Genomic DNA, 42,372 nt, shown 5'->3' with positions numbered 1-42,372 from the left:
CGATACCATCACGTTCATAGCGTGCAAGCCATGAAGTGAACGGGGTTTTGCCAATTCGATGTTGTCGTGCAAAGGTGGCTCTGGCCAGATTGGACCGCCAGAATTCTTCTAACAACGCAAGTTTCTCCGTTGCCGAGTACTTGGCTCTAGGCATACAAAAATCCCTCCATGATTATCAGATGAATTATGATATTTCATCTGACAACCACAAAGGGATTATCGCAATGCCAGATTGGCCTGTTTCATTAGCCTAGAATGCAATCAAAAATGGACTCAGTGGCAGCTTAGCTTCATTGAAAATCACTGGCGCTGGCGCGTTGCGATACGCGTACCGCAGCGCTTTCGCCTTGGGTGCCTTAACGTTCAACGTGGTACCGTCAAGCTCAAAATCAACAGACTGCCAAGTGCCATCAATTAACGCTTCAATGCCGTCGCCCTGTTTTGCGCTTAAGCTCGTCGCCGGCGCGACCTTCAGGCTGATCTGATCAGCCACGCGGTCAACTGCCACGACGGTTGGCGTGCCTTCACCACTCAACAAGGCTTGGCCGAGGCGCTCGCCGCTGGCTTGTTTATGCACGGGATGAATGTTGTGATGTTCGCCAGTGTCAACCAGCGAAACTAACGTGCAATCATTCAAGGCTTGCGACGTTTGCCACTGCGCCTGGCGAATTTGGGCCCAGGCATGGTGCGGCTCATCCTGATACTGAGGAAGCTGAATCACGAACACAGGCAGCCCTGGATTGCCTAAATCCCGCCGCCATTCGGTAATTAGCCGCGGCAACAAACGGTCGTATAGCGGCGCATGATCGGCGTCATTCTCTCCTTGATACCACACCATCGCTTTGACCGTGTAAGGCGCGGTTTTTTGGACCATCGTGTGGTACAAACCATTCGGCCGCAAGTAGCTCTTAGGCTGCATTGGCGGCGGCCATGGCGTATGGCCAACATGCATCTTCACGGCTTCCAAACTCAGTTCTGGATGTGCTTCAATGTAGGCGGCCTTCTTCTGGTTGTATGCCGTCACAGTAGCCTCATACTTGGCCTCATCGGCGTCAAAATCGGCTTGGTTGCGCCCAGTCACTGCGGCCTCATAAGGTTTAACATACGCGTCTGCGAGCTTTGCATCGGCTTTCAAGTTAGCTTCAGAAATCCAACTTGAAGCACTGGTGCCACCTTTATAACATTGCAACATGCCGATGGGTCGGTCTGGGTGGTTAGCAGCGACCTGTGTCAACGCGTAATATGCCACCGCCGACACCTGACCCAAGTTCTCAGCAGTCAGTTTTTGCCACCGGGGATCAGGTTCATCCGCCCAACCGAACCGGCGCTTCGTCTCGTACTCCACTTGCGGCGTGTAATAAAATGACAGGTTGGTCGCGGTGAAGTTGGCCCGAGCGGCCTCAAAATCAGCATCGTCGGCCATTTTGTATTCGATGTTGGACTGGCCAGCTACCAAGTACACATCACCGGTTTGCACGTGGCGCGTGACCGACGCACTGGCCGCCGCTACGGTCAGCGTCAGTGTCTGATCGTAGGCTTGGGCCGGAAACTGAACCGTCCATTTTTCATTGGCAGGCGTAATGGTTTGCCGAACGGACTGCCCCAAAGCCACCTTTACGCGCAAGCCAGGGGTGCCCCAGCCAAAAATCGTCACTGGCTGCTCGCCTTGAATGATGGCGCCCTCGGAAAACAGTGGCGCTAAGGTCAACTGATCAGCCATTCACCTTCGCCTCCAAGGCGTGGAGCCGTTTGGCCTGACCCAAGTACTGCGTCGCCACGGTCATCATGATATCAGCAGCGATGAAATGGTCTTGGGAATGAATCAGCAGAATTGACTTCTCTACCACTTCGCCATTCATTTCGGCTGACATCCATTCGGTTTGCACATTGTGAGCCTGATGGAGGTCTTTTTTGGCCTTCTCAAGCATCTCATCCGCTTCGGCGAACTTGGCGTCGTCAGCCAGGTGCATCGCCTGCACAGCCTCGGAGCGAGCATTGCCGGCGACCGCAATCAAATTCATTGCCCTCTGGAGTTGTTTCTCATCCATTAAGCTTCACCTGCCGCTTCTTTGGCGGCTTCACGTTGCTGGGTGATGCGATTAGACATCTTGACGAATGGAATCCAGATCAACGTGGCAACTGCCAAGTTAATGATTTGCACAATCGCACCATTGATTGAGCCTGAGAACAGCAAGCCAGACAGAATCGGCGGCACAGTCCAAGGCACATTGTTGGAAATCACGCCAATGAACCCAATCTTGGTGAAGAACACCGCAATGTAGAAGCACAGTGGCTGCACGATGATAAACGGAATCGCGTACAGTGGGTTCAAAACAATTGGCAGGCCGAAAGTAATCGGTTCGGAAATATTGAAAATCGCTGGCATCAATGCAATCTTAGAAATCTTCTTTTCGGAAATCTGCCGCGATGCAATGATGATGGCAAGGACTGGCGCCAAAGCAAAGGTGCCGGCAGCAATCGTGGAGAAGTTCATGAACATGGTGGAGTACAAGTGATGCGCTTGGCCCAGCATGTTTTCGGTATCATTAATGTTCCAGGTCAAACCAAAGATTGGGCCCCAAATTGACGTTGGGTGAATCCCAAACCACTGCAGCAGTGACCAAGTAAACTGAGAAACAAAGGCGAAAGCGGCGGTCCCAGAAACGGCCAGCGCTGGCTTTTGTAGCAAGGACAATAGGAGATCTGGAATGGACTTATCTGCCAAAGCATTGGCCAAGCCGGTCGCGCAGACGAAGAACAACATGGTGATCAAGCCTGGAATTAAGGATTCGAAGCTCCGGGCAACGGCCGGTGGAACGGATTCAGGCATTTTGATGGTGATGTTGCGTTTCAAGATCTCGTTGTAAATCACAACCGCAACCCCGGAAATCACCAGAGCAGCGAAAACGCCTTGGGTGCCAAGATATGTGGAATTAATGGCGTTGGTGACGTTAACCGTCTCCTTACCGTTAACAAAATTGAACTGCCACGGTAAGCAAATAAAGAAAGCACCCATTGCGTACAAAACAGAAATCATATGTTCCTTGTTCTTAGGATAGTATTTGCGCGACAAAATGTAAGCAAACACCATGACCAGCAGCAAGGACAACAGGTTCAAGGACCCGTTAGCAATCAACCCGATCAAGCCTTGGGTGGATTGCAAGCCGGAGAACAAACCCGACTTCGACCAAGCGCCCCAAGAGCCACCAATCATCTTACCTAATTGCAGCCCTTGTTTACCAAAAATCAACCCATTCAACGGGTCAACGAAAACTGAAGAAATCATCGTCGCAAACCCGGCAATCATTGTTGTTGAGGCCACGAGAATAAAGGAATCCCGCAAGGTCAGTAGCAATTTGTTCGCGGCAATTTTCCCGGCGGCCTTCGTAAAGCCCGCCTGGAACTTATTCCATGCCCCACTATTTGCCATCTGTTGTCACCCCTTCTTTATCCAGCTTATCCACAATGGTCTGGCCATTCATTTGACCAAACTCAGCCATCGACAACGCAATGACTTTGGTATTGGGATGCTGTTCAACCACCTGATCATAAGCCCAACTGATTTGCGGTGCGATCAAAATCACATCCAGCTCATCACCGAGTTCATCGATCATGGAAAAATCCGAAGCACTGACCTCAACATCGCGGCCAGCCGCATCGTAAACCTTTTGCATCTTCGAGCCAACAAGACTCGTTGACATCCCGCCTGAACAAAACAGGCCAATCTTTAATGTCATAACAAATCCTCCCTGTAATCGGTAATGGAACCCTTTACAAAGAATAATATAGGTCGCGAAGCGCTTACAGTCAATACCCTTTTTAGATGTTATAACAAATAATGGCAAAAAAAGATTAAGCGAGCGTTTGCTCGAGCTGATACCTAGAAGTGACAATGTCGATGTGGGCGTATTCAAACATCCGCCCTTCACTAAGATAAGTCTGCTGCTTGACGCGCAAAAGCGGGGTTTCGGCCGCCACGTTCAACTGCTCCGCCTCATCTTGAGTGGCTTCAATCACTGTATACTGGCGCTTGGCTGATTCAGGACTCAGATCCAAATCGTTGCTGATGAAGTCGTAGAGCGAGCCTTTGATGACATCGAGTCGCATCCCTTGGATCAACTTGATGGGCATCCAAATATGGTTAAACGCCACCGGCTGGCCGGCCTGCGAAAAGCGGCGCTTGATCTCATAGACAAAATCATAGTCATTCACATTAAGGAGCGGCTTCAAAAAGCTGGGCGCCTTAACCACTGCGAAATCCACGGCTTCGATGGTGACGGTATCGAGTGGAATCAAATCAAGCGGCAACGGGCCCTCGTCCGGCAACTCATTGTTTTTAACAAAAGTCCCCGCCCCTTGAATCTTATAAATCAGACCATCAGTCTGCAGTTCATCCAGTGCCCGCCGTATAGTGATGCGGCTGGCGTTATAGGCCTTACCCAGAACCGTTTCCTGGGGCAGCTGATCGCCTACTTCGTAATCGTGATCCATGATTTTCTGGCGCAAGGCGTCAGCAATCAATTCATACTTTGTTTTCATGACCGGTTCGGCCCTTCCTGTATCGTTTTCTTCTTGTGTGATGTTAAATAACCTTCATTTACTGATTGGCAGACCTTGCTCAGTCCGCTTTGACGCCAACGTCGGCTCATTGAAAGCCCTATCGGCGGTACATACCAGATTATAGGCTAGCGGCTGGCGAGTGACAACATCAGGAACTGACGCTACTCTAGTCTAGCCGCAAGAGGTCGAGTGCGTTCATGTCGCCTCACTCTCGCTTGATGCTTGAGGGCCGTCTTGTGAAATTTCGCCAGGATGCTATCATGTCACTATAGAAAAGAGGGATATCATGGCCAAATATACCGTAGAACTCAGTGAAGCTGACTACCAGATGATTAAAGACTGCCATTCCAAGAACCCTTCCATCATGAAAGCAATGGAAGAGGCCAAGGAAAGCAAGTAGGAGAACCACCAAAATAAAGAGCAGACGTTGTCACCCACATGGCGGGTGACAACGTCTGCTCTTTTGCATCCTCTCAAGCTTTTCTACCGCAATCAACGTTTTAGAGTCTTGCGTTCACAGGCAACAAGGTAGGATAGCCTTTGCCGCATTCTTAAGCCAAAAAGGCAAGGTTATCTCGGATTCAGAAATTGGCCTTCATGGGTTGCTCGCTTGACAGATGTTGAATAGTGCCTACTTACCTTTTGTATCCTCGCTGTTCATATTCAAGATACTCATAAACGCTTCTTATCTCACCCCGTTTTTGATGCTGATTATGTGTGTTTCTTCCTATTATATACATTGTTTAAATTGCCGTTATCAGCACCGAAATGTTGATGTTCATTCAATTTAATTGATGTCCATTTATATCCACGCCAATTCGCGTTGGCAAATCGTAGGCAAGCATCAAAAAATAGCCCCACCCGCCGAAGCGAGTAAGGCTAACTGATCACTGTAACTGATATTTTTTGATAATTCGGCTGCGAAGAAGGTCCCATCTCAGGCCACTCAATGATTGTAGTTTCCATGGGTGGCGGTTAATGCATTTCACGACATGGGAATCAATGTGTCTTTGCCACCGATCTATCTCAGCTTTATGAGTAACCCCTGCTTGACGCACTATCACTTCTGATGTTCCTTCGCCTATTCGCGCCGCTCTAGCTAGTGAGAGAAGGTATCGCTGAAATGCATACAAGTACGCCACTGTTTTTCTATCCAAGTATGGTTCGGCTATATCTAGAACGTGGCCCAGCTCATTCAAGTATGAGCAGAATGCAGATTGATCAAACATAAACGCAGGATAGGCCAACCCATCGAACGGGTCTTTTGTCGCGTCCATATCAGGCCATACATTTTCGATGGTCCTAATTTTTCGTTCAAAGTCTCGAACAGCCTCTAATGCTTTCAACATCTCATCGGCTATCATCTTTTTACCACCAGACTTTCGTTCGCGTGCAAGTCGTTGATTGTAAAAGAGCCAGCTACCAAGTCCACTCAGTACGCTTCCACTTAGAGCACCGATAAGCAACTGATTCCAATTTAGTTCGCCCATACTCTCACCTCGCCATTAGTTTACTCAACTATACAGCAGTATTTGTGCAGTTAAAAAGGCTTAACGCCAGCGTTAAGTTTCTTTTGCATGGCGATGACCATCTTACTATGCGGGCTGATAATTCCGTCAACAGGTGTGCCCAGCTTGCGTTGCATCGCCTTAATGGTTTCAGGGCCAAGCAGGCCATCAGCTTCCAGGCCGAGCGCACGCTGGAACTTTGCAATGATTTGAGAACCGGCTGGGTTCGTAGTGTCGTAGGTAAAGCCATATACCGCGTTCTTGAAGTTGTTCCACGGGTATTGCGCAGATACCTCCCCATCAACAGGTGATCCGTAGAGCCGTTGCGAAGCCTGTGTGGTTGCCCGGCCCCAGTCACCATCAACTGACAACTTGCCTAATGTCGAATCTGGCGAGTAGTTCGTACCGGTGCCACTGACTGGTGTGCCTTGATAACGATAAATGTAATAGTACGGCCGACCAGCTCCAAGCCAGCGATCCATATACTCGGTCGTGTTGACCCCGTTGTCGTGATAGTTGCAGTGGATGATGTGACCGGTGTCGACAAAGATACCGGTGTGGCCGAACCCGCCGCTAGAGCGTCCGCGCCGCCCCCAGATGAAAATGTCGCCACGCTGTGGGTTGAAGCTGTGGTTTTCGGCAATGAGTACATAGCCGATTGACTTGAGCCAGTCGTGCATGTACTCCGTGTTGTACAGCCATGTCTTGGTCGGCTGGGCTTTACCACCGCTACACAGAGCTGTGACAACCGCGCCAGAGCAGTCAGCCGTGCCATCTGCACCAGACCGGCTACCATTCATGCTATATGTCACGTGCATCTGCTGCATGTACTTGATGGTGCCATCAATAGAAACCGTCATGCTACTTGTCCTCCTTCTTGAGCGCAGTGTAGCCAATAGCTTGCGTGCTATCACCGACACCTGCGGTGGTAGGATCAGTGACCACACCAAGAATAGACAGCACGGCGAAGGCTGCGTTGACGATGCCGGTCAGCTGCGTACCCAAGTTTGCAAAGTCCCACTTGTATCCAAAAGGCGCAGCCACAGCTTGCGCAAGCAATAAAATAGCCGGCACTAGGGCCAGCCAGAATTTGACGCTCAATACTCGTACTTTCCAGTTAATCTTCATGTTAAACCTTCCTTTCAGTTTTTAATTTGAAGTTGTAAAACCTTGTTGTACAGTGCTTCACCCGTTCCATTTCCGCCTAATGCTTTGTAGCTGCGGAAAAGGTAGTTCAAATCGTCCAAGTCATCCGTGCTGATATAACCAGTTTCGATATGGTGGTTGCACAGCATGTAAACCTCATGATGAAGCAATCCGACAAGTCCCGCATCAATCGCCTTTCCGTGCTTTCGATGCGTCTGCCACTGGCTTAAAAACCAACCAAACAAAGCCCCACCGCCCAACTCTACGAAAATGTCTAACCAACTCTTAAAATCCACATCTTCATACTTCCTTTCACAAAAATACCGCTAGGCGTTTGCCCCAGCGACGTATTCATTACCGGTAATCTGTTTATACTCATCAGACGTGATTGCTCCAGATTCTACATAGCCCTCTATCGGGCAACCCCATGTGTACATCTGTTTTACAAAGTCTCGCATCAGCTCTCGCCCCCTAACTTTTCGGTGAGCGCGGTGACTTCTGCCGCCAATTGCGCGTTTTGCAAGCCCAGTGCATTGATCATCTGCTGTTCGGCCGTGGGAATCACCTTATTGGCTTCTGCTTCAAGCTCTGCCCGCTTGTCCTCATCGGTAGTTATAATGCCCTCTGCCGATACCTTTGAGGCTCCCAAACAGATGCCAGCCAAGTCTGCCGGGGCCACCTCAACTGCCTTGCTAGTGTCAAACGGGGCTACCCATTCTTTGCCGTCATAGAATTCTTGCTGATAGCCTATGATGTAGCCATCGGAGTCCAGTGTAAAAAGTACCCTGATTTTTTCTTTGGTTTCCATGTCAAGCCCCCTAAAATGCTCGTATTTCGTAGATGTAATAGGCTGAGCCCACGCTATTGTTGAGGTTAACCGAAGAGTTACCCGTTAATTTGGTGTCCGAAACATAGTAGTATTGGCCACCGCCGCCAACGTTAAAGTCAAATATTGGCACCAAATGCCCAAGGTTTGGTGACTCAAGTGCCCGCTCTTTTGAGAGGTAGTACCAAAAGAAGCGATTGCCGCCGCCGATTGCAAGCCCAAGTTTCCATCCGTTTAAGCACTTACTCAACGGCAGAGATGGCGTGATGCTTTGATTATCGCCCAGCTGCGTCTTTCCAGACCATAGCACTCGGCCAACATTGTTCAGCTGCTCGGCCAACAGGCCATCGATCGAGCCGCCGTTCACCGCGTCCCCACTACCATAGTATAAATCCAGTTGGCCTTTGATCATGCTGGCCAGATTCTGCAAGTGACCGTCAGCATCGTAAATTTCACTGGAGAATCCTGAGGGACTGAAGCCCAAGTGAAACTTCTGCCCGATATCATCGGTCGTCCCATCGATGGCAAACGCGGCACCAGAAAATGTCATCTTGCCCGAGCCATAAGTGGGCCCGTCGGTGTCAATCACAGCATGCGAAAACGGGACATTTATATCTGGAGAATTCAGTGTCCCGGCGTTAATCGTCACCGCATTCAACTCGATAATGTTCAGGACGGCTTGGGCAATCGTGTCAGGAACCCAATCTGAACCGTTCCAACGTTTGAGCGCAGTGGCCGTCTTCATGCTATCGCCCACCCACCAAGTCGAATCCGTCACAATCTTGCCGGTTGGCTGCGTCACTTGTACATACGTCATGGGCACATCTTGGCTGCCCGGTTTGCCATCTGCACCATCTTTAGCCTGATAAGCAACGCTATACGCCGTGTTTTGTGTCCCATCTGTGTACGTCGTGATAATTCGAGACCATAGATAGGCGCCTTGCGATACCGTAGGTACGGTAGAACTCCATGTGCCCGTCGGGGCAGTCGTCCCACTGGTACCGACTTGATAAGTCACGATTGATGACTGAATTCCATTGCCAGGCTTGCCAGTGTCACCAATTTTACCGACACTGTAGGTTGTGCTCGACGACCCATCAGTCATGTTTAACACTGTGCGCGACCATAGGAACTGGCTTGGCGCAACTTCTGGGACAGTGTCTGCCCACTCGCCAGTCGGCGCTACCGTACCTGATGTTCCAGCTTGATAGGTGACCACAGACGCCTTTAGACCGACCCCGTCCTTGCCTTTGTTCTGCTTGGCAAGTTCTTCCGCAAGCGCTCTATACGCAGGATCGACTTCACTGGCTTCAATCAGGTAATCTCCTAGCGTTGCAGTACCTGACTCTGTTGAGTAAGAGTAAGTCAACTCCAGCACTCGTGCTGTTAGAAATAACTGTTCCTTCTCGTCTCGTAGGTGCACCGTATCGCCAACTTGGATATCGTCAGGAAGAACGGCAATATCGACGGTATAAGTTACGGCTGGATGGTTGTGCTGCTTCAAATCACTCAAAGCTGATTGCAAAAGCGTCGCTTGCGTTTGTGCCTCGTAGGTTTTTACTCGATTGATAAAGCCACTGGTCAAGGAATCTTTGGCCGGTAAACGCGACCATGATTGGTTAGCCACTGGATCACGAAGGGAGCCGTCACTTTTTAACACAAACCTGCCATCAGGATCAGTCCACGAATAGCCTTTCAAACTGATAGGCTGATTTGCGCCTTCTGGCGTGGCCCCTGTAGCGTACACCGAGGTATAGAGTTCGTCGACATCAGTACTCGTCACAAGGTTGTTTAGTTGGCTATCAACAGTTAGCTCAGTTCTACGGTCCCTGCCGATGTGCTTACGGAGATCAATGTATTTTTTAACCGCAGTTAATCCGTCAATCTCGAAGCGAAAGCTCAACTCAACATCAAATTGAATGGCCACCGAGAGGATCCTATTCAGGGCAGTTACTTCTTCGGACTCCCACTTTAGCGTACGTGTCAGCGTTGGAATTTCATTCACGCCAATCTCAAAGCCGGAATCGGTAACAAATAAGTTGATGTATTCAGCCGCCGTCATCGCCTTTGGCGCTGTGTAAGCATCAACCGTTTCGTTGATCAGATCCATGCTCGCATCTTCTGCCGTAATGGTGTCATAGCCAGCCAGAGGATCATGTTCACACGTCCGAATGGTTAGCCAGACCGATTCCCCATTGCGATCTTTGTAAAGAATGTAATTGCCAGGAGCAGTCATTTCCTTGACGTGTGTCGACTGATCTGGCTGAAAATAAACAGTAGCACCATATGAGCGATAGCCGCCGCTTACTGATCGATACTCACCCTTTTGACTACCATTATCTGAAAGCCGGATTGATTCTGTTTGCTCGGTGGATGCAGTACCGACGAGGTCAAAGGTCGGGTGTTTAGCAAAATAAAGAATCATAGGAACGCCTCCCTATATGTGGCAACCACTGTTGGAGTGGTTGCAAAATCAGAAACAATTACCTTGATCTTTGTTTCCCCCGGATCAAGCTGAAACTTCTCCCAATCATTGTCAATGGCGTGAATGGTGCGATCTTCCACATCGTTGACAAATACTTTGATCTGCGACGGATCGATTAGCAAGGTATCGCCGTCCGTGAAACGATTAGGCAAGTCTTTCCAGTAGTCAACATTAACCCACTGAAATTGACTATCGGACCAATTAATCGTCCACCCCGTCTTGTTGCTAAATCCTGCCATCCAAACCGTGAATGAATCAATCGGTGTATCTGCCACCCCGTCAATAGTGACTGGTGGGAACATGGTTTGCGCCGATGATATGATGCCGTTCGGAGACAGCTGTTTAATTTTGGTCAGTGTGAATGAAATTGTATTGCCCAATTTTGACTCAACAATTCCATACATACCATTGGTAAACAGCTTTCGGTTGAGATCCTGACTAAATACATTTTGGCCATTGACCCACCCTTCAACGGTCAACGCGTCCGCAGCTTGCGTACTGTCACGCATCACAAAACAGACGGCTATATCATCGCCAGACTGTAAACTGAACTCTACTCGACCCAATGCACCTACGTTGGTGCTAATGTTGAACCGATTCGACCAAAGTAAGTTGCCGGTATTCACGCCAGCCGCATTGGCTTTGATTGGGCCGTGATAAGTTGGCCCCGCCCAGTGCATAGCTGAGGTACGATTCAAGACTGGCGTTGCCGCATCTGGAGCCTTAGCGTAGTCCCAACTACCAGCAATAGTATTAGGCCCTGGATTAGAGCCATATGGATAGGTGGGATAATTGATTGTCCCGGTATTAACCGCTACGCCACTCGGAGCTGATAGCAGATTGTAATGAAACACAGTTTCAGAATCTGGAGCTTGGACCCCATCGATTTCTCCAGGATTACCGAGCTGAATAACGCCACCATTAGATTCGTTTATCAGCGTCAGCACACCGTTGTCGCTGTGCATCGTCGCCTCAATGACTGGATACACCGGATAGGTGCCGTCGTTTTGGACGACCAATTCATCGCCCAGAGTGCCGTCATTGGCGATGTTATCAGTCGTCTTCGTTGTCAGCGAATGCGCCACACCATCGGGGACGATGAACGTTACCTCACCATTACCATGTCGAAACTTCTCCGAGAGGCTAATCTGGTCGTCTGCGATTGCTAGATAATACTTGTCGGGTTCGTCACCGAAGATTAGCTGCTGCGGCTCATTCGAGGACAACAGCCCCGCAATCTCCCGGCGCTTGGCCACCATATCTCTACGAATCAGGAAGGACACAGTCACCTTGCCTTCATCTGCAGAGGTGTATTGAAATCTCTTGCCCGATGATACGCCGAGCTTCTGGAGGCTCGCCTTACGATTCTGGCCGATATTGCGCTCGACACTGTTCGTCTCGAGATGATTGCTCATATCTTGACCGTTAAACCACCATTGGAAGGCCACCTATATCAAACCCTTTCTGTGATTGCTTGTACGCTGCATGCGGTCAATTTCAATCTTGACCGGTTCAGCTATCTCGCGAGATAATTCCCGCTTGTCGATGTTGGCGCTGACGTGAACCTCGATGACTCGAGGCTGTGTCTCGCCCACGTTCGTTGTTGTGCTGTAGTTGTTAATGACCTGGTTGCTTGGAATGGCAGTATAGTGACTACCAGCCAACGCCTCAGGCTGCACCGCACTGGATAAGCCCACGGTCGTATTCACCATCGCAGCGTCAGCCAGCTTCCCGGTCACAGAGCCAACGGTCTTCTTCACGGCATCAAAGGAATGGATAATCCCACGATTCAACCCATCCATGATTGCGTTACCGGCAGGAATCAGGAGCTGAGCATCGTAGCTGATTGGGCCCTTGTGCTTCTTGATCCAATCGGCAATGCCGCCGATGAATTTCTTGCCCTTTTCCCAGATGCCTTTTAAGCCGCCGATGAAGCCATTCATAATTGCCTCGCCGGCACCCTTCAAGCTGATATGACCTAAGCCAGTGAAGATGCTCTTGATGGCGCCGATGACACCAGAGATAGTCGCTTTTGCGGTTCGTACCGCGCCAACAATTCCAGACCAAGCAGCAGATAATGCCGATTTCAGTCCAGAACCAGCTGACCCCAGCGATTTGAAAACCCCAGAGACAATCGAAACGACTGCCTTCACGCCGGACCCGGCTGTCTGAACAGCTGATTTAATGCCATTCCAGGCGTTGGAAAGGCCAGCCTTTAGCGTCTCTGCCTCGCCGCCAAAGTTGGTGAATACCCCTATCAGCTTGCCAACCCATCCGGCCACTGCTGTGATCACTGGTGAAATAGCTTTGAAGCCTTGAGCTAGCAAACTAAGCAGCGGCTGAATGAACCTCAGCACTCCAGCAAAGAAGTTGAATGCAGTCGAGATACCACTTAGAACACTCGAGAACACGCCGCCCAGATAAGCACCGAGCACCTGAAAGATTGGCACCAGTACCGAGGCGATTGTCGAGACCACCGGCTGCGCCGCATTCCATAAATTGCCGAACGCGGTGACCACGCCGTTGATAGCTGGGCCGGCCACCGTCATGAACGACTGGAAGCCCGCCTGTAATGCTGGGATAATCTGAGAGCCAAGCGCTTGAATGCCGCTGAAATCGAGTCCAGATAGGGTCGTCTTGATTGTGTTGGCGATGCCCTGAAACGGAGCAAACATTGCAGTGAAGTCGATGTTCGCGAATGACGCGAAAAACGGCTGCAGAGCGTTGTTGGCCTTGCCAAGGGCAGTTACCAGCCCATCACCAATCGGCGCCCACATGCGTGCCCAATTGGCCGCATACGAGGATAACTGCGAGCCAAGGGAAGATAGCGCCGTTTTGGCCCCGCTAAAGTCTAGATGCGAAGCCGTCTGCTGAATAGTCGACCAGGTGGACTGAAACGGCCGCAAAATGGAATCCCATGAAATGTTGTCAAACTGAGAGCTGATGATCGGCCCGAGATTGGACTTGCTGGCCAGGTTACCGATTGACCCCAGCACATTGCCAAGTCCTGCCGTAATCTTTGGAACGGCGTTGGCCACGTCGGTAATGCCTTGCGTGATGGGCGCCTTGAATTTGTTCAGAAAGTCTGTGCCGACGGTGACAAAGGACGCCTGGAGGTTACCGATAGCCCCTTCAAAGGTCTGGGTGCTAGTGGCAGCATCCTTGGCGGCCTTGGTCATGCCTAGCTGTTCGATTGCCTTGTTGAACTCGCCGGCACTGATCTGACCCTTCTCCATCGCGTCACGGAAATTCCCGGTATAGGCACCGTTCTTCTTCATGGCCTCCTGCAACTTGCCAGAAGCGCCGGGAATGGCATCAGTGAGTTGGTTCCAGTTCTCGGTGGTCAGCTTGCCCGCCCCGGCGGTTTGCGTCAGGACCATGGCCACGGACTTGAAGGTGTCAGCGTTCCCGCCGGCAACTGCGTTCAGGTTACCGGCAGCTTGCGTGAGGCCGGTGTAGTTCTTGACCCCGTTGGCCGCTAACTGTGCGGTCGTGTTGAGCACGGTGTTGAGATCATAGACGGTCTTATCGGCGTACACCTTTGCGGACTTGGTTGCCTCTGCGGTTTGCTTCTTCGTGAAGCCGGCGAAGTCCATCGTTGATTTGAATTTGTCGATGGCATCGCTCGCATCAATAATCTGGCTGCCTAGATCTCCTAGGCCCCCGACTAGTGATTCAATGCCTTTCTGTGCCAGGCCCATGACAGCGCCCAGCGAAAGCTTATCTTTGAGCCCGCCGAAGACCTTCCCTGCGCTTTCACCAGGCGCAATCAAGCCCTTCATCGCGCTCTTGAGCTTGTCCATCGTGCCGACCGCTTCATTACCGCCATCAGCTTTGATCTTGATTACAACCGACCCATCATCTGCCATAACTGTCACCTCCTTCTTCTTCGTTTTCGTCATCAGGCAACGCTAGTGCGCGCTGCTGCCTTCTGACAGCGTCCTTTTGCTTCCTGTCTTTGATGTCGCTTAACTTGGTTGACCTAATATGCCTAATCCGCACGAACGCGGTGTCGTCGGGCAACGCATCAAATAGCGCCACAAAACTCAGCCAGTGAAGCTGTCCCTGCTCTTTGACCAGGTCGATGCCATACGTCTGGCGGAATGCCGCATAGATGTAAGATGCGTCGAAGTCAAAGTCATAGTCGGCCTTGATGTGTTCGCCATCGCCTTTCGGCTCGATGGGGTCGCCGTTGATGTCGTATCGCATTGGTCTCTGCTTAGCTGTGGTGATCAGGTCGATGATGGCGTTGTGCACGTCTACCCAATCGGCCACCGGCGGCATGTCCTGCTTGATGACCAACTGCAGGAAAGTCTCGCAGCGGTCCATCATGGTCATGCCTTCATCACCACGCGCTTTGAGCGCATAGAGCACATTGTCGAAGCTCAGGTCGAGCCGGTACGTGTGCTGGTTGACAGTCACCTCGTTTGGCCATGGATCATATAGATTCATGCCTCATCACCGCCTTAGCGCCGCTTGCGGTTCTTGAGGTAGCGAGCTTTGCGGTTTTCGGACTTGCGCTGAATGTTGGAGAGTTTAGCTTCAATCTTGCTCGACACGATTTGATCAATGCGTCGGTAGAGAATAATCAGATTGATAAAGCTATTGCCGCCACTTGCTTTCACAAGGTTGTCATAAGTGCCAGCTCCAAAATCGGTATCGAAGGCTAGCTGCAACGTCTTTCCAAAGGCTTCGAGTGCGCGTTTGATATTGTCATCAGTTAACTCGCTACCGACAACATCGCTGTATTCATCTTCCAGTTGGGCAATCTTCTTTTTTCGCAGATCAGCCTTGGATTTTTCGGCAATCAACGCCTCATCTGAGAAGTCGACCCCGAGAACGACCTCGGTGGTCTTACCGTCATTCTTGTTTTCAATTTCAATGGCGAATTTAACCACCGAAGACTCGAGAACTAGTTTTTCCATGTTTTTCCTCCTAAAAATGGCGGAGGGAGCAAGCTACTGCCGCCCCCTCCGCCATTCAGCTACTAGTGATTCGTCGCCCGGTTGCCTGTACTGTGACTTTCTTAGGCGACGATTTGCTCGATTAGCCTTCTACTGCAGCCGTTACTTCAACCGTTGACTTCGCAGTCTTACCGCCGTCTTTGGTGGTAACAGTGATGTCAGCACTGCCGGCGACCACGCCCGTTACCAGGCCATGATCGTCTACTTTTGCAATACCATCATCGCTGGACGCGAAGGTCGCCCCAGTTTCGGTCGCATCATCAGGCGCAACTGTAGCGGTCAGCTGAACGGTCTTACCGACTTCAACGCTTGCCGAGGTCGGTGCCAAGGTCACCCCTGACACCGCTACGCTTTTGGGTCAGCAGGTGTCACTTTCGGAGCTTGAACGAAGTCAAGATGGCCCTCGAAGTCTTCGTAGTCCGTAGCGTCACCGCCACCCGCCTTGATTTCCATGGCCTTCGCAACACCAATAACGGTGTCACCATTGGTCTCCACAATCTTGTGCCAAATCTTTCGCTCGTCGTCGTTGGTCTTGCGACGAAGCCCGGCCAGCAATTCTTGGGCGGGGTCTTCTGGGTCGTAGAAGCCTGAAAAATTCCAGACTTCTGAACGGCCATTCAGCACGGTTTCGGTATTGCCGTCACCGTCATAGAAGCCCTGATCGTCCGTGTCCTCTTTGGTGTCATCCTCAATGGTCTGGATGAAGTGAGCCAAAGGCAGCCAGTCATCCTCAGCTGGTTGTGCCTCATCGCTCGTGTATGGGGCGATGTAGTGCAGACGTTTTGCGTTCTTTTTGCGCATGATATTCCTCCTCACTTGAATGTAGTCAGGTTCGCGGTGAAGTCCACGACCCAATAAAAGAAGCCCGGTTCCTCAGCTTGAGAGAACGCAGGCTTGCTTGTGATGCTGATGCCGCCGAATTGGTAGCTGCCATCCTGGCTGTCTAGGTCAGACAAGGTCTCAAGGTAGTTCTGAACCTGCCAGAGTTGGTCATTAGCCGCCTCTTGGTCTTGAGAGTGAATGACGTACTCATAGGCGAGTGCGACATCCTTCTCCCCATCCATGTACTCTCTTGTTACCTGTCCGCCTGGCATTGCATAGAATGACGCCGACTCGGCTGTGCCTGGTAACCCGATACTTGTCGGGAGCGGCATCTTCTGGCTGTTGATGGCCTCCTTGAGACGGTCGTTGAAATCCATTAGAGCTGTGCCCCCTTCACGAATGCGTGCTGCCATTTGCTCATGTACAAGCTCTTGGCTCGTTCATCCCACTTCGGACCGGTGCCTGGTGTGGTGTAGTGCCAACCAACGCCGCCGACCCATTGACGATGAGCGTATGGCTCAACGTAACGGATGTTAGACCCATCACTGGCCACGACAGAGCTTTCTCTCAGGTGGTTGTTCTTCTTTGGCACAAACTGGTTCATGTCAGCCGCCGCTTGGTTGGCCATCACGACCATGCCACGCTGAAAGCCTTGGCGGCTGAGCTTACGCTTTAGGCCGCGGTCATTGACCTGTACTGAGAAGCCCATCAGATCACCTTCAATTCGATGCTGAACGGGGCGCTGCTGTCAGGCTCCTCATGACTCGACCAGTCGACCACTTTGTACGGGTGGTCGTTGAACGTGAGCCGTGCTTGCAGCCAACTATCGTCGATGGCGTTCGGATAGCCAGCAGTGTAGGCGGCAAATAAAAAGACCGTAGCATTTGCCACGATCGTTCGATTCGCGCCCACGCCGGTGAAGTTTTTGGTCAGGTCAACGCGCACAGGGGCCAGCGTGATTGCCTTGTCGTAAGTCGGCTTGTTGTAGTCACCTTCGTCAAGGAATCGTTCGACCGTCACTGTATCGTTAAGCCAAGTCCGGTCTGGTTGGATTGCACTCATAGATGCATCACTCCCCTGTACAGCAATCCAGTGCCAGAAAATGACCGCAGCGCATCATCGCAGACAATCGTGCCAGACACATTGGCCGCCGCATCACCAAGCGTCTTGGAGACGGTAGTAGAACCAATAGATTGGCTGACCGTTTGAGCCTGAGCCGCCTTGTACTGAGTGCTCGACTTGATGCCGGTATCGGCCATGTACTTAATCTGCAGCATGACCGCCCGCTTGAATCGCGTTACACGCAACTCAAACGGATCATCATCAATGGCGTGCGTCTGATAGTAGTTGTTGGTAATTTCGTCCAAGTACATTCCGGCGAGGGCAGAAAGTTCGTCAAAGTCATCTGGGGCTGCTGTGACGTGCATCGCCTGAATGTAGTCTTCCGCTCCGACATAGAGTGAATTGACCATCTAATCACCGCCTAGGCAGCGGCAGCCACGGTCACCTTGACGGATGCCGTGAAGGTGCCACTCGTAGCAGTGATGTTTGCCGTACCCTCAGCAACAGCCGTAATGGTGCCATCAGCAGCCACCGTCGCGATGGCTTCGTTATCGGAAGCATACGTGATGGCTCCGTTGATGGTAGCCGCATCACTTGCGTTAGCTGGTTCAGCAGCAGCCGTTACCTGCTTAGTATCGCCGACCTTCATGCTGGCCGTCTGTTGGCTCATCTTGAGCCCAGTGGCCGGCGCCGGCGCTACGCTTTTGGGACTGCACTCACGTAGATGGCCTTCTTGGCATTGTCAAAGACGATGGCATCGTAGTAGTCGAGGCCCTTGATGGTGTCGCGGTAGCCGGAACGATCTTGCGCAGCAGGAACCGTGTCCACCGTGCCAAACTTGACGATTGGGGCAATGGCGGTTAATGGGGTCAGGATGAACTGAATGGTGTCATCAATGGACAGACCTTGAATGCGATCCTTGGCAACCTTGACGATTGGCACCCCACCATCGAGTTGCGCAACGTTGCGGTTGATGCCGGCAATCTGCATCTGGTTGGTCGTGAAGGACTTGTTCACACCGGTGGCGTTCTTGAGCATCCGGTAGAATGCTGCAGAGACGAACATCACGTAACCGCCCGGTACTTCGTTGTCGGTCATGTATTCTTCCGCAGCGTCATACAGCTTGAGCACGTTGTCTTCGGTCACCACGGTCGCGTCCTTGTTTCCGGCGTTGTCGTACAGTGCCTGGATTGCGACTTGATCACGGTGCGGCACGGTGATCAGACGGCGATGTTCAGTGACGATGTTGTTAATAGTGAGCGCAGCAGATTCGGATTCATCAAGCTGGTCAACGTCATAGCCGAACCAGTCTTCGTGGGTCAGCTTAACCGTTTCCTTCTCGATGCTAATCTGGTTGCGAGCATTTTCACCGTTGCGCTTGTACTGCGTGGCGTCCACGAAGCCGCTCATCTTGTTGATGCGCACTTCACTGGCACCAACGAAATCGGCGGCAGTCACGGACTTGGCGCCCTGCGTCAGCAAGTCCCATACCTGAGAGTCCGCCTTGAACTCATTGTCAATGGTGGCAAGGTCTTTACTGTCTAATACTAATGGCATAGTTTATGCACTCCTTTATGATTGTTTGCCGGATAGGCGAGCAGCAATCTTGTCGACCATGCTCGTGCCGCCGGCTGGGTCCGCATTAGGATTACCCGGTGGTGTAATCTGTGGGCTGTTTGGCTTGTTTGATTCTTGAGTAACAGCCTTGAACAGGAACTTGCTGTCATCGGCTTCCTTGAGTGCCTTGAGCTGGTCGTCGAGGCCAGTCAGGTTACCCTTGTCGTCCAATTTGAGCGCATCCTTATTGATCAGTGCGTTCACTGCCTTAGTGTTAAGCGCCCCAGACTGGAGCAAAGCCAGATTTGTGGCACTGTCTAGCTTCACCCGGTTCAGCTGCGCCGCAGCGTCCTTTTCAGCCTGTGAGTTGGCTTCTTTGAGCTTGTCAATCTCGGCCTTGAGGTCGCTGTCGCTCTTGTGGTCCTTCTGCAACTGGTCAAGCTGTCCAGTGACGGTGGTCACCTGTTGCTTGGCCGCGTCGCGTTCAGACGTCAGGGTATTCACCTGCTCCTTGAGCGGATTCAAGTCTTGACCATACAAAACCATCGCGCCTTTGACTTGGTCATCGTTCAGTCCTAATGCTTTCAATGCTTCTGGGTTCATGTCTTCTCCTAAGCAGTTGTTGAGCGGGTCTGCTCCCGCATGGATTTGGACACAATAAAAGAGCAGTTTAGCGACTTACTCAGGTCGTGTGTCTATGCTTCTGTGAGATATGCCTCTCCGAGGTCCTTAGTGCGCTTGCTAAAGCAATAGCAGCGGCCGAAAATGTTCAGCTGCAGCCAGGCTTCTGCCTTCCAACGACCGCCTTCTCGGTATGTGGTCATGTAGTGATGTAGCATGATAAGCCTCCTCATTATGAATGTGTGAATACTTTTTCTCGTGCATAGTCGCGATGTAGATAGTCAAAATCACTCACTAGCTTGCGTAATGCTGCTTGGTTGCGACGAACTAGTAACTGGTTGCGCATCACGCCATCAGTATCGCTCATTTTCTCCGCCAAAGCTTGCTTTTGCTTGTATGCTCTAATGCGACGCTCTAGTTCGCGTTGTTTGGCTACCATATCCCCCTTGGCGATTGCCTCAGCTGGATCATACTGCGGCTGGTTGTTTGAGCTTGCACCTGGCACGTATAGCCACTTGAGATGGTGGCAGTTGATGCCGAATGTTCCTGAAGGCGTGCCGTAGCCGTGATCGTACAGACTGATAAAGTGCTCACCTGTGTTGGCATCAGTGAAGCTCTCCGCCCTGGTAGTCACCAGCTTGCCCTGAATAGGCGCACAGGCAGCACGGCTGGCCTCGTGGCTGCTCATGACGAAGGTATCAACGCCCACGTCATCGGCTGCCTGGTCGCGTACCGCTTGAAAGGCACGGCGGCTTGTATTGTCCACGACTAATCGGGCATAACTCTCTAGGCCCCATTTGTGGCCGCCCTTGTCGACTAGTCCGAGGTCGATGCCTTTGTCGCGCCAGCGGTAGATGGTGGCCTTGAGCGCCTGATCAGGCGTCCTAAGGCCAGCAAGCACATCTGCGGTCGTCTCTTTGACTATCTGCTGATAGGTCTTCGTGGCCGCATTGCTGCCATAATTAGTGCTTAGCAGTGTCTGGTTGACGTTGTTGTCGAGTGCCTGGAACGTCTGCTTGAGGTAGCCATCTAGCACTTGCTTAGTCATATTGACCTGCAAGGTGCTTGCTTGCCTTCCAGTGGCTTTGGTGGCCCGATTGTACTCTTGGTCGACTACCTTGTAGCCCTGGTGCTGGAATAGCTCGACTAGCTTGGCACGGGCAATACCAGTCGCTTTTGATGCCTCGTTGATTACGTCGGAGTTGACTAGGTGCAGGTCGTTCATGACCTCCATCTGCCACTGCAACACGTTGGTCTGGTCGACGTCTTCAATGCCATGCTGCTGCAGCCGGTTCACGAAGTCCTCAAAGAGCTGCTGCTCCAGGTGCTGATAGACATCGATGATTGAGGACTCGCTCACGTCCAGCTGGTGCTGTGTGACTTTTGGCATCAGTCATCACCGCCATCTCCTGCAGCGTTGTCACCGTTCCCGCCAAATAGGCTAGCCATCGGGTCTGTAGCGTTGTCGGCAGTATCGCCGGCAATCTCGGCCGCAATGCTACGTGCCTGGTCTTCGGTAACGCCTTGGACGTGCATGATGGCCTGCCAGTCGGCGCACAGGCCAGCAGCCTGCAACTTGATCCAATAATCAGCTGTTGCAGCCTTATCGGTGAAAATACCATCGTCGAAGTCCACAGCCACCTGGTCAATGGTCGGGATTGGACCGTTGTAGATGCTACCGCCATTGATTACCGTCGCACGGCCAAGCTCACAGATGGACACCACCAGCTCTTGAATGGCACGCTCGACCATCGTTAAGTGGCTATTGCGCGTCTGGTAAGTCATGCTGTTCTCGCTGACCACTTCGGTCGCCGTCTTGACTGACTGGCCATCGAAGCTAAAGGTGCCAGCAGATAAGCCCACCTGCATCTCTAGTGTCTTCAAGAACTGGTTCATGCTCGTCACATAGTCACTGGCCCGAATAGGCGTAGTGAGGTCTGTGACGCTCATCTTTTCGGGATCACCCGGCACAGACACAAAGACGTTCTGGTCTGGGTCAAAGGCCAGCTTAGCCTTCTCGGTGCCACCCTTGACGAACTTCACATCGGTCATGCTTTCCGGTACAGCGATGCGCCGCTGCCCGTTTCTGACTTCCCAGTTGAACTGATCATAGGTGTCATTTAGCTGCTTGAGCGTGCTAAGAGCGTTGTCACAGATGCCGATGCCAAGCGGGCTGTTGAGACTCTTGTTGTTGAAGCCGGCAGGTTTGAGGTATACGAACAACGGACGCGAGAAGCCTGGCATGTTGACCGTGTCGGCTAGGTCTGGGTACAGCATGCTTAATGGCACACGATTGCCCACTTGGTCCTTCATCTCACTGCGGTACAGCTCATTGGTGACTGTGTAGCCCAGTGGAGACCATTCATGGAACTCAAGCAGCGTGTAGTACGCCGTCTTGCCGCCTTCCGTCCGAATTGTTGGGGTAGCAATGGCAGCATCGGTGATGTCGTTGGTGTTGGACCGCAGCGGGAAAAAGTTTGGCGCTTGGATCCATGCCAGCTTGATTTGCCCCGTCTGGTTATCAACGTATGGTCGAATAGCCAAGCCGCCCATGGCCAGGCAGGACTCCAGGTAGCGCTCGAAGTTCTTGCCGAAGTCGTTGGCGTTGAGCACTGACTGCACGAAGCTATTTGCCTTGTCGTCTTCCGGCTTCTCGTCAGCTGTGTCGGCTTCTGATGGTTCGCGGGTATCAACGGACACCTTGCTCTGCTCGTTGTATAGAAGGCTTGCCATGCGCCTGCTGACGACCTGCATCATGTTGAGGCTGACATAGGGCCGCTCCATTTGGTCACCATACGTGTTGGAGTATTTGACAGTGGGGAACATGCCCTTGAAGTACAGCTTGTCGCGGTCGATGCGATCATACTCGCGTGCATCCACGTTGATTTTCGGGTGGTCGGTTATCTTGCTCAAGTTCTCGACTAGGCCCATGGCTGCGCCTCCTTTCCTGAACCAGTTTTTGATTGTGTCGATGAAGCTCACAGGCGTCACCTCCTAGCGTTTGAGACCTAACCGGCGGCGGTTGTCCAAGCACATGTACTTGAAGTTGTCGCAGGTGTGGTCGTTTTCCTTGATGACTTTGGGGTCATCGCTTTGAATGGTCTTTTCGTCCCATTGGTACTGCTGATGCTGCTCCAAGAAGATGCCGTTGCCTTCTGTTTCCAAAACAAAAACCCGCCCTTGTGCGAGCAGGTCTTGAACAACGTCTATCATGTCGGCCTCTTTGAGCTTGGCCACTGGGTGCCAGTTGTCGTGGTACTCGTATGCATACTGGTTGCGGATAGCACCTTCCGCCGAGTCGATGGTCTTGCTGACTATCTGAGCGGCCGGGTATTGCTTGCTCATCGTCATGATGAAGGCGTGCATGTCCTTGACCAGCTCACTCGGCGGCTTCTTGTTGACCTGATGCGCTGGCGAGTAGTAATAGGTGTCGAGTACATACACATTGCCCTTAGCGCTGAACCCGTATGCTGTGAGCGCCGTGGCTGACTGCATATGCCCAGTATCGACCGAGAAGGCCAACGCCATGACTTCATCGTCAGCAGGCACGCTCTGCACTTTGTGGAACAGTGCCATGTTGTAAATGTTGGTGCCCAGCCCCACTGCCTGGCCGAGGTACAGCCATCGGTAGTAGTCGAAGTCGTTACGTTTATACTTCTCAATCAGCTTGAGCTGCTGATCAGTGGTGAAGCCCAGTTTGTCATCGAGATATGTGCTCTCGTCGATGAAGTAGTCGGGATCACCTCGCAGGCTGTCGACCCATTCGTTAATCCACTCATAAGGGTTCTTGGGTGGGTTATACGTGTAGAACACAGGCACCTTGTCGACCCATGCTGACTTCTGCCGAATGAATGTTGGATTTGACTGGTCGAAGACATCCTGGCTCTTGAAGTTGGCTGCCTCTTCATACCAGAGGGCAATCACATCGCCAACGGTGTTGGACTTGAGTTTCTCCGGTTTGTCTGCTCCATAGAAGTAGAATGCCGATCCTGTCCACCTGTTGGTAATCTTCATCGGGCTGACCGAGAAGATGAACTCATCGGTCATGTCGAGCTTGTCCAATGCCCAGGCGATTTGGCTATAAACCGAGTCGCGCAGGTTGTTGGCATTCTCGCGCACCACGATGATGTTCGCCTTGTGGCCCTGCTGTATCTGCCACTTCATCTTGGTAGCCAGCTTGAGGCTGACAGTTGAGGACTTGAAGCTACCACGTCCGCCATTGAGGATGAAGTATGTTGCCTTACTTCGCCAGAACTTGTAGAAGTGTGGCTGGATAAGCCAGGTCAGCTTAATCTTTGGCCGCTCAATCGTTTGGGATGTCATCAACAATCACCGTCCCATCCTTGGCGATCACATCACTCAACACATCAGCCTTAGCCTGAGCCACCTTAGCCTCCGCTGATGCCTTGGCAGCTTGTGCGGCTGTGAGGTGCTCAGTCCAGTGCTCTGGGTCGCGTACCTTGAGCCAATAGATCATGGCTGCCGTGTCAGGTGGCACGAACTTGGTGACCTTCTTGGTGACCGTGAGCTTTGGTTGTGGCGACTTTTTTGGCAGGCGCAGCATGAGGTCGATGTAGTCGCTTATCTTGGCCGCCCGCTGCTTGTCATAGAACTTCTGCTTACCGAACCAGGCCAGCCATTGGCGGTCATTCTTCGATGAATTGCACCGCTGGCATGCTGGGACAACATTGTAGCGGTCGAGCTTTCCACCATTCTTGAGTGGGTCCAGGTGATCCTTGGTGAGGTCGACCACTCGTCCACAATATGCACAGGTATCACCGAAGTATGCCTTTGCGAACGCCCAGTCGTCTTCGGTCAGGGCCTGCACTTCTTTGTGCCGTTTATTCTGACCGGTGTCTTCGATGAGTTCCTCTGTCTGCTCAACAACATTGAAGCCAGTGGCACGCATGAACAGTGCGTTTTCGACCTCAAAGTCGGCCACAGCCTTGCCCTTTTTTAACGTGTCACCTATGTCACCATACTTGTTCTTCCACACGGCCAAGGTCTTTCTGCTGATGCCCATATTATGAGCTATCTGTTCATCGCTTAGTCCTTGCCGTGACCAACCGCCCATGAGTGTATGGCCTTCATCAGTGCGCCAATATTCGTACTTTGCCTTGCCCATCACATATCACCACACCTCCCGCGCTTCTTGTCTTCCTTAGCTTTTACTTTTTCTTCTTTGGCAAGCCGACCAAGGATCAAGGCCTCAACCTTTGACATGTAGCCGAACTTGGTCATGATCATTTGGCTCATTGCTCTGGCCTTCCTGCAATATATTTTCTTCTAGCATTTACTTGATAAAATTAACGTTGTATAATGCACACACGGTTAACTTTTCATAAGTGACCGCTCCTATAGGCAGGCACACCATTTATATGGCTTGTGCCCCTTTTTTTGCATTTTAATTGTAAATTCAAGCACAAAAATAGCACCTCAACCGAGCGGGGCGCCAATGCAGCCAATTTTATGCAGGTTATCTATTTATCGCCATTAGACATACATTCAAGGCTGTTAATGATTTCTGATGCGGTTCCCAGAAGCATTAGTTTTACACCGTCCTCCTTGTCCATCATCGGACCGAATGTTATAAGCTTTACCTGAAGCAAATCATCGAGAATGAAAGAAACTTTATTGGGATTTAAATTGTAAATTTTAGATTCCTCATGAATATCATTCAATGTCATTTCCGAAAACTTGTGAGACCGAATTAACGCTGTCAAATAGTCAAACTCGTTTGTATATTCCATTTCAATCGCCTCGAAAAAATATTACTCCAACTGGCTCTGAAATACTACATCGATCTGACTCCGAAAAAACATCTAACCTTACATATCACTGGTCGGGATTTGCACCCGACATGGGCCATTGCCAGCCCCTCTTAAGTATGCGCATGTACTGGTTGGCGTCTACCTAATCCGCCACAGCGACTTGCTCGCTCTTCCATTGTCAGGTGGGGGTCATCGCAAGCTATTCCCCGTGCCGGAATCAGACCGGCAGAGGCGTGTCTTTGGTTTCCACCCTTGGCACAATACCATCATAAGCGATTTCGTTTTTAGTTCGCCACTCATTTATCAATCAATTAGTCCTCAAATAGTCCTCATTTAGTCCTCATTCATCAATCATTTATTGCTCACTACTTTGTCCAGGGGTGACACCAAAGTACCATGCCGCTGCTAACAACGCATTTTTCTTTCTGCGTGTGTAGGTTGCTGAAGATATATCTAGAATGTTCATCGCATCACCGTCTGGCTTTTCCGTCTCGGGTCCTTCGCAATAGCGCACCCTTAATAAACGCTGATGCGATTGCTTTGGCATCGACGCAATACAATTGTCGCACCAGTCGCAGAATTTACGCGCCGAAGCCTGCCTCTCTAAACGTTGCTGTGCATACAGCGGACGCTGAGCGGTGCTAGCAGAAGTGCCGTCTCCCCACGTACTGGTAATTTTTGGATTAACTGGCGCTTTGATGAATCCGCGCTCTGATCGGTATTTATTCAGAATATTTTCGACTGCTTCCCGGTCCTTTTCATCGCTAATTGATAAAAGCTCCATCACAAGCGCCACCCCTTATGCTATAATGAGTCTCGGAAAAGTTTTGGGGGAAGGCGTGCCGTAATGGTGCGCTTTTTTGATGCTTATGACGTACTAACTCAGACCTTCAAATCAAAAACAATGGTTGCAGGTTCTTTAATATGCCCCTTGAATACTGGTTTCTTGCTACCGGATATCTTTGACAGCAATCGGCTCAGCTCCGAGCGGCAGATGATGCCGCTTTTCTTTAACCCGACCGTTGCGATGACGGCTCCCCGTGCGTCTGTTGGAGCCGCTAATACTGCCAGTTGCGATTGGCTATCATCGATACCTAATTGCAGAGCTGTGAAATCACCCAAGGCAACACGCGCTTTGCCATTAAGGACTAATCTGTTTTCGCTAACTGCCAGCGCAGGATATGGCAAAGTTTTAAACCCGGCTTTCGAGCTTAAATCGATTGTTTTAAAACCTTTGATCATTGTTAATTCCTTCTTTCTGCGTATTTAAATGAACATTCGACGTGTTGGTTTGCTATAATATCGGTGGAGGTATCTCCCTAGATTGAATGACTCAGTTCATCAATTTCATTTATAACTTCCCCAACTTCAAATACCTCCAGCGCACCTTCATCAGGCGCGCTATTTTTTTGCGCTATTTTTGAGACTGCATGGCGCGCTTGAGCTCATCGGAAAATTGTGTGAGTGCGACTGCAGCGCCTTTGCATACCTTCCCAAATGCCGTCAGATATGCCCGGAGCTCACGGTTCAATCGTCTACGCTCGGCCGCCGCCTGCTGTTTCCTCAACCGCTGCACTCTACGATGTCTGTCGTTCATTGGCGTTCCTCCAGCTTGTCCAGAACTTCATAGAGCAAGAAGATGATCGTGTAGCAAAGATCTGCTAGCTTGCGCTTGCTCAGTTCTTCGATGTAGATCACTCCCAAATTTAATCGACGTTCGTAAATGACTGAATGAAATGCAGTTCTGGGTTGTTGTGAAGGTTATAGCTCGTTGTGCACCATACACCGCCTCCAATAAGAGACACCAAAACCCCCACGGCAATCAGAATAATGGACACATACTCGGAGTAGAAAAGCAGCGCTAGAATGGCGCCCAAAGTAATAGCCACCACACCGATTACTACAATAATCGCACCCACTTTAATCATGAATTGTTGGTCGGCCTTCCACGCGGTGAATAGCTTCTGATAGTCCGCGTTGCTGATTCCATTCAGCAAGCCGTTTTTGTCAAAATTCATTTTGCTTCCCCTACCTTTCCAGCCAGTCAACCAGCCACGCGCCGCCTAACAATACAACCCCTGCCAGCACTACAGTCCCTACTGTTGCCAGCATTTTCCATGGGTCTCTTATAGCCTCAGCCACAAGAACAATCAGCACGAAGATGCCAACAATCGCCATGATGGTGTAGAACGCGCCCCTGATGGCCTTGGCGATGGCGTGCCTGATGCGCCGGCTCCTGTCTTCACTCATGGCTTGCCTCCAGTTTCCGTCCGCAATACTGACAGTACTTGATTTTGTCTGAGTCTTCGATGTATCCGTCGCTGCCTATCGACAAGTTGTTGGCGTAATACCCGTCAGGGCCGCATGGCTGTCCTTCTTCATCGTGGCAGTACGGGCACGCCGGGTCACCGTCTGTGGCCGCGGCGTAACGGGTGTGTAGCTCCAATGGATAGTTCTCATCCGCATAAAAGCTTTTTAAGCCCATCAGTTGACTGATTGCCTCATCGAATACGTCTTGCTTGGTTTATTTAGTCATATTGCCATCTCCTCGAATATTGACTCGAATATCGGAACGGGAATGCTGTTCCCGGCCTGCTTGTATAGGGCCGTCTTGCCGTTGACTCTGGCTGCTGCATCGAAGTCAGCATCTGAGTAGCCTTGCAGCCTCCAGCACTCGCGCGGAGTCAGCAGGCGGTAGCGTCCGCCACCAAGCGGCACAACGCCGCTGTTAGGGTTCCTGTTCTGCTTGGTGGTGATTGTCCAGCACCAGCGGTCAATTGGCATCAGGCGGCCAGCAAACGCCCCATTTGAGGCTCCTGGCAGCCGTGACAGCATTGACGGGCTGGTGATTGTGTACTCTGGCCCGGCCTCTTCCAAGAAGTCGCCAATGGGCCGCATCGCCGACTGTCTCAGCCTCCAGAAGTCGAATGGTTGCCCACCCAGCACGCTGACGGTGAAGACTCGCTCGCGATATTGCGGTAGGCCGAATTGCCTGGCATCGAGCACGGCATTCGTGGTGGTGTAGCCGAGGCCGTCCAGCACGTCGCAATACTTCGCGTAGTTGGCCGCCATGCGTTTCTGGAGCACACCCTTGACGTTCTCCCAGATGACCACTCGCGGCCGCCAGACGCCCATCTGCTCGATAATCTTGAGCGTCTGCCACATGAGGCTTGATCGCGTGCCTGAGCCTTCATCTGCGCCGAGGCGTCTGCCTGCGATGCTGATGTCTTGGCACGGTGAGCCGTGAATCAGAATGTCAGGCTTCAGGTCGTAACCGATGACGTTCTGCGGATCATAGTGCTGACCAACAAACATGGCGTTGTAGCTGCGCACGGCGGCTTCATCAATCTCTACATAGTCGATTGACTTTACCGGAATGCCTAAGTTACGGAGCGCGATGCGAGGTGAACCAATGCCACCGAACAACTCAAGAATTTTGAGCATCATCTACCTCCCACTCGCCGAGTAACCAAGCTAGGGCGAAGGTGTCGCTGTGGTCTAGCGCCCAGTCTGGCATCATGTGCCACCGCATGGCATCGACGAGGGACAATTCGTTGTCTTTCGCCCACTCGATGTACTCTCCCACCGCCTGCGGAATGACCGGAAGCTCCGCATACGTCTTCTTGAAGATGTCGTCCGCAATCGGCCAATGCTCGCCGTTCACGCCGGTGGCGATCCAGTCACCTGGCTTCACCGTCAGTTGGCCCTCTAGCGTGTTAATTGCCCACCACATCGAACTTTCTGGATGCTCCAAAGACGGGCCGAGTCCATATTTATCTGCCATTACGTTAGTACCGTCAAACTGCTCTGCGGTAACGAGGCCGCGCTTGTAGTATTTGTGTGCTGTCATGGTTCAACCTCCGTGAGTGTGTAGGTTTTTCCGTCAAGATCCATCTCATACGGATTTCCTGCCACATTCCACCGAATGGCTTCCCCGTACTCGCCACTCGGCTTGCCGCCCATTGCTTCTACAATGCGGTCACGGTCGGCGGGAGTAATTTCTGTAGATGTCGAACCAAAGCTGGCACGGATTTCGTCATGAAACCCTCTGTCTCCGATTAGATCCATGCAGTTTACGGTATAGATTCTGGTAACATTACCCGTGTTGATGTAGTCCCCGTTCTCCAGCTTAATCATCGTCATGCTTGGTCACCTCCAAAAACATCTTGTCCAGTCCTGCTGAATGCCCAACCTTGGTAAAGTTTTCATCGACATCTTTCTTGTCGAACATGGCCTCGCGATAGCCGTACTCTAAATCTAAAAAGTGGCAGTATCGCTTGCCTCTTCGGATGAAGATGAAATCTTGTTTCCGACTAGGTGCCCATGGGTTTCGCACAATGTCGCCAATCTTTAATTTTTCAGTGTTCATGCTCGGCCACCTCCATTGCTCGGTCCAGTATCTTCACTATCCGCTTGTCGTTCAGCTCAACTTTTGCTCCATCAAGATATGCTGCGATTAAGCCTGCACGTCTTGCAGACCTTGCAATCGCCACTGGCTTGCCATTGTAGGTAACAAGACGATTAACCGGCGCGTTGTATTTCTTCACCGCAAAAATGGCAATATCAGGTTTCGTCATGCTCGGCCACCTCCATTAGCTCCGGGTTCTCGTAGATGTTTCCAACAACGGACATCACTTCTTCCGACCAGCCTGCTACAATCGCAGACAACACATTCGTGTCGTAGCTCACGTTTTTCGGCCAATACTTGCTCATAATGTCAAACGCTGGATAATCAGCACCGCACCACGTCACTGGCGCGATGTAGTAGGAGTCTGGGTCATCATCAAGTTCCACACGAAGCAAGTCGCCTTCGTAGATATCCCGACCGTTCTTGTCGTGCAGGCCGGTGAATTGCATGAGCACTGCCTTATCTAAGTCTGGCTCCTCACCCATCAGTGCCTCTTGGTCGTTTGAAAAGTCACGTCCGAAACCATAGATGCTAACCAACTCGCCCCGCAAATTGTATGCGAGCTGTTCAACGTCAAACATGTGACGCCGCTGTTTATCCCACGCTCTAAACTTAATCTGTCTCATCTCGCACCTCCACCACCTCATACGGGTGTGTCTTCGCATCGGCCGCGCCGAACAGTATGTTGAACAGATTGCCCTCACGAGCGACCTTCTCTGCGCCCTTTCGCGTCGCGATTTTTGATGCGAATTGCCGTGGGGAGCCGTAATCATAGTCATCACCACGACGGCTGTAGAACTCGCCTTTGCCGTTCGTTACAAGATACTTAGTCATGGTCAGTCACCTCCACGGGCGTGATCGCCTTGACCCACGCTGGGGCCGAGTCGATGTCCGACTGGGTGACTGTAAAGTCACGCTCGGCTCCAACAATGCTTGTGAGCGGCATATCTACCCACTTGCCTTTTGGATTGAGCCACGCAAACTTCTGAATCTCATCGCCATTGGCTGTCTGGACCTCTGTTCCTTCCATCGGCAGGACGTAGCGCTTCGGCTTCTCGACCGTGTAGTTACCGGTCAATGCTGCAACCATCAGCTCTTCCTTGTTATCGTGCACGTAATCGAGCTGGGCAACGCTTAGCGTTGGTGTTACAGCTTTGTCTAAGGTTCTATCACCGAGGAATGGCACATTAGCATTCGAACCCCACCCCTGCTGTGCAATTCTACCGACAGCCGCGATTGTCCTTACCTTTGGGCCTAAACCGTGGAACGCGTCAAGCCACTCATCAAACCACTTAGGCACCACAACCTTCGCCGGGGCCTCGATTAGCTCGACCACGTGTCCGCCAGTACGGTCTGCAGTCGCATTCGCACGTGCATATTTGTAGTAAATTTGTGCATCTTCGATACCAGCAAGCCAGTATGTGGTTCCAAAAGTGTCCGTGCGATACCACTCGCCCTTGTCGTTCTTCACTGCGTATATTTTCATTCCAATGCCTCCATATTTGCTATGCGTCGAACCTTGCCGCCAATCATCTTGTATCGCTTGTAGTCAACCGCCACGCTGGTCACGTGCTCGCCGAACCTTGCAGCGGTATCAAATGCGACCTCTGCGTCTTCGTCATCCGAGTACCACGCGTTCAAAGTGGTGTATAGCTTGATGATTTTGCCGTGCTGCATCAGCCGGATTTCCTTGTAGTTATCTGGATCAAAGTGTTTGAAGTACCATTCGTTGGCCGCCTTCTCTTGCTCTGTTAGCTCATTTGCCATGTCACGCCTCCAAATCAGAACGGCAGGTCATCATCGCTGATGTCCACCGACTTGCCATTACTTGCGAACGGGTCATTTGACGTCTGCGGTGCCGTTTGCGCCGGCTTCTGCTGGCTCTGGTAACTATTCACGCCGGTCTGTTGCGGCGCCGTCTGCGGCTTATTTGTGGTGTCTGGTGCGGTCTGTGTGTTCTTGCTCTCCAGTAGGGCGAAGTTCTCGACCACCACTTCGGTCACATACACTTTGGTGCCGTCTTGCTTGTCGTAGCTTCGTGTCTGGATATGGCCTTCTACGCCCACCAGCGAGCCCTTGTGCGTGAAGTTAGCGAAGTTCTCCGCACTCTTGCGCCAGATCACGCAACTGATGAAGTCTGCTGTTGGCTCACCGTCCCGCTTGTACTGCCGGTCAACTGCCAGCGTGAACGTGCCGACTGCGGTGCCGCTTTGCGTGTAGCGCAAGTCCACGTCACGGGTCAGGCGGCCTGTTAGTGCGATGCTGTTAATCATGGAGATCAGCCTCCTTCACGAACACACCATTCACCATCTTGCCTTGGCGGTCTTTGATAACGTTGTAGGCGAGATGGAAACACGTGTCTTGATGCAAGCCCAGTTGCCGGGCTAACACGGTCAGCACTACCTGAATGTCGCCTAAGCTGTCGCTTGTCTGGTCGCGATTGCCCTTGTTGATGCCTTGTGCCAACTCGCCAACTTCCTCCATGAGCTTGCTCATCTGTGCCTTTGGGTCGCATACGTCAAGGCCACGAGCTTCTGCCCATGCCTCAACTGATTTTGTATAGTCCATGCTGTCCTCCTATGCCTGCTCTTCGCTGAACAGGCCCGTCTTGTAGTCATATCTGGCCACCGTCACCGGCAATCCGTAGCGCCGCATGAAGATTGCAATGCGTAGGCTGGCGCTATCTGTCATCGTGGCGGTGCCGCCCTTCACGTCTACAACCTTGGCCAAATTATCGCCTTCGTAGATGCAGAAGTCCGGGGTATACACCCGCTTCGAGTATTGCTTCCGGTTGAGCGTGAAGCTGTGCAGAATCTCAAAGCTCTGGTGGTAGGTAAATCGCACGTCCTGCCGAAGAAGTTGGTTGTAGTACGCCGCCTCGGCCATGCTGTCAGCAATCTTGCCGTCCGCGGTCTCCGTCTTCTTCGCGTGGTACTTGTTATGACCCCGCCAAGTCATACTTCACGACCCACCAGTACAAGCAGGGTCAACATCAGGTTCGCGCACAGCATCAGGAAGTATGCCTTGAACGGGCTCCCATACCAGAAAAACCAACTACCCGCTATGACAAAGACTAATGCTGCCCCTAGGCACAGCCATGTAATTATTTTGTGTCCCCCGTCAGTCATGTAGTGCCTCCTCGTAGAGGGATACGCCCTTCTGGGTGACCCATAAGGAACGTGGCGCATTCCGATCCCAATTAACCAGACCGTTTCGCCGCATATGCACGAGTGCCACCTGCACAGATGATTTGCTCAAGTGGAGCTTGTCACCCATGCTATCAAGTGTTGGCGGGCACCCCTGGTAGTCTAGGGACTGGTCAATCAACGTCAGAATCTTGATGTACCTGTCACGCCATTGTTTTGGTGTTAGCATCTTTATTCCCCTTCCTGAGTTGGTCTAGTTGCTTGAGTTGTTCAGCAAGTTTGGTCTTGGTGGCCTCACTTACCTGCTCCGTTTGTTTCTTGTATCCAGGTTGCATCCAGTATGGCGTGGCCTCTTGACGTGACGGGCGGCCATAGCTCGGTTTAGCCGGATGCTTGGCCTGCTTCATCTGCTCATTAGCCTGGGCCGCCATGCGGTCGTAGTGCTTGCGCAGCTTGTCTGCTGACAGGATGTTGGTTGCCCAGAAGGTATCTGCTTGAGCCCAGTCGACCATGCGCATGATTTTGTCGAATGGCCGTTTGTCTAGCTCGTGCATTTTGCGAATGTCGTCGGCCCAGTGCTGCAGGTTCGGTTGCTTGGCTTCTGGGTTGTTGGTCTTGATTAGTTCCCGCAAGTGATCAGCAATCTTGTATTCCTCGGTGTCTGGTGCGAACGTCCGCGCTGCGGACTTCGGACGAGTATTCTTTTTACTAGTCAAGTCAATGTCAGGTACTAGTAAGTTCTTATGAGGGACAGGTTGCGGCGTAGTTTGGGGTACAGGTTGGGGGACTGTTACCGGACTAGTTGGGGTACTACTACCGGACTGGTTGCGGCGTTCCGTGTATAACTGCACGAGCTTGTAACCTGGCTTCATCTTGTTCTTATTGCCGGGATCATATTCAATCAGGTTCTCTTGGACCAGCCTATTCCTCGCGGCTTTAACGCCGTCCTCAGTTAGGCCGGTGCGACTGGCTAATACCGAATTGCGGAGCCTGAATTGGTCCTCCATTTTGCTCTCATCGTTCGCGTAATCTAGTAACTCGCGATACAGACATATCTGGCCCAATGAGAGGTCCAATTCTTCTGTCAGCAATTTACGGAAAGCCCGTCTTTGCTTGAAGTAGTCCAACAGATCACCCCCTACCCTGTTTTATCGTTTGTCATTGCTGTGCCTCCTAGAATGGAAGCTCTGGTTCGGCTACTGGTTCGTCAGCAACTGGCTCCGGTTGTGGATCCGGGGCAACTGCTGACATACGGTGGAAGGCGTCAGATACGGCTTGATATTGTGCCTCTGTCATCTGTCCCCACTTGACCGGTCCAAGCTTCGATTCGCCCACTACGGTGGTGAATACATCATTGCCATCAAGTCCGCGCACCTTGGCAAACTCCTTGAGCGACTCGAGCAAACGTTGCTTTTGCTCGGCAGTAGCAACAGGTTCGGCAGGCTGTGTAGGCTTTGCCGTGACGCTCTGCCGTTCATAACGCCGTGCTGGTGCGCGCCGTGGCTGTTCTTGCTTAGGCTGGGCTTGGCGATTTGATGCGGCATTTCCATCATCGTCAGCATCACCGACAAGCCCGAAGGCTGTCTGGAGGGTGTAGCGCCGTGCGTAGGTTTCAGCGCTCCCAAGCTCCTGCGCGGTGCCCTTTCCTGCTGGCATAGTCAGTGGTGAGAACTCGATGTATTCGCCACTGTCATGAAAGATGATGGTCTGCACTGTGACGCCGCCATGATCGTTTGAAACGTCCTGCGTCCATGAGAGGCCGGTGTTTTGAATGCCAGCGTCAACGGACTTGATGACGGCTGAAAGGTCAGAATACTTCGACTTGGTAAATGGGTTCGTGGCGTTCTTGTCTGGTTGCTTAACTTGAGTACGAAACTTGCGCATGTCTTTGATGAGTTCAATAGTCTTTTCAGAGCGTTTCATGGTTATGCCTCCTTGATTGATTCGTAGCTGATTTTGTTGGCCTTCATGAAATCGGCCAGTGCCCACATCTTTTCCTCGGTTGTGGTGACGCGGAATGCACGGGTGTAGACCGGCGCTTGTTGCTGTGGTTCTTCATCAATCAGGCTTGTTTGCTCCGGCTGTGGCACAATTTCGCCCGTCTCACGGTCAATCGTGGTATTGCCTACCTGTTCCTGCTTAGCCTTGGCAATCGCGTCTGCGGCCTCTTTGGCGCGCTGTGCGCGTTCTTCATCCTTCTTACGCTGCATCAGCGCCGCGTCCATACGAACTCGGAGTTCAGCAAAGGTGGCACCGGCTTCGATTTCTTGCAGCCAAGAATAGGCATCTAGGTTGTTGGCATCTGCGTATGCCTTAGTGGCTGCCTTATCCGATGCAATTCGTTCGCGTTGTTCGACCATGCTTTTCAGCTTGGCCCCGATCGCACGGGTGAGACCAATCGTTGGCTTGCCTGTTGGCGTCCACATATTGACTTTGTCCCATCCGTCCTCTAACTCAACGTCCGTAACGTCAATCTTGTAGGATGGCGCAAGCTCTCCGATGTAATCCAGCAGCTTGTCGTGTCGTTCATCTTCTGCCGCTTTTTGAAGCGTCTTGACGGCACTGTCGATTGGTACGATGGTAGCGTCAATTTCTCCGGTGAGCACCTTGACCTGATTTTCAAAATCGTGAAGCGGTTGGTTATATTGCTTTTTGACTTCCTTGCGCTGGCTGTCGATGGCAGCTTTGAACTTGCGTAGCTTTGCCAGTGAGTCTTGAGCGTCTTTTAGCGTTCCGTCCGTCACAACCAAGTTACTGTACTTTGATGCGTACGCGGCAACCTGCGCTTTCAAGTCGTCGTAGTTGTTAATGGTGATCGTGCTTGGCTTGTAATCGACCTGATACTTTAGGTCTTGTGGTGCGGTTAATTCGTTTGTCATGCCTTTTCCTCCGTTGCTTCTAGCAGTGCTGTGAGTTTGTCCTGCATCTCGTCCTCGTAATAGTCTTCGAGGTCTGCGTTCAGTTCATCGTCCATATCAGCGCACCACCTTTCGCTTTGGCTGCTGGCGTGTTAGACTAAGAGAAATGATGTTTTTCTTAACTTCTATTGCCTCTGCGGTTGCCGCCGCTGGGGTTTTTTTTGTGTCCTGCCAGAACTCGGCGTGTTCTTCCTGGTAGCTGGCTGGGTCGCTTGGGTCGATGTCTGGCTCATACCAGTTGAAGAAGTCTGCGGCCGCTGGGTGCTTGGTCATGAAGTTATCGAACCAGTTTGTAATGCTTATCCATGGGTGTTTCATGCTTCTTGCTCCTTTCGCTCGTGTGCCCTTCGATACTTGGCGATGATGGCGTTGTAGTCGATGCCTTCATCTGTTGCCTCGCGCATGAAGCGTTCTAGCTCGAAGTTAGGTATCTTGGTGGCGCCAATCTTCAATGTGTTGATGTAGCCGAGATCGACCAGAATTTTGACCGCGTTCACATCACAGCCGATGTACTTCGCGGCCGTTTGAATGCTCATCGTGGCGCGCTGTGCTTTGCGCTTGATGACTAGCCGTCTTGCGTTGCTCAATTCCTGCATATCAGTCACCTACAATTCCTTGCCGTTTCCAGTCCTTGACCCGCTCGGTCATCATGGACTGCATCGACCAGCCGAATTCCTCGCAGATGAACGCCGCCGCGTTGCTCCCATACAGCAGTGCATCAAGTAGCTGATTGACCGCGTTCAGCGGGTCGCTGGTGTCCTTCACCTTGTCGGCTGGTGTGGTCAGCTCATCAAATGAGTTCTGCACCGCCTCGATGGCTTGCTGCATTTCTGGCACCAGCCTGATTGCCATGGCCAATGGCTCTTTGACAATCCCATCGCCATTGATAACCGGCGCTGTGACGTGCACGAATTGGTGCGCCATATCCAGCGCCAGAAACGCGTCCTGCGCCTGTTCAACAATCTTGGCGGCGTCCTCAAGTTGAATGTCTTGCTTGCCATTCATCATGCGTGACATTGACGGTTGAGAAACGCCGATAACTCGCGCCGTGTTAACTCCGGTCATGCCTACCCGTTGCATCTCGTGGCGCAATGTACGTGGGCTCCTGATTGACCGCCTGATTGAGTAGCGGCCTTGAAGTGGCATCGTCTTCATGAATAACACCCCTCTCACAAATACCTTCATACGCTTGTATGATTTGGTTAGATGCTGGCGACCTGTTCGTCCAGCTCTTTCTCTTCATCGCTTTCGATCAACATAAGCGCGCTGTCGATGAAGTGGTCTGACTTCCGCTCGAGTTGCTTGATGGTGTAGTCGCGTCCTGCGCGCTGGAAGTACTCGTAGATCACGGTGATTTTCTCTTTGCGGTTCATGGCGTCACCCCCTTTCGTTCTTTGACATGTGAGATAATCGCCTCTGAAAGGAGGTGATTATGATGATTACATGCAACTTGATCGTCGAAGGACGGCGTGAAACCCAATTAGAACTCCCTGAAGTTCCAAGGCGCGGTGATTTGATTTCAAACGTCAATCCCAAATTACCCGTATATCTAGTACATCGTATCGAGTTCGTTAGCGGTTTTGACGGCCCCAACATCCACGTTCAGAAATTTGCTAACCAGTTGTCTGCCGTCATTAATGTTGATGGATTTCGTAATAAGCGTGGCTGGCTTTAGCTTGATCCAGTAGCAGTCTTCCACAACCGATTTGTCTATGAACACTGCATTTGATCCGGCTACAAAGGTATCAGTCTCGCCGTCCAAGCAATAGACAGAACCTTTGCGGATCAGCAGTGTTTTTGTGTCAGCTGATACTACGATACCAACCGTTTCGCCAGCCACTTCAACTAGACTTCCGACCAGTTTCTGATTGATCATCGTTCGTCCTCCTTTGAAAGCTCAGCGGCAATCTGGGCGCAGTTACCGCATTCCCATTGCCCGTCGTCCAGTTGCAAATATGCGGGATCGCCACAAATGAAACACTTGTGATGCTGGGAACACTTAATTGGCTCGAACGCATCGGTGGAGACTATTTTTATGCCACTCTGATCAATCTCAACTCGTTTGTATGGGTTGCCTTGTTCCTGCAATATTTCTGCAATTCGCAGGGCATATTGCTTCAGTTCTTTGTTCATATTGCTGCCTCCTTACTACACTTTGTAGCTATAAGCTTCAAAAAAAATTTCCTCCTTCGGCACCCCGAAGAAGTCTTCAATGCGTTGCATGGTTGCTGGCTTTGGAGTGTTTCGACCGCTTTCCCACGCTGCAACGGCCTTACCGGAGAACCCAACTTTCGCGCCAAGTTCACCTTGCGTGAGCCCCTTCTGCTTCCGCAACATTCTCAATTTGTTCAATGGTTTCACCTCCCGGCTACATTATGTAGCTTTGCTATGTCTATAATATACTACTACAAAACGTAGCATGCAACAATTATTTACTACCTTTTGTGCATTCATTTTAATGGCTACTGTTTGTAGACTTTTAAGTAAAGGAGGCTACGTTATGTTTGGTGAAAGATTGCGATCTCTACGCATGGAAAACGACTACACTCAAGAAAGCCTCGGAGAAAAACTTGGTGTTTCATCTAAAACTGTTGGCACGTGGGAACGCGGCACGCGTGAGCCTCCGATTGACAAAATTAATCAGATTGCTGCCATTTTTGACACCACATCAGACTATTTACTTGGCCGGACAAACAGCCGCTATGCAGCTAACACTTCCGCCGTAGATCTCGCAGACAAGAACGTCATCATGTCCTTTGAGGGTCGCCCTATCCCGCCCGAAGACATCGAGCTCATGAGACGCCTATTGCGAGGCACTAAAAAAGACGATGAATGACTATCTGACGCAGGTTCTGAACTACGCCTTTGAGCATGGCATAGGGGTAGAATGCTCAAACGATTTCTGTTCAGACACCCCGTGCGCATCGAACCCTGACGCGCGCCGCATCGTTATCAATATGAACTTCCACGACCAAGCCCAGCTCCCGCTCCAAGCGGCGCATGAGGTTGGTCACATACTTAACAGGCACAGCGGGTTCATGTACATGTTTACTTTACTCAAGCAGGGGCAAGAAGCTGAAGCCAACCGCACGGCCTTTCATATACTGGTGCCGATGTTCTTTGCCGACACCGAAGCCGAGGACGCTAACAGCCAAGCCTTCATGGACGCCTTCCACGTGCCTGAACCACTTGTCGGTATGGCTGAAACTGAAATAAGAGAATACTACAATCAATCGTCCAAATACTGACGACGGTAAAAGCTGACACTTGGGGGGTAATTTAAAATGGATGTAGTAGGTGGCCTTCTTGATATTGCAGGCATCGCAATATTCATCGTTGGCATTATTCGAGTAATTTCATTTCGAAAGAAAAAGTTGTCCTTGAAGCAGCCGCTCATTTTAATAGTTTTAGGAATTTCGCTGCTGTTTATTGGGGTTGCGGTAACTCCAAGTCCTGACAGTAACAAGTCGGACAAGGATACCGCTGCGCAATCAAGCAAGTCGGTCAAGTCCTCCAAGGCATCTAACAAGAGCTCAAGCAGCAACTCGTCGTCCAAGACGAGCGCGTCATCTGAGAGCAAAGCATCAAGCACAAGTAGCTCGTCTGCGCCTAAAGAATCTTTGCAAGACAAGGCCAACTCGCTCTTCGCCGATATGGGTGGTAAGGATGAATATCCATTGGTTTCACGCATTGAGGTCAATGGTACGGAAAAGAATATAACTGGCGTGTCGCTCTGGTGTGACGGCGCCCTGCAGGCTGCTGATGCCGCCACTTTAAAGCACTACTTCTCACTCGCTGCCCAAGTCGGTAATCAGCTCCTAGACGATGGATCATACAAAGTGCCATTCGTTCAAGTTTACGCTGAGCAAACAAAGGTGGCTCGAAGCGAGTACACAAACACCTCGCAGATGAAAGACCTTCGCTAATTACCAATCAGCCCCTCGTGGGGCTTTTATTTCACGCCTCGACCGAACACCAGTTTGTGAATATTAAAGATATTGAATATTCAGGAGGTATTAAAATGGCAGAAGGACACGTTAGAAAACGCGGCGAGAAATGGTATTACTCATTCGAAGCCGCCACAGTAGATGGTAAACGCAAGCGCATTGAGCGGGTCGGCGGCTACACCGAGAAGGACGCCCAGCGAGCGCTCCGCAAGGCATTAAACGAATACGAGCGCGGCGGTCTGACCGTCAAACTCAACAACATGTCAGTGGCCGACTACATGGACTACTGGCTCAAGAACTATGTCGAGAAGAACCTCAAGTACAACACGCGCAAGAACTACATGAATGTCATCGAGAACTACATCAAGCCTTATCTGGGCAAGTACAAGGTGAAGACTATCTCGCCCGCTGTTATCCAGCAGTTCGTGAACCATGTCGCCGAAACGAAGCTCAAGCGCACTGGTGAGCCGCCAGCAAAACACACGGTTGAAATCATCTTGACCGTGGTCAAAGAGGCGTTGAAACGCGCGGTCTACCCATATCAAATCATCAAAGAAAACCCGGCTGGTTATGTCGATATGCCGAAGTATGCCCCGACCCCAGCCACTACTCGCCAAGACTTGAAGATCATCACCTATGAACAGTACGAGCAGTTGCTAGCCTGCTGTCCCCCTGCCGACCCGTACCACATGCCGCTTGTGATTGCGTTCAACACCGGCATGCGCCGGGGTGAAGTACTCGGCCTTGAATGGGACATGGTGAATTTTGAGGCCGCAACTATTCGAGTAGAGCGCAACATGATCCAGAAAGGCGATGGCGTCTATGACCTTGACACGCCAAAGAGTGCAGCCGGTTATCGCACCATCACGATTGGCCCCTCACTGGTAGCCGAACTGAAAGCAAAGCGGCAGGCTCAAATGGAGATGCGCATGAGATATGGCGCCCTGTACAACGATTCCAACTTCGTCTGCACGTGGGACAACGGCAATCCAGTGGTGCCTGGCTATATCAAGTACCGCTCGCGCAAGTTGTCCGATGACCTCGGCTTCCCCTTCTCGTTCCACTCACTCCGCCACACTCACGCCACTATGCTTCTTGATGCCGGTGAGAAGCTCAAGGTGGTGCAGGAACGGTTAGGCCACGCCAAGATGTCCACCACCGCCGACACCTACCTTCACGTCACCGAGGAAATGAGAAATGACACCGCAATCACTTTTGAAGACTACCTCAAACGCAAAAAAGGCTGAACCCCTTCCGTTGGCAAACGCCAAAACGGAGTAGATCCAGCCGAACAATTTGAGGCATATTTTGCCTACGGATTCCAAGTGGCGTAGGCAAATCGTAGGCAAGAAAGCAGGAAATATCGAAATTTCACAAGCAAAACCCTTATCTGTCGCCGCTTTCGTCCTTGCTTATGTTAAGAATGCTCATGAACGCTTCCTGAGGAACCTCAACAGAACCAACCGCCTTCATTCGCTTCTTCCCAGCCTTCTGCTTTTCCAGCAGTTTGCGCTTCCGGGTGATATCCCCGCCGTAGCACTTGGCCAGTACGTTCTTGCGATAGGCCTTGACCGTGCTGCGGGCAATGATTTTGGTCCCAATCGCAGCCTGAATCGGCACTTCAAACTGCTGGCGAGGAATGGTTTCCTTTAGCTTCGAGACAATCGCGCGGCCGCGCTCAAAGGCAAAGTCCTTGTGCACAATGGTCGATAAGGCATCAACCGGATCACCATTCAGCAGGATATCCATTTTGACTAGGTCAGAGGCGCGGTAACCGGTGACTTCGTAATCCAAACTGGCGTAACCCTTGGTGGAAGACTTCAAATCATCGAAAAAGTCATAAATGATTTCCGACAGCGGCAAGTTGTAGATGACGTTGACGCGATACTTATCGAGGTAATCCATGGTGACAAACTCGCCGCGCTTGCGCTGGGCAATTTCCATCACCGGCCCGACATAATCATTCGGCACCATGATGCTGGCCTTCACAAACGGCTCGCGGATTTCTTTCACTTCGCTGGCTTCCGGCAACTCAGAGGGATTATCGATTTGAATCGTAGTGCCATCGGTTTTGTCGACTTCATAGTCCACACTCGGCGCGGTCATGATCAAATCCAAATCAAAATCGCGTTCCAAACGTTCCTGCACGACATCCATGTGCAGCAGGCCCAAAAAGCCCACGCGGAACCCAAAGCCCAAGGCCTGGGAGGTTTCCGGTTCAAACGCTAGCGCCGCATCGTTCAGTTGCAGTTTTTCCAAAGCTTCCCGCAGGTCGTTAAACTTGGCGTTATCGACTGGGAACAGGCCAGAATAAACCATTGGGGTAATCTGACGGAAGCCATCCAACGCTTTGTCCGCCGGTCGGTCCGCTAAGGTCACCGTATCACCGACGCGTGTGTCCTGAATGGTTTTGATGGAGGCGGTGATATAACCCACATCCCCGACCATCAGATAATCCTTCTGGACCGCTTTCGGCGACATCACACCGACTTCGGTGACTTCATAGCGTTTCTGGTTACTCATCAGCTCAATGGTGTCGCCGACTTTGACTAGGCCGTCCTCGATTCGCACTGCCAGCACCACGCCGCGGTAGGAATCATAAACCGAGTCGAAAATCAGCGCCTTCAGCGG

General features: G+C 51.4%; 62 protein-coding genes and 1 pseudogene (1 of these 63 cut by a window edge). 4 read left to right on the top strand and 59 right to left on the bottom strand.

The genetic code is table 11. The annotated features are described in order from the left end of the window. Positions 1-250 precede the first annotated feature (250 nt). From AAA927_RS07635 to AAA927_RS07355, 58 genes and pseudogenes are all read right to left on the bottom strand, one after another. Positions 251-1,720 carry a sialate O-acetylesterase gene (locus AAA927_RS07635; protein ID WP_338217174.1) on the bottom strand — a complete coding sequence of 490 codons (1,470 nt, stop codon included), beginning with the start codon at positions 1,718-1,720 and terminating at the stop codon, positions 251-253. Beyond that, entirely contained in the window at positions 1,713-2,048 is a 336-nt protein-coding gene (locus AAA927_RS07630) for a PTS lactose/cellobiose transporter subunit IIA (RefSeq protein ID WP_338217173.1), read from the bottom strand. The genes AAA927_RS07635 and AAA927_RS07630 overlap by 8 nt, the downstream gene beginning before the upstream one ends. Further along, positions 2,048-3,430 carry a PTS sugar transporter subunit IIC gene (locus AAA927_RS07625; protein ID WP_338217172.1) on the bottom strand — a complete coding sequence of 461 codons (1,383 nt, stop codon included), beginning with the start codon at positions 3,428-3,430 and terminating at the stop codon, positions 2,048-2,050. The genes AAA927_RS07630 and AAA927_RS07625 overlap by 1 nt, the downstream gene beginning before the upstream one ends. Beyond that, positions 3,420-3,737 (bottom strand): PTS sugar transporter subunit IIB, encoded by a 318-nt coding sequence (locus tag AAA927_RS07620; protein ID WP_125579144.1) that lies wholly within the window; start codon positions 3,735-3,737, stop codon positions 3,420-3,422. The genes AAA927_RS07625 and AAA927_RS07620 overlap by 11 nt, the downstream gene beginning before the upstream one ends. A 115-nt stretch (positions 3,738-3,852) precedes the next feature. Then, entirely contained in the window at positions 3,853-4,539 is a 687-nt protein-coding gene (locus tag AAA927_RS07615) for a GntR family transcriptional regulator (protein WP_338217169.1), read from the bottom strand. A gap of 908 nt (positions 4,540-5,447) precedes the next feature. Beyond that, positions 5,448-6,050: a hypothetical protein gene (locus tag AAA927_RS07610; RefSeq protein WP_338217167.1), complete on the bottom strand. Its 603-nt coding sequence runs from the start codon at positions 6,048-6,050 to the stop codon at positions 5,448-5,450. Positions 6,051-6,100: 50 nt separating this feature from the next. Beyond that, positions 6,101-6,928: a peptidoglycan amidohydrolase family protein gene (locus AAA927_RS07605; RefSeq protein ID WP_338217165.1), complete on the bottom strand. Its 828-nt coding sequence runs from the start codon at positions 6,926-6,928 to the stop codon at positions 6,101-6,103. A gap of 19 nt (positions 6,929-6,947) precedes the next feature. Continuing rightward, positions 6,948-7,196: pseudogene (locus tag AAA927_RS07600) on the bottom strand (phage holin); the annotation flags it as partial. A gap of 14 nt (positions 7,197-7,210) precedes the next feature. Beyond that, the gene (locus AAA927_RS07595) at positions 7,211-7,510 is read right to left on the bottom strand and encodes a hypothetical protein (RefSeq protein ID WP_236000518.1); all 300 of its coding nucleotides are present in this window, start codon (positions 7,508-7,510) and stop codon (positions 7,211-7,213) included. A 30-nt stretch (positions 7,511-7,540) separates the two neighbouring features. Continuing rightward, positions 7,541-7,672: an XkdX family protein gene (locus AAA927_RS07590; protein WP_494515715.1), complete on the bottom strand. Its 132-nt coding sequence runs from the start codon at positions 7,670-7,672 to the stop codon at positions 7,541-7,543. Next, the gene (locus tag AAA927_RS07585; protein ID WP_338217163.1) at positions 7,672-8,022 is read right to left on the bottom strand and encodes a phage infection protein; all 351 of its coding nucleotides are present in this window, start codon (positions 8,020-8,022) and stop codon (positions 7,672-7,674) included. Before AAA927_RS07585 ends, AAA927_RS07590 begins: the two co-directional genes overlap by 1 nt. 10 nt (positions 8,023-8,032) lie before the next feature. After that, positions 8,033-10,465 carry a phage tail spike protein gene (locus tag AAA927_RS07580; RefSeq protein ID WP_338217161.1) on the bottom strand — a complete coding sequence of 811 codons (2,433 nt, stop codon included), beginning with the start codon at positions 10,463-10,465 and terminating at the stop codon, positions 8,033-8,035. Beyond that, positions 10,462-11,973 carry a distal tail protein Dit gene (locus AAA927_RS07575; RefSeq protein WP_338217159.1) on the bottom strand — a complete coding sequence of 504 codons (1,512 nt, stop codon included), beginning with the start codon at positions 11,971-11,973 and terminating at the stop codon, positions 10,462-10,464. Before AAA927_RS07575 ends, AAA927_RS07580 begins: the two co-directional genes overlap by 4 nt. Then, complete coding sequence (locus AAA927_RS07570) at positions 11,974-14,394, bottom strand: tape measure protein (protein ID WP_338217157.1); 2,421 nt, start codon at positions 14,392-14,394, stop codon at positions 11,974-11,976. Beyond that, on the bottom strand, positions 14,384-14,977 hold the full coding sequence (locus AAA927_RS07565; RefSeq protein WP_338217155.1) for a Gp15 family bacteriophage protein: 594 nt from the start codon (positions 14,975-14,977) through the stop codon (positions 14,384-14,386). Before AAA927_RS07565 ends, AAA927_RS07570 begins: the two co-directional genes overlap by 11 nt. 14 nt (positions 14,978-14,991) lie before the next feature. After that, on the bottom strand, positions 14,992-15,450 hold the full coding sequence (locus AAA927_RS07560; RefSeq protein WP_338217153.1) for a hypothetical protein: 459 nt from the start codon (positions 15,448-15,450) through the stop codon (positions 14,992-14,994). A 121-nt stretch (positions 15,451-15,571) separates the two neighbouring features. Further along, entirely contained in the window at positions 15,572-15,823 is a 252-nt protein-coding gene (locus AAA927_RS07555; protein ID WP_338217151.1) for an Ig-like domain-containing protein, read from the bottom strand. A gap of 11 nt (positions 15,824-15,834) precedes the next feature. Beyond that, positions 15,835-16,290 carry a phage tail tube protein gene (locus tag AAA927_RS07550; RefSeq protein WP_338217149.1) on the bottom strand — a complete coding sequence of 152 codons (456 nt, stop codon included), beginning with the start codon at positions 16,288-16,290 and terminating at the stop codon, positions 15,835-15,837. Positions 16,291-16,301: 11 nt separating this feature from the next. Further along, the gene (locus AAA927_RS07545) at positions 16,302-16,688 is read right to left on the bottom strand and encodes a phage tail terminator protein (RefSeq protein ID WP_164506115.1); all 387 of its coding nucleotides are present in this window, start codon (positions 16,686-16,688) and stop codon (positions 16,302-16,304) included. Further along, positions 16,688-17,020 carry a minor capsid protein gene (locus AAA927_RS07540; RefSeq protein ID WP_338217146.1) on the bottom strand — a complete coding sequence of 111 codons (333 nt, stop codon included), beginning with the start codon at positions 17,018-17,020 and terminating at the stop codon, positions 16,688-16,690. Before AAA927_RS07540 ends, AAA927_RS07545 begins: the two co-directional genes overlap by 1 nt. Then, positions 17,020-17,373: a putative minor capsid protein gene (locus AAA927_RS07535; RefSeq protein ID WP_338217144.1), complete on the bottom strand. Its 354-nt coding sequence runs from the start codon at positions 17,371-17,373 to the stop codon at positions 17,020-17,022. Before AAA927_RS07535 ends, AAA927_RS07540 begins: the two co-directional genes overlap by 1 nt. Further along, complete coding sequence (locus tag AAA927_RS07530; protein ID WP_338217142.1) at positions 17,370-17,783, bottom strand: head-tail connector protein; 414 nt, start codon at positions 17,781-17,783, stop codon at positions 17,370-17,372. Before AAA927_RS07530 ends, AAA927_RS07535 begins: the two co-directional genes overlap by 4 nt. An 11-nt stretch (positions 17,784-17,794) precedes the next feature. Further along, positions 17,795-18,043 carry an Ig-like domain-containing protein gene (locus AAA927_RS07525; protein WP_338217139.1) on the bottom strand — a complete coding sequence of 83 codons (249 nt, stop codon included), beginning with the start codon at positions 18,041-18,043 and terminating at the stop codon, positions 17,795-17,797. 26 nt (positions 18,044-18,069) lie between these two features. Then, complete coding sequence (locus AAA927_RS07520; RefSeq protein WP_338217137.1) at positions 18,070-18,930, bottom strand: capsid protein; 861 nt, start codon at positions 18,928-18,930, stop codon at positions 18,070-18,072. A 15-nt stretch (positions 18,931-18,945) separates the two neighbouring features. Then, complete coding sequence (locus AAA927_RS07515) at positions 18,946-19,533, bottom strand: phage scaffolding protein (protein WP_270235864.1); 588 nt, start codon at positions 19,531-19,533, stop codon at positions 18,946-18,948. Positions 19,534-19,783: 250 nt separating this feature from the next. Further along, positions 19,784-20,941, bottom strand: a complete 1,158-nt coding sequence (locus tag AAA927_RS07510; protein WP_338217134.1) for a phage minor capsid protein — start codon at positions 20,939-20,941, stop codon at positions 19,784-19,786. Then, positions 20,941-22,482 carry a phage portal protein gene (locus tag AAA927_RS07505; RefSeq protein WP_338217132.1) on the bottom strand — a complete coding sequence of 514 codons (1,542 nt, stop codon included), beginning with the start codon at positions 22,480-22,482 and terminating at the stop codon, positions 20,941-20,943. The genes AAA927_RS07510 and AAA927_RS07505 overlap by 1 nt, the downstream gene beginning before the upstream one ends. A gap of 63 nt (positions 22,483-22,545) precedes the next feature. Beyond that, a complete protein-coding gene (locus tag AAA927_RS07500; protein ID WP_338217183.1) occupies positions 22,546-23,874 on the bottom strand; it encodes a PBSX family phage terminase large subunit in 1,329 nt (442 codons plus the stop codon). Beyond that, on the bottom strand, positions 23,855-24,676 hold the full coding sequence (locus AAA927_RS07495; RefSeq protein ID WP_338217130.1) for an HNH endonuclease: 822 nt from the start codon (positions 24,674-24,676) through the stop codon (positions 23,855-23,857). Before AAA927_RS07495 ends, AAA927_RS07500 begins: the two co-directional genes overlap by 20 nt. Next, on the bottom strand, positions 24,676-24,807 hold the full coding sequence (locus AAA927_RS07490) for a hypothetical protein (RefSeq protein WP_338217129.1): 132 nt from the start codon (positions 24,805-24,807) through the stop codon (positions 24,676-24,678). The genes AAA927_RS07495 and AAA927_RS07490 overlap by 1 nt, the downstream gene beginning before the upstream one ends. A gap of 224 nt (positions 24,808-25,031) precedes the next feature. Then, on the bottom strand, positions 25,032-25,301 hold the full coding sequence (locus AAA927_RS07485) for a hypothetical protein (protein WP_338217127.1): 270 nt from the start codon (positions 25,299-25,301) through the stop codon (positions 25,032-25,034). A gap of 376 nt (positions 25,302-25,677) precedes the next feature. Beyond that, complete coding sequence (locus AAA927_RS07480; RefSeq protein ID WP_338217181.1) at positions 25,678-26,106, bottom strand: ArpU family phage packaging/lysis transcriptional regulator; 429 nt, start codon at positions 26,104-26,106, stop codon at positions 25,678-25,680. A 98-nt stretch (positions 26,107-26,204) separates the two neighbouring features. After that, positions 26,205-26,564: a hypothetical protein gene (locus tag AAA927_RS07475; RefSeq protein ID WP_338217125.1), complete on the bottom strand. Its 360-nt coding sequence runs from the start codon at positions 26,562-26,564 to the stop codon at positions 26,205-26,207. A gap of 464 nt (positions 26,565-27,028) precedes the next feature. Further along, positions 27,029-27,340, bottom strand: a complete 312-nt coding sequence (locus AAA927_RS07470; RefSeq protein ID WP_338217123.1) for a hypothetical protein — start codon at positions 27,338-27,340, stop codon at positions 27,029-27,031. Positions 27,341-27,350: 10 nt separating this feature from the next. Further along, entirely contained in the window at positions 27,351-27,572 is a 222-nt protein-coding gene (locus tag AAA927_RS07465) for a hypothetical protein (protein ID WP_338217121.1), read from the bottom strand. A 282-nt stretch (positions 27,573-27,854) separates the two neighbouring features. After that, a complete protein-coding gene (locus AAA927_RS07460) occupies positions 27,855-28,766 on the bottom strand; it encodes a DNA cytosine methyltransferase (protein WP_338217119.1) in 912 nt (303 codons plus the stop codon). Next, on the bottom strand, positions 28,750-29,172 hold the full coding sequence (locus AAA927_RS07455) for a DUF1642 domain-containing protein (protein WP_338217117.1): 423 nt from the start codon (positions 29,170-29,172) through the stop codon (positions 28,750-28,752). Before AAA927_RS07455 ends, AAA927_RS07460 begins: the two co-directional genes overlap by 17 nt. Then, positions 29,169-29,465: a hypothetical protein gene (locus AAA927_RS07450; RefSeq protein WP_338217114.1), complete on the bottom strand. Its 297-nt coding sequence runs from the start codon at positions 29,463-29,465 to the stop codon at positions 29,169-29,171. The genes AAA927_RS07455 and AAA927_RS07450 overlap by 4 nt, the downstream gene beginning before the upstream one ends. Then, positions 29,452-29,691: a hypothetical protein gene (locus AAA927_RS07445; RefSeq protein WP_338217112.1), complete on the bottom strand. Its 240-nt coding sequence runs from the start codon at positions 29,689-29,691 to the stop codon at positions 29,452-29,454. Before AAA927_RS07445 ends, AAA927_RS07450 begins: the two co-directional genes overlap by 14 nt. After that, the gene (locus tag AAA927_RS07440; RefSeq protein WP_338217110.1) at positions 29,681-29,899 is read right to left on the bottom strand and encodes a hypothetical protein; all 219 of its coding nucleotides are present in this window, start codon (positions 29,897-29,899) and stop codon (positions 29,681-29,683) included. Before AAA927_RS07440 ends, AAA927_RS07445 begins: the two co-directional genes overlap by 11 nt. After that, positions 29,886-30,356 (bottom strand): YopX family protein, encoded by a 471-nt coding sequence (locus AAA927_RS07435; RefSeq protein WP_338217109.1) that lies wholly within the window; start codon positions 30,354-30,356, stop codon positions 29,886-29,888. The genes AAA927_RS07440 and AAA927_RS07435 overlap by 14 nt, the downstream gene beginning before the upstream one ends. Continuing rightward, positions 30,343-30,564, bottom strand: a complete 222-nt coding sequence (locus AAA927_RS07430; protein WP_338217107.1) for a hypothetical protein — start codon at positions 30,562-30,564, stop codon at positions 30,343-30,345. The genes AAA927_RS07435 and AAA927_RS07430 overlap by 14 nt, the downstream gene beginning before the upstream one ends. Continuing rightward, the gene (locus AAA927_RS07425; protein ID WP_338217105.1) at positions 30,557-31,216 is read right to left on the bottom strand and encodes a DUF1642 domain-containing protein; all 660 of its coding nucleotides are present in this window, start codon (positions 31,214-31,216) and stop codon (positions 30,557-30,559) included. Before AAA927_RS07425 ends, AAA927_RS07430 begins: the two co-directional genes overlap by 8 nt. Next, positions 31,213-31,497 carry a hypothetical protein gene (locus tag AAA927_RS07420; RefSeq protein WP_338217103.1) on the bottom strand — a complete coding sequence of 95 codons (285 nt, stop codon included), beginning with the start codon at positions 31,495-31,497 and terminating at the stop codon, positions 31,213-31,215. Before AAA927_RS07420 ends, AAA927_RS07425 begins: the two co-directional genes overlap by 4 nt. A gap of 14 nt (positions 31,498-31,511) precedes the next feature. Then, the gene (ssb, locus tag AAA927_RS07415) at positions 31,512-32,003 is read right to left on the bottom strand and encodes a single-stranded DNA-binding protein (RefSeq protein WP_338217101.1); all 492 of its coding nucleotides are present in this window, start codon (positions 32,001-32,003) and stop codon (positions 31,512-31,514) included. After that, positions 31,996-32,298, bottom strand: coding sequence for a MazG-like family protein (locus AAA927_RS07410; protein WP_338217099.1), 303 nt, complete (start codon positions 32,296-32,298; stop codon positions 31,996-31,998). Before AAA927_RS07410 ends, ssb begins: the two co-directional genes overlap by 8 nt. A gap of 9 nt (positions 32,299-32,307) precedes the next feature. Beyond that, complete coding sequence (locus AAA927_RS07405; RefSeq protein ID WP_270235753.1) at positions 32,308-32,688, bottom strand: DUF1064 domain-containing protein; 381 nt, start codon at positions 32,686-32,688, stop codon at positions 32,308-32,310. 162 nt (positions 32,689-32,850) lie between these two features. Beyond that, on the bottom strand, positions 32,851-33,105 hold the full coding sequence (locus tag AAA927_RS12870) for a LexA family protein (RefSeq protein WP_366150657.1): 255 nt from the start codon (positions 33,103-33,105) through the stop codon (positions 32,851-32,853). Beyond that, entirely contained in the window at positions 33,080-34,003 is a 924-nt protein-coding gene (locus AAA927_RS07400) for a phage replication protein O (RefSeq protein ID WP_338217097.1), read from the bottom strand. The genes AAA927_RS12870 and AAA927_RS07400 overlap by 26 nt, the downstream gene beginning before the upstream one ends. 46 nt (positions 34,004-34,049) lie before the next feature. Beyond that, positions 34,050-34,799 (bottom strand): ERF family protein, encoded by a 750-nt coding sequence (locus AAA927_RS07395; RefSeq protein WP_338217095.1) that lies wholly within the window; start codon positions 34,797-34,799, stop codon positions 34,050-34,052. A gap of 2 nt (positions 34,800-34,801) precedes the next feature. Then, on the bottom strand, positions 34,802-35,755 hold the full coding sequence (locus AAA927_RS07390) for a DUF1351 domain-containing protein (RefSeq protein ID WP_338217093.1): 954 nt from the start codon (positions 35,753-35,755) through the stop codon (positions 34,802-34,804). A 96-nt stretch (positions 35,756-35,851) separates the two neighbouring features. Further along, complete coding sequence (locus AAA927_RS07385; RefSeq protein WP_338217091.1) at positions 35,852-36,112, bottom strand: hypothetical protein; 261 nt, start codon at positions 36,110-36,112, stop codon at positions 35,852-35,854. Continuing rightward, entirely contained in the window at positions 36,109-36,399 is a 291-nt protein-coding gene (locus AAA927_RS07380) for a hypothetical protein (protein ID WP_338217089.1), read from the bottom strand. Before AAA927_RS07380 ends, AAA927_RS07385 begins: the two co-directional genes overlap by 4 nt. Next, positions 36,392-36,886 (bottom strand): helix-turn-helix domain-containing protein, encoded by a 495-nt coding sequence (locus tag AAA927_RS07375; RefSeq protein ID WP_338217087.1) that lies wholly within the window; start codon positions 36,884-36,886, stop codon positions 36,392-36,394. The genes AAA927_RS07380 and AAA927_RS07375 overlap by 8 nt, the downstream gene beginning before the upstream one ends. Before the next feature lie 110 nt (positions 36,887-36,996). Beyond that, positions 36,997-37,167: a hypothetical protein gene (locus AAA927_RS07370; RefSeq protein WP_338217085.1), complete on the bottom strand. Its 171-nt coding sequence runs from the start codon at positions 37,165-37,167 to the stop codon at positions 36,997-36,999. A gap of 176 nt (positions 37,168-37,343) precedes the next feature. Continuing rightward, positions 37,344-37,670, bottom strand: coding sequence for a hypothetical protein (locus AAA927_RS07365; protein WP_164506122.1), 327 nt, complete (start codon positions 37,668-37,670; stop codon positions 37,344-37,346). After that, the gene (locus AAA927_RS07360; protein WP_338217083.1) at positions 37,667-37,927 is read right to left on the bottom strand and encodes a hypothetical protein; all 261 of its coding nucleotides are present in this window, start codon (positions 37,925-37,927) and stop codon (positions 37,667-37,669) included. Before AAA927_RS07360 ends, AAA927_RS07365 begins: the two co-directional genes overlap by 4 nt. A gap of 15 nt (positions 37,928-37,942) precedes the next feature. Next, positions 37,943-38,146: a helix-turn-helix transcriptional regulator gene (locus AAA927_RS07355; RefSeq protein ID WP_338217081.1), complete on the bottom strand. Its 204-nt coding sequence runs from the start codon at positions 38,144-38,146 to the stop codon at positions 37,943-37,945. 148 nt (positions 38,147-38,294) lie between these two features. Here AAA927_RS07355 and AAA927_RS07350 point away from each other — a divergent pair, with 148 nt between their 5' ends. The 4 genes from AAA927_RS07350 (at position 38,295) to AAA927_RS07335 (ending at position 40,988) form a co-directional block, all read left to right on the top strand. Beyond that, positions 38,295-38,630, top strand: coding sequence for a helix-turn-helix domain-containing protein (locus tag AAA927_RS07350; RefSeq protein WP_338217080.1), 336 nt, complete (start codon positions 38,295-38,297; stop codon positions 38,628-38,630). Beyond that, complete coding sequence (locus AAA927_RS07345) at positions 38,623-39,042, top strand: ImmA/IrrE family metallo-endopeptidase (RefSeq protein ID WP_338217079.1); 420 nt, start codon at positions 38,623-38,625, stop codon at positions 39,040-39,042. The genes AAA927_RS07350 and AAA927_RS07345 overlap by 8 nt, the downstream gene beginning before the upstream one ends. Before the next feature lie 36 nt (positions 39,043-39,078). Then, on the top strand, positions 39,079-39,720 hold the full coding sequence (locus AAA927_RS07340) for a hypothetical protein (protein WP_338217077.1): 642 nt from the start codon (positions 39,079-39,081) through the stop codon (positions 39,718-39,720). Between the two features lie 95 nt (positions 39,721-39,815). After that, entirely contained in the window at positions 39,816-40,988 is a 1,173-nt protein-coding gene (locus AAA927_RS07335) for a site-specific integrase (protein WP_338217075.1), read from the top strand. Positions 40,989-41,127: 139 nt separating this feature from the next. On the opposite strand, the gene lepA is transcribed toward AAA927_RS07335, so the two are convergent. Further along, a protein-coding gene (gene lepA, locus AAA927_RS07330) for a translation elongation factor 4 (protein WP_435891516.1) crosses the window boundary here: on the bottom strand, positions 41,128-42,372 show its 3' portion. The gene runs 603 nt beyond the window's last position; only the last 1,245 of its 1,848 coding nucleotides appear in the window; its start codon lies beyond the right edge, outside the window; it ends in the stop codon at positions 41,128-41,130.

Source organism: Lacticaseibacillus salsurivasis, from assembly GCF_036246225.1.
Lineage (GTDB): Bacteria > Bacillota > Bacilli > Lactobacillales > Lactobacillaceae > Lacticaseibacillus > Lacticaseibacillus salsurivasis.
Note: the sequence above shows the minus strand (reverse complement) of the source record. Positions and strands in the feature narration are given on the sequence as shown.

Excerpts from the sequence above, each read along its gene's own strand:
- AAA927_RS07615 (WP_338217169.1), bottom strand. The coding sequence starts at position 4,539 with ATGAAAACAAAGTATGAATTGATTGCTGACGCCTTGCGCCAGAAAATC.
- AAA927_RS07410 (WP_338217099.1), bottom strand. The coding sequence starts at position 32,298 with ATGGACTATACAAAATCAGTTGAGGCATGGGCAGAAGCTCGTGGCCTT.
- AAA927_RS07430 (WP_338217107.1), bottom strand. The coding sequence starts at position 30,564 with ATGACTAAGTATCTTGTAACGAACGGCAAAGGCGAGTTCTACAGCCGT.
- AAA927_RS07450 (WP_338217114.1), bottom strand. The coding sequence starts at position 29,465 with ATGACGATGATTAAGCTGGAGAACGGGGACTACATCAACACGGGTAAT.
- AAA927_RS07360 (WP_338217083.1), bottom strand. The coding sequence starts at position 37,927 with ATGAACAAAGAACTGAAGCAATATGCCCTGCGAATTGCAGAAATATTG.
- AAA927_RS07365 (WP_164506122.1), bottom strand. The coding sequence starts at position 37,670 with ATGATCAATCAGAAACTGGTCGGAAGTCTAGTTGAAGTGGCTGGCGAA.
- AAA927_RS07580 (WP_338217161.1), bottom strand. The coding sequence starts at position 10,465 with ATGATTCTTTATTTTGCTAAACACCCGACCTTTGACCTCGTCGGTACT.
- AAA927_RS07485 (WP_338217127.1), bottom strand. The coding sequence starts at position 25,301 with ATGGAATATACAAACGAGTTTGACTATTTGACAGCGTTAATTCGGTCT.
- AAA927_RS07545 (WP_164506115.1), bottom strand. The coding sequence starts at position 16,688 with ATGGATTTCAACGACCGTCTCAAGGAGGCCATCAACAGCCAGAAGATG.
- AAA927_RS07510 (WP_338217134.1), bottom strand. The coding sequence starts at position 20,941 with ATGCCAAAAGTCACACAGCACCAGCTGGACGTGAGCGAGTCCTCAATC.
- AAA927_RS07605 (WP_338217165.1), bottom strand. The coding sequence starts at position 6,928 with ATGACGGTTTCTATTGATGGCACCATCAAGTACATGCAGCAGATGCAC.
- AAA927_RS07620 (WP_125579144.1), bottom strand. The coding sequence starts at position 3,737 with ATGACATTAAAGATTGGCCTGTTTTGTTCAGGCGGGATGTCAACGAGT.
- AAA927_RS07520 (WP_338217137.1), bottom strand. The coding sequence starts at position 18,930 with ATGCCATTAGTATTAGACAGTAAAGACCTTGCCACCATTGACAATGAG.
- AAA927_RS07500 (WP_338217183.1), bottom strand. The coding sequence starts at position 23,874 with ATGACATCCCAAACGATTGAGCGGCCAAAGATTAAGCTGACCTGGCTT.
- AAA927_RS07435 (WP_338217109.1), bottom strand. The coding sequence starts at position 30,356 with ATGAGACAGATTAAGTTTAGAGCGTGGGATAAACAGCGGCGTCACATG.
- AAA927_RS07495 (WP_338217130.1), bottom strand. The coding sequence starts at position 24,676 with ATGGGCAAGGCAAAGTACGAATATTGGCGCACTGATGAAGGCCATACA.
- AAA927_RS07475 (WP_338217125.1), bottom strand. The coding sequence starts at position 26,564 with ATGATCAAAGGTTTTAAAACAATCGATTTAAGCTCGAAAGCCGGGTTT.
- AAA927_RS07530 (WP_338217142.1), bottom strand. The coding sequence starts at position 17,783 with ATGGTCAATTCACTCTATGTCGGAGCGGAAGACTACATTCAGGCGATG.
- ssb (WP_338217101.1), bottom strand. The coding sequence starts at position 32,003 with ATGATTAACAGCATCGCACTAACAGGCCGCCTGACCCGTGACGTGGAC.
- AAA927_RS07540 (WP_338217146.1), bottom strand. The coding sequence starts at position 17,020 with ATGGGCTTCTCAGTACAGGTCAATGACCGCGGCCTAAAGCGTAAGCTC.
- AAA927_RS07610 (WP_338217167.1), bottom strand. The coding sequence starts at position 6,050 with ATGGGCGAACTAAATTGGAATCAGTTGCTTATCGGTGCTCTAAGTGGA.
- AAA927_RS07460 (WP_338217119.1), bottom strand. The coding sequence starts at position 28,766 with ATGCTCAAAATTCTTGAGTTGTTCGGTGGCATTGGTTCACCTCGCATC.
- AAA927_RS07570 (WP_338217157.1), bottom strand. The coding sequence starts at position 14,394 with ATGGCAGATGATGGGTCGGTTGTAATCAAGATCAAAGCTGATGGCGGT.
- AAA927_RS07390 (WP_338217093.1), bottom strand. The coding sequence starts at position 35,755 with ATGACAAACGAATTAACCGCACCACAAGACCTAAAGTATCAGGTCGAT.
- AAA927_RS07515 (WP_270235864.1), bottom strand. The coding sequence starts at position 19,533 with ATGAACCCAGAAGCATTGAAAGCATTAGGACTGAACGATGACCAAGTC.
- AAA927_RS07490 (WP_338217129.1), bottom strand. The coding sequence starts at position 24,807 with ATGAGCCAAATGATCATGACCAAGTTCGGCTACATGTCAAAGGTTGAG.
- AAA927_RS07335 (WP_338217075.1), top strand. The coding sequence starts at position 39,816 with ATGGCAGAAGGACACGTTAGAAAACGCGGCGAGAAATGGTATTACTCA.
- AAA927_RS07525 (WP_338217139.1), bottom strand. The coding sequence starts at position 18,043 with ATGAGCCAACAGACGGCCAGCATGAAGGTCGGCGATACTAAGCAGGTA.
- AAA927_RS12870 (WP_366150657.1), bottom strand. The coding sequence starts at position 33,105 with ATGCTAACACCAAAACAATGGCGTGACAGGTACATCAAGATTCTGACG.
- AAA927_RS07565 (WP_338217155.1), bottom strand. The coding sequence starts at position 14,977 with ATGAATCTATATGATCCATGGCCAAACGAGGTGACTGTCAACCAGCAC.
- AAA927_RS07385 (WP_338217091.1), bottom strand. The coding sequence starts at position 36,112 with ATGAAACACCCATGGATAAGCATTACAAACTGGTTCGATAACTTCATG.
- AAA927_RS07535 (WP_338217144.1), bottom strand. The coding sequence starts at position 17,373 with ATGAGTGCAATCCAACCAGACCGGACTTGGCTTAACGATACAGTGACG.
- AAA927_RS07405 (WP_270235753.1), bottom strand. The coding sequence starts at position 32,688 with ATGACTTGGCGGGGTCATAACAAGTACCACGCGAAGAAGACGGAGACC.
- AAA927_RS07625 (WP_338217172.1), bottom strand. The coding sequence starts at position 3,430 with ATGGCAAATAGTGGGGCATGGAATAAGTTCCAGGCGGGCTTTACGAAG.
- AAA927_RS07370 (WP_338217085.1), bottom strand. The coding sequence starts at position 37,167 with ATGAACCGCAAAGAGAAAATCACCGTGATCTACGAGTACTTCCAGCGC.
- AAA927_RS07585 (WP_338217163.1), bottom strand. The coding sequence starts at position 8,022 with ATGGAAACCAAAGAAAAAATCAGGGTACTTTTTACACTGGACTCCGAT.
- AAA927_RS07550 (WP_338217149.1), bottom strand. The coding sequence starts at position 16,290 with ATGCGCAAAAAGAACGCAAAACGTCTGCACTACATCGCCCCATACACG.
- AAA927_RS07630 (WP_338217173.1), bottom strand. The coding sequence starts at position 2,048 with ATGGATGAGAAACAACTCCAGAGGGCAATGAATTTGATTGCGGTCGCC.
- AAA927_RS07445 (WP_338217112.1), bottom strand. The coding sequence starts at position 29,691 with ATGAACACTGAAAAATTAAAGATTGGCGACATTGTGCGAAACCCATGG.
- AAA927_RS07470 (WP_338217123.1), bottom strand. The coding sequence starts at position 27,340 with ATGAATTTTGACAAAAACGGCTTGCTGAATGGAATCAGCAACGCGGAC.
- AAA927_RS07395 (WP_338217095.1), bottom strand. The coding sequence starts at position 34,799 with ATGAAACGCTCTGAAAAGACTATTGAACTCATCAAAGACATGCGCAAG.
- AAA927_RS07440 (WP_338217110.1), bottom strand. The coding sequence starts at position 29,899 with ATGACGAAACCTGATATTGCCATTTTTGCGGTGAAGAAATACAACGCG.
- AAA927_RS07635 (WP_338217174.1), bottom strand. The coding sequence starts at position 1,720 with ATGGCTGATCAGTTGACCTTAGCGCCACTGTTTTCCGAGGGCGCCATC.
- AAA927_RS07345 (WP_338217079.1), top strand. The coding sequence starts at position 38,623 with ATGAATGACTATCTGACGCAGGTTCTGAACTACGCCTTTGAGCATGGC.
- AAA927_RS07455 (WP_338217117.1), bottom strand. The coding sequence starts at position 29,172 with ATGACAGCACACAAATACTACAAGCGCGGCCTCGTTACCGCAGAGCAG.
- AAA927_RS07560 (WP_338217153.1), bottom strand. The coding sequence starts at position 15,450 with ATGGAAAAACTAGTTCTCGAGTCTTCGGTGGTTAAATTCGCCATTGAA.
- AAA927_RS07465 (WP_338217121.1), bottom strand. The coding sequence starts at position 27,572 with ATGAGTGAAGACAGGAGCCGGCGCATCAGGCACGCCATCGCCAAGGCC.
- AAA927_RS07420 (WP_338217103.1), bottom strand. The coding sequence starts at position 31,497 with ATGGCAAATGAGCTAACAGAGCAAGAGAAGGCGGCCAACGAATGGTAC.
- AAA927_RS07340 (WP_338217077.1), top strand. The coding sequence starts at position 39,079 with ATGGATGTAGTAGGTGGCCTTCTTGATATTGCAGGCATCGCAATATTC.
- AAA927_RS07480 (WP_338217181.1), bottom strand. The coding sequence starts at position 26,106 with ATGGAGCTTTTATCAATTAGCGATGAAAAGGACCGGGAAGCAGTCGAA.
- AAA927_RS07425 (WP_338217105.1), bottom strand. The coding sequence starts at position 31,216 with ATGAAAATATACGCAGTGAAGAACGACAAGGGCGAGTGGTATCGCACG.
- AAA927_RS07505 (WP_338217132.1), bottom strand. The coding sequence starts at position 22,482 with ATGGGCCTAGTCGAGAACTTGAGCAAGATAACCGACCACCCGAAAATC.
- AAA927_RS07590 (WP_494515715.1), bottom strand. The coding sequence starts at position 7,672 with ATGCGAGACTTTGTAAAACAGATGTACACATGGGGTTGCCCGATAGAG.
- AAA927_RS07350 (WP_338217080.1), top strand. The coding sequence starts at position 38,295 with ATGTTTGGTGAAAGATTGCGATCTCTACGCATGGAAAACGACTACACT.